General features: G+C 60.7%; 57 protein-coding genes (2 of these 57 cut by a window edge). 40 read left to right on the top strand and 17 right to left on the bottom strand.

Translation table 11 applies throughout. From position 1 onward, the window contains the following. The 3 genes in view from ACXX83_RS17645 to ACXX83_RS17635 are tightly spaced (each overlapping or abutting the next) and all read left to right on the top strand, a layout consistent with a single transcriptional unit that may run on beyond the window. On the top strand, positions 1-898 hold the final stretch of the coding sequence (locus ACXX83_RS17645) for a xanthine dehydrogenase family protein molybdopterin-binding subunit (RefSeq protein WP_458549193.1). 1433 nt of this gene lie to the left of the window's left edge; the window shows 898 of its 2331 coding nt (coding positions 1434-2331); its start codon lies off the left edge, out of view; the stop codon is at positions 896-898. Next, entirely contained in the window at positions 898-1881 is a 984-nt protein-coding gene (locus tag ACXX83_RS17640) for an XdhC family protein (RefSeq protein ID WP_458549192.1), read from the top strand. The genes ACXX83_RS17645 and ACXX83_RS17640 overlap by 1 nt, the downstream gene beginning before the upstream one ends. Beyond that, positions 1878-2474, top strand: coding sequence for a nucleotidyltransferase family protein (locus ACXX83_RS17635; protein WP_458549191.1), 597 nt, complete (start codon positions 1878-1880; stop codon positions 2472-2474). Before ACXX83_RS17640 ends, ACXX83_RS17635 begins: the two co-directional genes overlap by 4 nt. A gap of 173 nt (positions 2475-2647) precedes the next feature. Here the strand turns inward: ACXX83_RS17635 and rne are convergent, their stop codons facing one another. Beyond that, positions 2648-5839, bottom strand: coding sequence for a ribonuclease E (gene rne, locus ACXX83_RS17630; protein ID WP_458549190.1), 3192 nt, complete (start codon positions 5837-5839; stop codon positions 2648-2650). Between the two features lie 702 nt (positions 5840-6541). Between rne and rluC the strand changes: the two genes are divergently transcribed. From rluC to ACXX83_RS17615, 3 genes are read left to right on the top strand one after another with little or no spacing between them, the layout of a single operon-like run. Then, positions 6542-7504, top strand: coding sequence for a 23S rRNA pseudouridine(955/2504/2580) synthase RluC (gene rluC, locus ACXX83_RS17625; RefSeq protein ID WP_007977058.1), 963 nt, complete (start codon positions 6542-6544; stop codon positions 7502-7504). Further along, the gene (locus tag ACXX83_RS17620; protein WP_458549189.1) at positions 7491-8153 is read left to right on the top strand and encodes an HAD-IA family hydrolase; all 663 of its coding nucleotides are present in this window, start codon (positions 7491-7493) and stop codon (positions 8151-8153) included. Before rluC ends, ACXX83_RS17620 begins: the two co-directional genes overlap by 14 nt. A 24-nt stretch (positions 8154-8177) precedes the next feature. Then, positions 8178-9167 carry a S49 family peptidase gene (locus ACXX83_RS17615; RefSeq protein ID WP_458549188.1) on the top strand — a complete coding sequence of 330 codons (990 nt, stop codon included), beginning with the start codon at positions 8178-8180 and terminating at the stop codon, positions 9165-9167. 75 nt (positions 9168-9242) lie between these two features. On the opposite strand, the gene ACXX83_RS17610 is transcribed toward ACXX83_RS17615, so the two are convergent. Further along, complete coding sequence (locus tag ACXX83_RS17610) at positions 9243-9821, bottom strand: Maf family protein (protein ID WP_458549187.1); 579 nt, start codon at positions 9819-9821, stop codon at positions 9243-9245. A 105-nt stretch (positions 9822-9926) separates the two neighbouring features. Here ACXX83_RS17610 and ACXX83_RS17605 point away from each other — a divergent pair, with 105 nt between their 5' ends. The 16 genes from ACXX83_RS17605 (at position 9927) to ACXX83_RS17530 (ending at position 23299) form a co-directional block, all read left to right on the top strand. Continuing rightward, entirely contained in the window at positions 9927-10454 is a 528-nt protein-coding gene (locus tag ACXX83_RS17605) for a YceD family protein (RefSeq protein ID WP_007942001.1), read from the top strand. A gap of 13 nt (positions 10455-10467) precedes the next feature. Then, complete coding sequence (rpmF, locus tag ACXX83_RS17600) at positions 10468-10650, top strand: 50S ribosomal protein L32 (RefSeq protein WP_003179396.1); 183 nt, start codon at positions 10468-10470, stop codon at positions 10648-10650. 4 nt (positions 10651-10654) lie between these two features. Next, positions 10655-11665: a phosphate acyltransferase PlsX gene (gene plsX, locus ACXX83_RS17595; protein ID WP_217836075.1), complete on the top strand. Its 1011-nt coding sequence runs from the start codon at positions 10655-10657 to the stop codon at positions 11663-11665. Positions 11666-11790: 125 nt separating this feature from the next. Beyond that, complete coding sequence (gene fabD, locus ACXX83_RS17590) at positions 11791-12729, top strand: ACP S-malonyltransferase (protein ID WP_217836074.1); 939 nt, start codon at positions 11791-11793, stop codon at positions 12727-12729. A gap of 16 nt (positions 12730-12745) precedes the next feature. Further along, positions 12746-13486 (top strand): 3-oxoacyl-ACP reductase FabG, encoded by a 741-nt coding sequence (gene fabG / locus ACXX83_RS17585; protein ID WP_007977052.1) that lies wholly within the window; start codon positions 12746-12748, stop codon positions 13484-13486. Positions 13487-13682: 196 nt separating this feature from the next. Next, a complete protein-coding gene (gene acpP, locus ACXX83_RS17580; RefSeq protein ID WP_003175607.1) occupies positions 13683-13919 on the top strand; it encodes an acyl carrier protein in 237 nt (78 codons plus the stop codon). A gap of 109 nt (positions 13920-14028) precedes the next feature. Then, positions 14029-15273, top strand: a complete 1245-nt coding sequence (gene fabF / locus ACXX83_RS17575; protein WP_015096381.1) for a beta-ketoacyl-ACP synthase II — start codon at positions 14029-14031, stop codon at positions 15271-15273. After that, positions 15273-16088 carry an aminodeoxychorismate lyase gene (gene pabC / locus ACXX83_RS17570; protein WP_126046969.1) on the top strand — a complete coding sequence of 272 codons (816 nt, stop codon included), beginning with the start codon at positions 15273-15275 and terminating at the stop codon, positions 16086-16088. Before fabF ends, pabC begins: the two co-directional genes overlap by 1 nt. A gap of 3 nt (positions 16089-16091) precedes the next feature. Next, the gene (gene mltG, locus ACXX83_RS17565; RefSeq protein WP_217836071.1) at positions 16092-17324 is read left to right on the top strand and encodes an endolytic transglycosylase MltG; all 1233 of its coding nucleotides are present in this window, start codon (positions 16092-16094) and stop codon (positions 17322-17324) included. A gap of 19 nt (positions 17325-17343) precedes the next feature. Next, the gene (gene tmk / locus ACXX83_RS17560) at positions 17344-17976 is read left to right on the top strand and encodes a dTMP kinase (protein ID WP_015096378.1); all 633 of its coding nucleotides are present in this window, start codon (positions 17344-17346) and stop codon (positions 17974-17976) included. Further along, positions 17969-18955, top strand: a complete 987-nt coding sequence (locus ACXX83_RS17555; protein WP_095963759.1) for a DNA polymerase III subunit delta' — start codon at positions 17969-17971, stop codon at positions 18953-18955. The genes tmk and ACXX83_RS17555 overlap by 8 nt, the downstream gene beginning before the upstream one ends. A gap of 68 nt (positions 18956-19023) precedes the next feature. Beyond that, positions 19024-19812, top strand: a complete 789-nt coding sequence (locus ACXX83_RS17550) for a TatD family hydrolase (RefSeq protein ID WP_458549186.1) — start codon at positions 19024-19026, stop codon at positions 19810-19812. A gap of 386 nt (positions 19813-20198) precedes the next feature. Beyond that, complete coding sequence (locus ACXX83_RS17545) at positions 20199-20837, top strand: TetR/AcrR family transcriptional regulator (protein WP_007977040.1); 639 nt, start codon at positions 20199-20201, stop codon at positions 20835-20837. Between the two features lie 137 nt (positions 20838-20974). Then, on the top strand, positions 20975-21943 hold the full coding sequence (locus ACXX83_RS17540) for a GTP 3',8-cyclase MoaA (protein WP_015096375.1): 969 nt from the start codon (positions 20975-20977) through the stop codon (positions 21941-21943). Between the two features lie 170 nt (positions 21944-22113). Beyond that, on the top strand, positions 22114-22722 hold the full coding sequence (locus ACXX83_RS17535) for a DUF4823 domain-containing protein (RefSeq protein WP_015096374.1): 609 nt from the start codon (positions 22114-22116) through the stop codon (positions 22720-22722). Positions 22723-22738: 16 nt separating this feature from the next. After that, a complete protein-coding gene (locus ACXX83_RS17530) occupies positions 22739-23299 on the top strand; it encodes a DUF1285 domain-containing protein (protein WP_458549185.1) in 561 nt (186 codons plus the stop codon). Between the two features lie 64 nt (positions 23300-23363). Here the strand turns inward: ACXX83_RS17530 and ACXX83_RS17525 are convergent, their stop codons facing one another. The 4 genes from ACXX83_RS17525 to ACXX83_RS17510 form a co-directional block, all read right to left on the bottom strand. Beyond that, entirely contained in the window at positions 23364-23741 is a 378-nt protein-coding gene (locus ACXX83_RS17525) for a YgaP family membrane protein (RefSeq protein ID WP_015096372.1), read from the bottom strand. A gap of 80 nt (positions 23742-23821) precedes the next feature. Continuing rightward, complete coding sequence (locus tag ACXX83_RS17520) at positions 23822-24292, bottom strand: RNA methyltransferase (RefSeq protein ID WP_007993783.1); 471 nt, start codon at positions 24290-24292, stop codon at positions 23822-23824. Positions 24293-24483: 191 nt separating this feature from the next. Further along, positions 24484-24855, bottom strand: coding sequence for a YajD family HNH nuclease (locus ACXX83_RS17515; RefSeq protein ID WP_007944009.1), 372 nt, complete (start codon positions 24853-24855; stop codon positions 24484-24486). 50 nt (positions 24856-24905) lie between these two features. After that, positions 24906-25592, bottom strand: a complete 687-nt coding sequence (locus ACXX83_RS17510; RefSeq protein WP_407799380.1) for a spermidine synthase — start codon at positions 25590-25592, stop codon at positions 24906-24908. A gap of 95 nt (positions 25593-25687) precedes the next feature. Between ACXX83_RS17510 and ACXX83_RS17505 the strand changes: the two genes are divergently transcribed. Then, a complete protein-coding gene (locus ACXX83_RS17505; RefSeq protein ID WP_104450506.1) occupies positions 25688-25978 on the top strand; it encodes a hypothetical protein in 291 nt (96 codons plus the stop codon). On the opposite strand, the gene ACXX83_RS17500 is transcribed toward ACXX83_RS17505, so the two are convergent. Continuing rightward, complete coding sequence (locus ACXX83_RS17500) at positions 25975-26448, bottom strand: cyclic nucleotide-binding domain-containing protein (RefSeq protein ID WP_007972417.1); 474 nt, start codon at positions 26446-26448, stop codon at positions 25975-25977. The genes ACXX83_RS17505 and ACXX83_RS17500 overlap by 4 nt on opposite strands. Before the next feature lie 204 nt (positions 26449-26652). After that, positions 26653-28707 carry a S9 family peptidase gene (locus tag ACXX83_RS17495; RefSeq protein ID WP_458549184.1) on the bottom strand — a complete coding sequence of 685 codons (2055 nt, stop codon included), beginning with the start codon at positions 28705-28707 and terminating at the stop codon, positions 26653-26655. Between the two features lie 215 nt (positions 28708-28922). On the opposite strand from ACXX83_RS17495, the gene ACXX83_RS17490 reads away from it, so the two are divergent. From ACXX83_RS17490 to ACXX83_RS17480, 3 genes are read left to right on the top strand one after another with little or no spacing between them, the layout of a single operon-like run. Beyond that, positions 28923-29420 (top strand): MFS transporter, encoded by a 498-nt coding sequence (locus ACXX83_RS17490; RefSeq protein ID WP_217836066.1) that lies wholly within the window; start codon positions 28923-28925, stop codon positions 29418-29420. Between the two features lie 32 nt (positions 29421-29452). Further along, positions 29453-30229, top strand: a complete 777-nt coding sequence (locus ACXX83_RS17485; protein WP_015096368.1) for a class II glutamine amidotransferase — start codon at positions 29453-29455, stop codon at positions 30227-30229. A gap of 11 nt (positions 30230-30240) precedes the next feature. Further along, entirely contained in the window at positions 30241-30783 is a 543-nt protein-coding gene (locus ACXX83_RS17480) for a DUF2937 family protein (RefSeq protein WP_015096367.1), read from the top strand. A 56-nt stretch (positions 30784-30839) separates the two neighbouring features. On the opposite strand, the gene ACXX83_RS17475 is transcribed toward ACXX83_RS17480, so the two are convergent. Beyond that, positions 30840-31754: a LysR family transcriptional regulator gene (locus tag ACXX83_RS17475; protein WP_458549183.1), complete on the bottom strand. Its 915-nt coding sequence runs from the start codon at positions 31752-31754 to the stop codon at positions 30840-30842. Positions 31755-31900: 146 nt separating this feature from the next. Between ACXX83_RS17475 and ACXX83_RS17470 the strand changes: the two genes are divergently transcribed. The 4 genes from ACXX83_RS17470 (at position 31901) to ACXX83_RS17455 (ending at position 35636) form a co-directional block, all read left to right on the top strand. Continuing rightward, positions 31901-33187: an MFS transporter gene (locus ACXX83_RS17470; RefSeq protein WP_458549182.1), complete on the top strand. Its 1287-nt coding sequence runs from the start codon at positions 31901-31903 to the stop codon at positions 33185-33187. A 72-nt stretch (positions 33188-33259) separates the two neighbouring features. Continuing rightward, complete coding sequence (locus tag ACXX83_RS17465) at positions 33260-34012, top strand: 5-oxoprolinase subunit PxpA (RefSeq protein WP_458549181.1); 753 nt, start codon at positions 33260-33262, stop codon at positions 34010-34012. Continuing rightward, positions 34009-34713, top strand: coding sequence for a 5-oxoprolinase subunit B family protein (locus ACXX83_RS17460; RefSeq protein ID WP_458549180.1), 705 nt, complete (start codon positions 34009-34011; stop codon positions 34711-34713). The genes ACXX83_RS17465 and ACXX83_RS17460 overlap by 4 nt, the downstream gene beginning before the upstream one ends. Further along, a complete protein-coding gene (locus ACXX83_RS17455; protein WP_458549179.1) occupies positions 34710-35636 on the top strand; it encodes a 5-oxoprolinase subunit C family protein in 927 nt (308 codons plus the stop codon). The genes ACXX83_RS17460 and ACXX83_RS17455 overlap by 4 nt, the downstream gene beginning before the upstream one ends. 103 nt (positions 35637-35739) lie before the next feature. On the opposite strand, the gene ACXX83_RS17450 is transcribed toward ACXX83_RS17455, so the two are convergent. From ACXX83_RS17450 to ACXX83_RS17440, 3 genes are all read right to left on the bottom strand, one after another. Continuing rightward, entirely contained in the window at positions 35740-36918 is a 1179-nt protein-coding gene (locus ACXX83_RS17450) for a vWA domain-containing protein (RefSeq protein WP_008049176.1), read from the bottom strand. Between the two features lie 12 nt (positions 36919-36930). Then, positions 36931-37776 carry an AAA family ATPase gene (locus ACXX83_RS17445; protein ID WP_007972431.1) on the bottom strand — a complete coding sequence of 282 codons (846 nt, stop codon included), beginning with the start codon at positions 37774-37776 and terminating at the stop codon, positions 36931-36933. Positions 37777-37928: 152 nt separating this feature from the next. After that, a complete protein-coding gene (locus ACXX83_RS17440; protein WP_458549178.1) occupies positions 37929-39032 on the bottom strand; it encodes a DUF748 domain-containing protein in 1104 nt (367 codons plus the stop codon). A 100-nt stretch (positions 39033-39132) separates the two neighbouring features. On the opposite strand from ACXX83_RS17440, the gene cysK reads away from it, so the two are divergent. The 3 genes from cysK to ACXX83_RS17425 all read left to right on the top strand — a co-directional run bounded on the left by cysK (position 39133) and on the right by ACXX83_RS17425 (position 42504). Continuing rightward, complete coding sequence (gene cysK / locus ACXX83_RS17435; protein WP_217836061.1) at positions 39133-40107, top strand: cysteine synthase A; 975 nt, start codon at positions 39133-39135, stop codon at positions 40105-40107. A 220-nt stretch (positions 40108-40327) separates the two neighbouring features. Next, the gene (locus ACXX83_RS17430; RefSeq protein ID WP_458549177.1) at positions 40328-41266 is read left to right on the top strand and encodes an aspartyl/asparaginyl beta-hydroxylase domain-containing protein; all 939 of its coding nucleotides are present in this window, start codon (positions 40328-40330) and stop codon (positions 41264-41266) included. Between the two features lie 374 nt (positions 41267-41640). Then, positions 41641-42504 (top strand): DMT family transporter, encoded by an 864-nt coding sequence (locus tag ACXX83_RS17425; RefSeq protein ID WP_458549176.1) that lies wholly within the window; start codon positions 41641-41643, stop codon positions 42502-42504. An 82-nt stretch (positions 42505-42586) separates the two neighbouring features. On the opposite strand, the gene ACXX83_RS17420 is transcribed toward ACXX83_RS17425, so the two are convergent. The 4 genes from ACXX83_RS17420 to ACXX83_RS17405 all read right to left on the bottom strand — a co-directional run bounded on the left by ACXX83_RS17420 (position 42587) and on the right by ACXX83_RS17405 (position 46728). Next, positions 42587-43528 carry a LysR family transcriptional regulator gene (locus ACXX83_RS17420; RefSeq protein ID WP_015096357.1) on the bottom strand — a complete coding sequence of 314 codons (942 nt, stop codon included), beginning with the start codon at positions 43526-43528 and terminating at the stop codon, positions 42587-42589. A 70-nt stretch (positions 43529-43598) separates the two neighbouring features. Next, positions 43599-45128: a tripartite tricarboxylate transporter permease gene (locus ACXX83_RS17415; RefSeq protein WP_104450490.1), complete on the bottom strand. Its 1530-nt coding sequence runs from the start codon at positions 45126-45128 to the stop codon at positions 43599-43601. Continuing rightward, on the bottom strand, positions 45125-45658 hold the full coding sequence (locus ACXX83_RS17410) for a tripartite tricarboxylate transporter TctB family protein (RefSeq protein ID WP_458549175.1): 534 nt from the start codon (positions 45656-45658) through the stop codon (positions 45125-45127). The genes ACXX83_RS17415 and ACXX83_RS17410 overlap by 4 nt, the downstream gene beginning before the upstream one ends. A gap of 53 nt (positions 45659-45711) precedes the next feature. After that, the gene (locus tag ACXX83_RS17405) at positions 45712-46728 is read right to left on the bottom strand and encodes a Bug family tripartite tricarboxylate transporter substrate binding protein (protein WP_007972451.1); all 1017 of its coding nucleotides are present in this window, start codon (positions 46726-46728) and stop codon (positions 45712-45714) included. Positions 46729-47220: 492 nt separating this feature from the next. Here ACXX83_RS17405 and ACXX83_RS17400 point away from each other — a divergent pair, with 492 nt between their 5' ends. The 6 genes from ACXX83_RS17400 to ACXX83_RS17375 all read left to right on the top strand — a co-directional run bounded on the left by ACXX83_RS17400 (position 47221) and on the right by ACXX83_RS17375 (position 54619). Then, a complete protein-coding gene (locus tag ACXX83_RS17400; protein ID WP_458550212.1) occupies positions 47221-48498 on the top strand; it encodes an MFS transporter in 1278 nt (425 codons plus the stop codon). Next, positions 48491-49450, top strand: a complete 960-nt coding sequence (locus tag ACXX83_RS17395) for an amidohydrolase family protein (protein WP_458549174.1) — start codon at positions 48491-48493, stop codon at positions 49448-49450. Before ACXX83_RS17400 ends, ACXX83_RS17395 begins: the two co-directional genes overlap by 8 nt. Continuing rightward, a complete protein-coding gene (locus tag ACXX83_RS17390) occupies positions 49447-50451 on the top strand; it encodes a 4-hydroxythreonine-4-phosphate dehydrogenase PdxA (RefSeq protein WP_458549173.1) in 1005 nt (334 codons plus the stop codon). Before ACXX83_RS17395 ends, ACXX83_RS17390 begins: the two co-directional genes overlap by 4 nt. 328 nt (positions 50452-50779) lie before the next feature. Further along, positions 50780-51955: an L-rhamnonate dehydratase gene (locus ACXX83_RS17385; RefSeq protein WP_015096352.1), complete on the top strand. Its 1176-nt coding sequence runs from the start codon at positions 50780-50782 to the stop codon at positions 51953-51955. A gap of 53 nt (positions 51956-52008) precedes the next feature. Then, positions 52009-53004, top strand: a complete 996-nt coding sequence (gene araD1 / locus ACXX83_RS17380) for an AraD1 family protein (RefSeq protein ID WP_458549172.1) — start codon at positions 52009-52011, stop codon at positions 53002-53004. Between the two features lie 34 nt (positions 53005-53038). Continuing rightward, positions 53039-54619, top strand: coding sequence for an aldehyde dehydrogenase (NADP(+)) (locus tag ACXX83_RS17375; protein WP_458549171.1), 1581 nt, complete (start codon positions 53039-53041; stop codon positions 54617-54619). Between the two features lie 111 nt (positions 54620-54730). On the opposite strand, the gene ACXX83_RS17370 is transcribed toward ACXX83_RS17375, so the two are convergent. Beyond that, entirely contained in the window at positions 54731-55639 is a 909-nt protein-coding gene (locus tag ACXX83_RS17370; protein ID WP_126046903.1) for a DMT family transporter, read from the bottom strand. A gap of 181 nt (positions 55640-55820) precedes the next feature. Between ACXX83_RS17370 and aceK the strand changes: the two genes are divergently transcribed. Next, positions 55821-55888, top strand: partial view of a bifunctional isocitrate dehydrogenase kinase/phosphatase gene (gene aceK, locus ACXX83_RS17365; protein WP_116580286.1) — the 5' end (the start) only. The gene runs 1651 nt beyond the window's last position; only the first 68 of its 1719 coding nucleotides appear in the window; the start codon lies at positions 55821-55823; its stop codon lies off the right edge, out of view.

Raw genomic sequence — 55888 nt, 5'->3', positions numbered from 1 at the left:
GCCGTCCGGTTGGTTGCACCGTACGGTGGCGCCGAGCATCACGGCGTTGTTTGCGCCTGGCATGAACCATGAGGCGGCGTTCGAACTGGGCATGGGTTTCACCAACATGGCGTATGCGATCCCCAACATTCGCCTGGAAAACCCCGAGGCCACGGTGCATACCCGTGTTGGCTGGTATCGCTCGGTGTCGAACATTCCCCATGGCTTCGCGATCCAGAGTTTTATCGATGAGTTGGCGCACAAGGCCGGGGCAGATCCGCTGAAGTACCAGATCAGATTGCTCGGCCCGGACCGTCGGATCGATCCGCGCACCTTGAGTGAAGAGTGGAACTACGGTGAATCCCCGGAGCGTTATCCGATCGACACCGGGCGCCTGCGCACGGTACTGGAGACCGCCGCCAAAGCCGCCGGATGGGGACGTGAGCTGCCCAAGGGCCGCGGCCTGGGCCTGGCGGTGCATTACAGCTTCGTGACCTATGTGGCAGCGGTGATCGAGGTGGAGGTCAAAGACGACGGCACGCTGGTGGTGCACAAAGCCGACATCGCCGTCGATTGCGGACCGCAGATCAATCCCGAGCGGATTCGCGCGCAATTCGAGGGTGCCTGCGTCATGGGCCTGGGTAATGCGGTGCTTGGGGAAATCAGCTTCAAGGACGGCAAGGTCCAGCAGGATAACTTCCACATGTACGAAGTGGCGCGCATGTCCCTGGCACCGAAAGAGGTGGCGGTGCATCTGGTGACGCCGCCGGGCGACGTGCCATTGGGCGGTGTCGGTGAGCCGGGTGTGCCACCGATTGCGCCGGCCCTGTGCAATGCGATCTTTGCAGCCACCGGCAAGCGCATCCGTAACCTGCCGGTTCGTTATCAGTTGTCGGGCTGGCAGCAGGCCGGTGCCTGATGGACAGCGCCGACCTGAACGTCCTGCGCAGTGTGCTGCAATGGCAGCGCGCCGGTCAGCGGGTGGTGTTGTACAGCGTGGTCGAAACCTGGGGCACTGCGCCCCGGGCACCCGGCGCCATGCTGGCCTTGCGTGAAGACGGCGTGGTGATTGGCTCGGTTTCCGGCGGGTGTGTCGAGGATGACTTGATCGCCCGGCTGCACGACGGCCGTCTCGCACTGGACGGGCCGCCGGTGCAACTGATCACGTACGGCGTGACCCGCGAGGAAGCCGCACGTTTCGGTTTGCCCTGCGGCGGCACCTTGCGCTTGACCGAGGAGCGCATCGACGATGGGGATTGGGTCGAGCAACTGCTGGCCCGATGCGAGGCCCATGAAATCGTTGCCCGTGAACTGAACCTGGCCACCGGCGAAGTGCTTTTGCAGCCGGCCAGTAAAGCTGATGTATTGACGTTCGACGGTCAGGCCTTGCGGGCGATCTATGGGCCGCGCTGGCGCTTGCTGCTGATCGGCGCGGGGCAGCTGTCGCGCTATGTCGCGGAAATGGCCCGCCTGCTGGATTTCGAGGTGCTGATTTGCGATCCACGCAGCGAGTTCGTCTATGGCTGGGAAGAGCAGCACGGACGATTCGTCTCGGGCATGCCGGATGAGGCGGTGTTGAATATCCAGACCGATGAGCGCACGGCCATCGTGGCCTTGACCCACGATCCGCGCCTGGACGACATGGCGCTGCTCACGGCCCTGGATTCCAAAGCCTTTTACGTTGGAGCACTGGGGTCGCGGGTCAACAGCCAGAAGCGCCGGGAAAACCTGGCTCAACTGGGTTTGTCGCAACCGGCGATTGACCGTTTGCATGGTCCGATCGGCTTGCACATAGGCAGTCATAATCCCGCGGAAATTGCCTTGTCGCTCATGGCGGAAATCGTGGCGGTCAAAAATGGCGTCGAACTGAAACAGAAGAAAGTCTGGCGGGAGAAGGTATGAGCGAGTCCATTGGCGTCGTCGTACTGGCGGCGGGGCAGGGCAGCCGGTTTCGTCAGGTGGCGGGTGCTGAAAAGGATAAGTTGGTGGCCGATTGCACCGGGCGTGACGGCGTGGTGCGGTCGGTCATCGAACACACATTGGTCAACTTGCCGGTCGCGCTGCACAAGCGCGTGCTGGTGACCACTGCTGACCGCCCGCAAGTGATTCGCATGGCTCAGGCCTATGGCTGCGAGATTGTGCTGATCGAATCGACAGGTATGGGCGACAGCATTGCCGCCGGGGTCGCTGCCTGCAAGCAACTCGATGGCTGGCTGATGGTGCTGGGGGATATGCCGTTCATCCTGCCGTCCAGTATCGAGCAAGTGGTGGCGGGTATTGGCGATGACAATATCAGTGTTCCGGTACAGGGCGGTAAATATGGGCATCCGGTCGGGTTTGGGCGGGACTTCGCAGCGGGGTTGATGGAGCTATCGGGGGATCGTGGCGCGAAACCGCTGTTTGCCCAAGGGCGGGTGATCGAAGTGGCCGTGGATGATCCCGCTGTGTTGTGGGATGTGGATGTGCCTAAGGCACTAACCTTCAGGCCAGCATAGGTCCTTGTGGGAGCGAGCTTGCTCGCGATAGCGGTGGATCAGCTAGCACCAATGTTGAATATCATTCGGCTATCGCGAGCAAGCTCGCTCCCACAGGGGGTTGGGGGATATTCAGGGATATAAAAAAGCCCCGCCTGGGTTCACCAGGCGGGGCTTTTCAGTGGCCGATGGAATCAGGCGAGAGGTTTGGTCTCGTGCTCTTTTTCCAGGGCTTGCTCGTGTTGCTCTACCGCGTCCTGAACGGAGCGCGGCGCTTCGTGGATCACCGACTCAGCCGGCTCGGCAACCACTTCGGCGGCCGGGGTAGGCACTGCCTCAACCGCTTCAACCGGAGCCGCAGCGGCAGCCAGTTCAGCTTCCTTTTGCAGACGCTCGGCTTCGCGCTTGCGACGACGCACTTCACGCGGGTCGTTAGGCGCACGGCCACTTGGCGTCAGGGCGCTGACAGGAGCGGCCTCGACGACTGGCGCAGGCGCTTCGGCAATTACCGGAGCTTCAACGACAGGCGCTTCAACCACCGGCGCCGGAGCCGGTTCTGCTGCAGCAACCACCGGCTCGGAAACCATGGCTTCGGCCACTTGGGTCTCGGCAGCAGGCGCTGGTGTTTCAGCGACGGCTGGCTCGGCCACCCAGTTGAACGCCGTTTGCTCTTCACGCACTTCGCGAACGGTTTCAGTCACGGTCTCGACGACAGCTTCTGCAGGTGCGGCAGGTGCTTCAACCACTGGAGCCGGCTCGGCAACCGCTTCAACGGCTGGCTGAGCTTCTGGCGCCACTTCGATTTCCGGCGAGGCGGTGACTTCGACCGGCGTGGTCGCTTCAACGACTGGCGCTTCAACCGGAGCTGCTTCCAGGGTCGCGGCAGTGGCGCGTTCGGCTTGCGCATTGGCTTCAGCTTCGGCTGGAGCGCTGATCACGCTGCTGGCAACGGCTGCAGTGACAGCCAGGCCGGCGGCCAGATCGGCAGTGCTTGGCGCTTCAGCGCTTTCGCCGGACTCGGACTCTTCCGAGCCTTCGATCACGTTGCCGTTGGCGTCACGCTGACGCTCGCGACGGTTGCTGCGACGACGCTGGCCACGGGAACGACGGCGTGGACGATCGCCTTCGGCGTTTTCCTGACCCTCTTCCTGCAGTTGCTCTTCGTTGGTGGTCAGTTCTTCTTCGGCAGCGGCGGCGGCTTGTTCGGCACGAGGCTGACGCTCTTCACGCGGTGGGCGTGGAGCACGCTCTTCACGTGGCTGGCGAGCTGGACGCTCTTCTGCGGTAGCGGCGGCGGCCGGAGCAGCCGGAGCGGCATCCAGAGGCTCGCGCAGTTCACGCACGCGTTCCTCACGCTCGCCACGAGGCTTGCGATCTTCACGCGGAGCGCGGGGCGCACGTTCTTCACGAGGCGCGCGTGGTGCGCGTTCTTCGCGGGCGACTGCCGGCGTTTCTTCACGGCTCTCGCGAGGCTCGCGCACTTCGCGTGGCTGACGCTCTTCACGCGGAGCGCGCTCTTCACGCGGTGCACGTTCTTCGCGAGGCTTGCGCTCTTCATCGCGGCGACCGTTACGGTTGCGGCTCTGCTGGCGACCGTTGCGACGCTCTTCGTTGCGGGCCGGACGCTCGGCGGCTGGCTTTTCAACCACAACCGGCGCGACAGGCTCTTCCTTGGTGGCGAACAGACTCACCAGCGACTTCACCAGGCCTTTGAACAGGCTTGGCTCAGGCACGACGGCCGGAGCCGGGGCCGGGGCGACAACTTCGGTCGGAACCGGAGCGTTGGCGCGAGCCGGAGCGGTCTTGACCGCGGCTTCCTGGCGAACCAGGGTGCGGGTCGCAGCGGCTGGCTGGACTTCTTCGACTTCGGCAGCGGCAGCGGCGATTTCGTAGCTGGACTGGTTGGTCGCCGCTTCCGGGCTGTCATCACGCAGGCGCTGCACTTCGAAGTGCGGCGTCTCGAGGTGATCGTTCGGCAGGATGACGATGCGGGCGCGGGTGCGCAGTTCGATCTTGGTGATCGAGTTGCGTTTTTCGTTGAGCAGGAATGCAGCCACCGGGATCGGCACTTGTGCGCGAACTTCGGCGGTGCGGTCTTTCAGGGCTTCTTCTTCGATCAGGCGCAGGATCGCCAGGGACAGCGATTCAACGTCACGGATGATGCCGGTGCCGTTGCAACGCGGGCAGACGATGCCGCTGCTTTCGCCCAGGGACGGACGCAGGCGCTGACGGGACATTTCCAGCAGGCCGAAGCGCGAGATGCGACCGACTTGCACGCGAGCGCGGTCGGCTTCCAGGCATTCGCGGACTTTCTCTTCCACGGCGCGCTGGTTCTTGGCTGGGGTCATGTCGATGAAGTCGATCACGATCAGGCCGCCGATGTCGCGCAGGCGCAACTGACGGGCGATTTCTTCGGCCGCTTCAAGGTTGGTCTGCAGCGCGGTTTCTTCGATGTCGCTGCCTTTGGTGGCGCGCGCCGAGTTGATGTCGATGGACACCAGGGCTTCGGTCGGATCGATCACGATGGAGCCGCCGGAAGGCAGTTCGACGACGCGCTGGAAAGCGGTTTCGATCTGGCTTTCGATCTGGAAACGGTTGAACAGCGGAACGCTGTCTTCGTAGAGCTTGATCTTGCTGGCGTACTGCGGCATCACCTGGCGGATGAAGGTCAGGGCTTCGTCCTGGGCTTCAACGCTGTCGATCAGCACTTCGCCGATGTCCTGGCGCAGGTAGTCGCGGATCGCGCGGATGATCACGTTGCTTTCCTGGTAGATCAGGAACGGCGCGGCGCGGTCCAGCGAGGCTTCCTTGATGGCGGTCCAGAGCTGCAGCAGGTAGTCGAGGTCCCACTGCATTTCTTCGCTGCTGCGGCCCAGGCCGGCAGTGCGCACGATCAGACCCATGTCGGCCGGGGCAACCAGGCCGTTCAGGGCTTCACGCAGTTCATTGCGCTCTTCGCCTTCGATGCGACGGGAGATACCGCCGGCACGCGGGTTGTTCGGCATCAGCACCAGGTAACGACCGGCCAGGCTGATGAAAGTGGTCAGGGCGGCGCCCTTGTTGCCACGTTCTTCTTTTTCGACCTGAACGATGACTTCCTGGCCTTCGCTCAGGACGTCCTTGATGTTGACGCGACCTTCCGGGGCTTTCTTGAAGTATTCGCGGGAGATTTCTTTGAGGGGCAGGAAGCCGTGGCGCTCAGAGCCGAAATCGACAAAGGCAGCCTCGAGGCTTGGTTCGATGCGAGTAATCCGGCCTTTATAGATGTTGGCCTTCTTCTGCTCGCGTGCACCGGATTCGATGTCCAGGTCGTAGAGGCGCTGGCCATCTACCAGTGCAACACGCAACTCTTCGGGTTGAGTTGCGTTAATCAGCATTCTTTTCATGTAGTACCGTCGGTTTCCGGGCTGCCGGAAACGGCGTTCGGCACACACGACTTCTCACGGTCGGTGTCAGGTGCGTCGGGAGTGGTTGGCCATTTCCCGTGTCCAGCGAAGTCCGGCCAATGTGGGCCTTCATCGCGACGTACGCGTCCTGCTTGCTGTGGCTACTTAAGCACTCAGTCAGGAGGAGGAATCAACCAGCGGCTGTGGACGAGATGAAGCGTCTGGAGAAAGCCTGTTGCTACACAGTCCGGCGGTTGTGCATCTCCACCCTACACGTATCCCTGATAATTCGGGTGCTGCCGCGCGCAGAATCCGCAGCGGGTTGGCATTTACCGTGAGCTCCGAAAGGGGAGGTCACGCATCATGGCTAATTTAGGCGTTGTTTCCGATGCCTTCGCTCGGGGTCATTCGCAGCTGACTGCACTTTGTGAACTGGCCGTGAATATGGCTCGCAAAACGAGTGGAAAACTCTGCTTTGTGGCGTGATTCAGGCCTCATGTCACCTGCGCTCGTTACACCTGCAAACTCCACCGTTACGTAGCGAAAGCCCCGTAGGACGGCCTCGCGTCCTGGTGAATTGCGTTGGTCAGGGCCGGTTTTTGACCGTTGGTCCGCTGTCCAGGCCGCTTTTGGCGGCGTTCGCGACTATAGCAGCAATGATTAAGTGCTTCAATTCCATAAAAAATTGTTATCATCCGCGGCATGACGACGACTACCCCCCCGACTCCAGGCGTACAACTGCTTGAGGTCTCGCCGGAATATGCCGGCCAACGTATTGATAATTTCCTTCTCGCCCGACTCAAAGGCGTGCCCAAGACCTTGATTTACCGCATTTTGCGTAAGGGCGAAGTGCGCGTGAACAAAGGTCGGATCAAGCCCGAGTACAAGCTGCAGGCGGGCGATATCGTGCGCGTGCCGCCGGTTCGCGTGCCTGAACGCGACGAGCCGGTGCCACTGGCACAAGGCCTGCTGCAGCGGCTCGAAGCCTCGATTGTCTTCGAAGACAAGGCCCTGATCGTGATCAACAAGCCCGCCGGCATTGCGGTTCACGGCGGTAGCGGCCTGACGTTCGGGGTGATCGAAGCCTTTCGTCAGTTGCGTCCCGATTGCAAGGAGCTCGAACTGGTTCACCGTCTCGACCGTGACACGTCCGGCCTGTTGATGATCGCCAAGAAGCGCAGCATGTTGCGTCACCTGCATACCGCGCTGCGCGGTGATGGTGTCGACAAGCGCTACATGGCGCTGGTCCGCGGTAACTGGGCGAGCTCGATCAAGCAGGTCCGTGCATCGCTGGGCAAGAGCAATCTGCGCTCCGGCGAGCGCATGGTCGAGGTCGACGAGGAGGAGGGCAAGGAATCCGTGACTGTGTTCAAGGTCCTGCGCCGCTTCGGCGACTTTGCCACCCTGATCGAAGCCAAGCCGATTACCGGCCGGACTCACCAGATCCGCGTGCATACCTTGCACGCCGGGCACTGCATCGCAGGCGACACCAAGTACGGCGACGAAGGTTTCAGCAAGGAAATCCGCGATCTGGGCGGCAAGCGCCTGTTCCTGCATGCCTACATGCTGACCGTGCCGCTGCCTGATGGCGGCGAGCTGAAGTTGCAGGCGCCGGTCGACGAGATGTGGGCCAAGACTGTGGAGCGATTGAGTGCGCCCATCTGATTACAAGCTGCTGATCTTCGATTGGGACGGCACGCTGGCCGATTCCATTGGCCGGATTGTCGAGGCGATGCATGTTGCCTCCCGGCGCTCCGGTTTTGAGCCGCGCGACGATTTTGCCGTCAAGGGCATTATCGGCCTGGGGTTGCCGGAAGCGATCCGCACCCTGTATCCCGAAATCGGCGACGCAGAGTTGATCGGGTTCCGCGAGCACTATGCTGAACATTACATTGCGTCGGAGGCCGTGCCTTCGCCGTTGTTCGAGGGCGTGGTCGAGTCGCTCGAGGCATTTCGTGCCGAGGGTTATCATCTGGCTGTGGCGACCGGCAAGGCCCGCCGCGGGCTGGATCGGGTGTTGAAGGCCCATGGCTGGGAGGATTACTTCGACATTACTCGTGCCGCCGACGAGACCGCCAGCAAGCCCCATCCGCTGATGCTTGAGCAGATTCTCGCCCATTGCGAGGTTCGCCCGGATCAGGCATTGATGGTCGGTGATTCGTCCTTTGATTTGCAGATGGCACGTAACGCCTGCATGGGGTCGGTGGCCGTAAGCTATGGTGCTCAATCGATCGATGCGTTGAAGCTGTATGAGCCGCGACTGGCCATCGACCGTTTTTCAGAATTGCACGCCTGGCTGAGTCAGCAGGCTTAACCGGTTGTTTTTGGGGTGGACGGCATGGCCGACGAATGGAAAGCGCCCGCCAAGGCGAGTGCAGAGAGCAGTGACGACAAAAGCTGGAAGCTGCTGGAGAAGACGCTGCTGGCCAGTGTGCAGGAGCAGCGTCGGTCCCGTCGCTGGGGGATATTCTTCAAGTCGCTGACTTTTGTGTATCTTTTCGGCGTTGTTGCTCTGTTTTCGCCGCTGATGGATATGGAAAAGGCCGCTACCCTCAGTGCCAATTACACGGCGCTGATCGATGTGAGGGGGGTGATTGCCGACAAGGAGTCGGCCAGCGCAGACAATATCGTTGGTAGCTTGCGTGCGGCTTTCGAGGACAGGAAGGTCAAGGGCGTCATCCTGCGCATCAACAGCCCGGGCGGCAGTCCGGTGCAGTCGGGTTATGTCTATGACGAGATCCGTCGCCTGCGCGGCCTGCACCCGGACATCAAGCTCTATGCGGTCATTTCCGATCTGGGGGCTTCCGGTGCTTACTACATCGCCAGCGCGGCGGATCAGATCTACGCCGACAAGGCGAGCCTGGTCGGCTCCATCGGTGTGACGGCGGCCGGCTACGGCTTTGTCGGCACCATGGAGAAACTGGGTGTCGAGCGTCGCACTTACACTTCGGGCGAACACAAGTCGTTCCTCGATCCGTTCCAGCCGCAGAAGCCGGAAGAAACCGCTTTCTGGCAGGGTGTGCTCGATACGACCCACAAGCAGTTCATCAACAGCGTCAAGCAAGGGCGGGGCGATCGCCTGAAGGACAAGGAGCATCCGGAGCTGTTCTCCGGCCTGGTCTGGTCCGGCGAGCAGGCGCTGCCACTGGGGTTGATCGATGGACTGGGCAATGCCAGTTCGGTTGCGCGGGATGTGATCGGCGAGAAAGAGCTGGTGGACTTTACCGTTCAGGAGTCGCCATTCGATCGCTTCTCGAAAAAGCTCGGTGCCAGCGTGGCTGAGCATTTGGCGATGTGGATGGGGTTTAACGGTCCGTCGTTGCGCTAGGCCGTTTCAAAGATCAAAAGATCGCAGCCTTCGGCAGCTCCTACACAGCTGCCGAAGGCTGCGATCTTTTTGCTTTCAGGGTATTTGCACGCCTTCGGCCAGCAACATGTCGATCAAACGAATCAGTGGCAGGCCGATCAGGCTGGTGGCGTCAGGTCCCTCGGTACTGCGAAACAGGCTGACACCCAGGCCTTCGGCCTTGAAGCTGCCCGCGCAATCGTAGGGTTGCTCGGCGTGCAGGTAGCGCTCGATGCGGGGCGCGTCGAGTGTGCGCATGTGTACGGTGAACGGCACGCAATCGACCTGGCAGTGCCCTGTCTGGCTGTTGAGCAAGGCCAGGCCGGTCAGGAATGTCACGCTGGCGCCGCTGGCGGCCAGCAGTTGTTCGCGGGCTTTTTCGAAGGTGTGGGGCTTGCCGATTATCCGCTCTCCCAGTACGGCAACCTGGTCGGAGCCGATTATCAGATGAGCGGTATGGCTGGCGGCCAGGGCGCGCGCTTTCTCTTCGGCAAGGCGCTTGACCAGCGAGATAGCGGATTCACCCGGGCGATGGCTTTCGTCGATATCCGGTGAACTGCAGGTGAATGGCAGTTGCAGGCGGGCCAGCAATTCCCGGCGATAGACCGAGCCGGAAGCGAGTAATAAAGGCAGCATGCGCATCTCCATAAGGCAGGTGCGAATTCTAGCGAGGCTTCCAAGTGACGGACAGGGCTGAATTTCCTTTGACATGGGCGGGTGCATCCCTATAATGCTGCGCCTATGTTGAATGACCCGATTCCACCTCACGTTGACCCGCGCAAATTGGCTGATCGTGGCACCACCCTTCAAGGTGAAATGCTGCTGGCCGATTTGGAGAGACTCTGCGACCCGCTTTCCGACAATGTCGGTACGGTGCAGGCTAAATTCGTTTTTGAACGAGATGAACGTAAATCTGTGGTCATCCACAGCTTTATCGACACTGAAGTCAAAATGGTTTGCCAGCGTTGTCTTGAGCTGGTCACCCTGCCGATCCATAGCGAATGCAGTTACGCTGTGGTGAAGGAGGGTGCGAATACCCAGTCGTTGCCGAAAGGTTATGACGTGCTGGAACTGGGCGAAGATCCTTTGGATCTGCAGTCACTGATCGAGGAGGAGCTTCTGCTCGCCTTGCCCATTGTGCCTGCTCATCATCCGGAAGAATGCCAGCAGCCGGCGGGAGCAGATGAGCCCGAACCGAGCGAGGACGAGGTAACGCGGTCCAACCCGTTCAGTGTATTGGCGCAGTTAAAGCGTGACCCAAACGTTTAGGAGTTAATCAATTATGGCTGTTCAGCAGAACAAAAAATCCCGCTCTGCCCGTGACATGCGCCGTTCGCACGACGCTCTCGAGGCTAGCACCCTGTCTGTAGAAAAAACCACCGGTGAAGTTCACCTGCGTCACCACGTATCGCCAGAAGGCGTATACCGTGGCCGTAAAGTGATCGACAAGGGCGCTGACGAGTAATCACTTGTCCGCTCAAGTCATCGCGATTGACGCAATGGGCGGGGACTTCGGTCCCCGCAGCATTGTCCAGGCCAGTCTTGCTTGCCTGTCCGCTACACCCTCGCTGCACCTGACCCTCGTCGGTCAACCCTCCCTTCTTGAAGAATTGATCGCTGGCCATTCGGCTGTGGATCGCGCGCGCCTGTCGATTGCTCCGGCGAGCGAAGTCATCGGCATGGACGAAAAACCCGCCCAGGCCTTGCGAGGCAAGCCCGACTCATCGATGCGCGTGGCCCTTGAACTGCTGCGCGACGGCAAAGTCCAGGCCTGTGTCAGTGCCGGCAATACCGGGGCGTTGATGGCGTTGTCGCGATTCGTGCTCAAGACCCTGCCGGGCATTGACCGTCCGGCCATGGTGGCGGCGATCCCGACGCAAAAGGGTTACTGCCAATTGCTCGACCTGGGCGCCAACGTCGATTGCAGTGCCGAGCATCTGTTGCAGTTTGCGGTCATGGGCTCGGTGGCGGCGGAAACTCTGGGTATTAGCCGTCCACGGGTGGCGTTGCTGAACATCGGCACCGAAGACATCAAGGGCAATCAGCAGGTCAAGCTGGCGGCGACTTTGTTGCAAGGCGCCCGGGGCATCAATTACATCGGCTTTATCGAGGGCGACGGTTTGTACCGTGGCGAAGCGGATGTGGTGGTGTGTGACGGTTTTGTCGGCAACATCCTGCTCAAATCCAGCGAAGGCCTGGCGACCATGATTGCCGGGCGCATCGAGGCGTTGTTCAAGAAGAACCTGGCCTCACGTGCGGTCGGCGCGCTGGCGCTGCCGTTGATGAAGCGTCTGCAGGCCGAACTGGCGCCTGCCCGGCATAACGGCGCGAGCTTTCTCGGCTTGCAGGGGATTGTGGTGAAGAGCCACGGTTCTGCCGGGGTCCAGGGTTTCCAAAGCGCCATTTCGCGCGCCATGATCGAGATTCAGGAAAATCTTCCCGAGCGCCTGCACGGTCGTCTGGAGGATTTGTTGCTTTAGGCGTTTTCGTCGGACAATGCTTAAATGTGACCGCTTGGTTCGATGGGCCATCCAACTGTCAGTTTCTTGCGTCCCCAAAGCGGGGCGCCAATTCTCCGACGACAAGATCATTAGGGGCTTGTTACATGTCTGCTTCCCTCGCATTCGTCTTCCCGGGACAGGGTTCGCAGTCCCTCGGCATGCTGGCCGAGTTGGGCGCACAACACCCGGTTGTCCTTGAAACATTCAAAGAAGCTTCCGATGCACTGGGTTACGACCTGTGGGCACTGACCCAGCAAGGGCCGGAAGAGCAACTCAATCAAACCGATAAAACCCAACCGGCCATTCTGACTGCCTCGATCGCCCTGTGGCGTCTGTGGCTGGCCGAAGGTGGTGCTCGTCCGGCCTACGTCGCCGGGCACAGCCTGGGTGAATACAGCGCGCTGGTGGCAGCGGGCAGCCTGAGCCTGGGCGACGCGGTGAAGCTCGTCGAGCGTCGTGGCCAACTGATGCAGGAAGCCGTTCCGGCCGGGCAGGGCGGCATGGCTGCCATCCTCGGCCTGGACGATGCCGATGTACTGGCCGCCTGTGCCGAAGCGGCACAAGGCGAAGTGGTCAGCGCGGTGAATTTCAACTCCCCTGGCCAGGTGGTTATCGCCGGAGCCAAGGCCGCCGTTGAGCGTGCCATCGAAGGCTGCAAGGCGCGTGGTGCCAAGCGCGCCATGCCGCTGCCGGTCAGCGTGCCGTCCCACTGCGAGCTGATGCGTCCGGCTGCCGAGCGTTTCGCCGAATCGATCGCCGCAATCAACTGGCAGGCGCCACAGATTCCTGTGGTCCAGAACGTCAGCGCCGAAGTGCCGGCCGATCTGGAAACCCTCAAGCGTGATCTGCTCGAACAGCTGTACAAGCCCGTACGCTGGGTTGAATCGGTCCAGGCGCTGGCCATCAAGGGCGCGACCCAATTGGTCGAATGCGGCCCGGGCAAAGTGCTGGCCGGCCTGAACAAGCGTTGCGCCGAAGGCGTATCGACATCCAACCTCAATACCCCAGACGCTTTCGCTGCCGCCCGTGCAGCGTTGGCCTGAATCAGGAGAAGCTTGCATGAGTCTGCAAGGTAAAGTTGCACTGGTCACCGGTGCAAGCCGTGGCATCGGCCAGGCTATCGCCCTGGAACTGGGTCGTCAGGGCGCCATCGTTGTCGGTACCGCGACTTCCGCGTCGGGTGCCGAGCGTATTGCCGCGACCCTGAAGGAAAACGGTATTCAGGGCACCGGCCTGGAACTCAATGTCACCAGTGACGAGTCCGTGGCGGCGGTCCTGGCGAGCATCCAGGAGCAGTTCGGTGCGCCGGCGATCCTGGTCAACAATGCCGGTATCACCCGCGATAACCTGATGATGCGCATGAAAGACGACGAGTGGCACGACGTTGTCGATACCAATCTGAACAGTCTGTTCCGCCTGTCCAAGGGCGTTTTGCGTGGCATGACCAAAGCCCGTTGGGGCCGAATTATCAGTATTGGTTCGGTTGTGGGTGCCATGGGCAACGCAGGCCAAGTAAACTACGCTGCCGCCAAGGCCGGTCTGGAAGGTTTTAGCCGTGCATTGGCGCGTGAAGTCGGTTCGCGTGCGATTACGGTAAACTCGGTGGCCCCAGGGTTCATCGATACCGATATGACCCGTGAACTGCCCGAGGCGCAGCGTGAAGCCTTGCAGACGCAGATTCCGCTGGGTCGTCTGGGGCAAGCTCAAGAGATCGCGTCCGTGGTCGCTTTTCTTGCGTCGGACGGTGCGGCTTACGTTACCGGAGCTACAATCCCGGTGAACGGCGGGATGTACATGTAATTCAAATGTGACGGATTGCTTCAAAAAAATGTCATACGAGCTGTCTAAAATCCGTTATAAAGCTGCAATCTATTTATAGGCAGAGGGTCACCGGGTTCGAGGAGTGAAGCTTTCAGTTGAAAAGCTGAAAAGCATTTCTATACACTTACCCACTGGCCAGCTGCCTGAATTTGTCCATTAGGAGTGAAAACAAGGTATGAGCACCATCGAAGAGCGCGTCAAGAAAATCGTTGCTGAGCAACTGGGCGTTAAAGAAGAAGAAGTGGTCAACACTGCTTCCTTCGTTGAAGACCTGGGTGCCGACTCCCTTGACACCGTTGAGCTGGTGATGGCTCTGGAAGAGGAATTCGAGACCGAAATCCCTGACGAAGAAGCCGAGAAGATCACTACTGTACAAGCTGCAATCGACTACGTTACTAGCCACCAGGCGTAATAGTTTGTAATCGTTGCTCGCTGTCATGGAAAAACCGCACTGCCATCATGGCGTGCGGTTTTTTCTTTAGGCCTGATGCAAAGTCGTCATTTGAAAAAAGGAGAGTGCTGTGTCGCGTAGACGCGTCGTAGTCACCGGTATGGGTATGTTGTCGCCACTGGGCACGGATGTGCCGAGCAGCTGGCAGGGCATTCTGGCTGGCCGCAGTGGCATTGGTCTGATCGAACACACCGACCTTTCTGCCTATTCCACCCGTTTTGGCGGCTCGGTAAAGGACTTCAATGTCGAGGAATACCTGTCGGTCAAAGAAGCCCGCAAGCTCGACCTGTTCATTCAATACGGTCTGGCCGCAGGTTTTCAGGCGGTGCGCAACGCCGGTCTGGAAGTCACCGACGCCAACCGTGAGCGTATCGGCGTGGCCATGGGCTCGGGTATTGGTGGACTGACCAATATCGAAGAAACCAGCCGCACCCTGCACGAGACCGGTCCACGACGGATTTCCCCGTTCTTTGTGCCAGGCTCGATCATCAATATGATTTCCGGCTTCCTGTCGATCCATCTGGGGGCACAGGGACCTAACTACGCCATCGCCACGGCCTGTACCACCGGTACCCACTGCATTGGCATGGCAGCCCGCAACATCATGTACGACGAAGCCGACGTGATGATTGCCGGCGGCGCCGAGATGGCGGCCTGCGGCCTGGGCATGGGCGGCTTCGGTGCCTCGCGCGCGCTGTCGACCCGCAATGACGAGCCGACCCGCGCCAGCCGTCCATGGGACAAGGGCCGCGACGGCTTCGTGCTGTCCAATGGTGCCGGTGCTCTGGTTCTGGAAGAGCTGGAACATGCCAAGGCCCGTGGTGCGACCATATACGCCGAACTGATCGGCTTCGGTACCAGTGGCGATGCCTACCACATGACCTCGCCGCCAGCCGATGGCGCGGGTGCTGCGCGCTGCATCACCAATGCGCTACGCGATGCGAAGATCAATGGCGATCAAGTGCAGTACATCAACGCCCACGGCACCTCGACTCCCGCCGGCGATCTCGCTGAAGTCAATGCGATCAAGTCGGTGTTCGGCGAGCATGCCTACAAGCTGGCCGTCAGTTCCACCAAGTCCATGACCGGCCACCTGCTGGGTGCGGCGGGCGCGGTCGAGGCGATCTTCAGCGTGCTGGCGATCAACAGCCAGGTGGCGCCGCCGACCATCAACCTTGATGAGCCGGACGAAGGCTGCGACCTCGATTTCGTGCCGCACACCGCGCGCAACATGGATATCGATGTGGTCGTGTCCAACTCCTTCGGTTTTGGCGGCACCAACGGCTCGCTGGTGTTCCGCCGGTTCGCAGGCTGATGGACTGCTGGGTCGACGGTCAGCCGGCTGACGCTTTGTCGCTGAAGGATCGCGGCCTGGCTTATGGCGATGGTCTGTTCGAGACCATCGCCGTGCGCAACGGCAAGCTCGTATTGCTGGAGCGGCATCTGTCGCGTCTGGCGGATGGCTGCTCGCGTCTGGCGCTTGCTGCCGATCAGGAATTGATCCGCAGCGAACTGCTGGCCTACGCAGCGCTACTGGGTGACGGGGTGCTCAAGCTCATTCTCACCCGCGGCGACGGTCTGCGCGGTTACGCGCCCGATCCTTCGGCCCAGGCTCGACGCATTCTGCAAGGCAATCCGCCTGCGGCTTATGCTGCCGCGCATGGCGAGCAGGGTGTTCGTCTGTTTCCTTGCGCCACCCGATTGTCCAGGCAGCCATTACTGGCCGGCCTCAAGCACCTGAATCGACTTGAACAAGTCCTCGCCCGTGCCGAATGGCAGGACACCGAGCATGCCGAAGGCTTGATGCTCGATCAGGCCGGGCGCGTGATCGAAGGCGTGTTCAGCAATTTGTTCCTGGTGCGTGACGGTGTGCTCATCACGGCTGACCTCAAGCGCTGCGGCGTGGCCGGCGTGATGCGTGCCGAACTATTGTTTCAGGCCGGGTCGCTGGGAATTCCCACGCAAATCACCGATATCCCCCTCGAACAGCTGCAATGGGCTGACGAAGTCTTTGTCTGCAACAGCGTGTATGGTATCTGGCCGGTGCGTGCCTATGCTGCTCTTCACTGGCCGGTTGGGCCGCTCACCCGTAAACTCCAAACCATTGCCCGTGTGCTACTGGATGCTTGATACGTGAGACGTAAACTCGTGCTGCTGCTGGAAACCGGAGTGGTTCTGGCAGGGCTGCTGATGGGTGCTTCAGCCTGGAAAATTCATTCGGCGCTGGTACAGCCACTGAACATTGCCCAGGAACAATTGCTGGATGTGCCCAAGGGCACCACGCCGACCCGCACCTTCTACCGACTCGAAGCCAATGGTGTCATCAAGGACGCCTTCTGGCTGCGCGTGTATTGGCGCTTCAATCTCGGCAAACAACCCCTGCACAGCGGTGAGTATCGCATGCAGCCGGGCATGACCGTCGAAGGCCTGATCGACCTGTGGAAGCGCGGGGAAATGGTTCAGTACAGCCTGACCCTGGTCGAAGGCTGGAATTTCCGCCAGGTTCGCGCAGCGCTGGCCAAGGAAGAGAAGCTCGATCATAGCCTCGACGGTTTGAGCGATAGCCAGGTCATGGACAAGCTGGGCCACACCGGGATTTTTCCGGAAGGGCGCTTCTTCCCTGACACCTATCGTTACGTGCGCGGCATGTCCGATATCGAACTGCTGAAAACCGCCTACGACCGCCTCGACGAAGTGCTCGCCAAGGAGTGGCAGCAGCGCTCTTCCGATGTGCCGTACACCGAGCCCTACCAGGCGCTGATCATGGCTTCGCTGGTGGAAAAGGAAACCGGCGTGCCGCAGGAGCGCGGGCAGATTGCCGGCGTGTTTGTGCGACGCATGGCGATGGGCATGCTGCTGCAGACCGACCCGACGGTGATCTACGGCCTCGGCGACCGCTACAGCGGTAAGCTGACCCGGGCTCACCTCAAGGAATCGACGCCCTATAACACCTACATGAATGCGGGCCTGCCGCCGACGCCGATTTCCATGGTCGGTCGCGAAGCCATCCATGCGGCGCTCAATCCGGTGGAGGGCAACAGCCTCTACTTTGTGGCGCGTGGTGATGGCACTCACGTGTTTTCCGACGACCTGGATGCCCACAACAATGCCGTGAAGGAGTTCCAGCTCAAGCGTCGCGCCGATTACCGCTCCAGCCCGGCGCCCACTGCCACGCCAGAGACAGCGCCGACCGAGGCTGAGCAAAACGGTACGCAGGAGGCCAGGGCTTCGCAGGAGCTGGCACCGATCCCGGCCGCCTCACCAAACACGGCTCCCGAGGCGCTGCCGCAAGTGCCGGCGCAAGATCCTGCGCCAGCTCCTGAAGCACCGGAACCCGATGCCAACGCACCGAAAAGCCCGCAATGACTCTGACTAAGGACTGCCTGTGACTGGCTTGTTTATTACTCTGGAAGGCCCGGAAGGCGCCGGCAAGAGCACCAATCGAGAATACCTGGCCGAGCGCTTGCGTGCCGCCGGCATCGAGGTGGTGCTGACCCGCGAGCCGGGGGGCACGCCGTTGGCCGAGCGCATCCGTGAGGTGTTGTTGGCTCCCGTCGACGAAGTCATGAACCCGGATACCGAGTTGCTGTTGGTTTTCGCGGCGCGTGCCCAGCACCTGGCTGAAGTGATTCGCCCGGCGCTGGCCCGCGGTGCCGTGGTCTTGTGTGATCGTTTTACCGATTCGACTTACGCCTACCAAGGCGGCGGCCGTGGCTTGTCGCTTGAGCGCATCGCGGCTCTGGAAACCTTCGTTCAAGGCGATCTGCGCCCGGACCTGACACTGATTTTCGATCTGCCTGTCGAGGTGGGTCTGGCCCGCGCCAGCGCACGTGGCCGCCTGGATCGCTTCGAACTCGAAGGCCGGACTTTTTTCGATGCCGTACGCCATGCGTTCCTCAAGCGGGCCAAGGCGGATCCGGCGCGTTATGTGCTGGTCGATGCGGCCCAACCCTTGGCACAGGTTCAGCAATCGCTGGATGCATTGTTGCCGCGCCTGCTGGAGTTGAGCCGTGGCTGAGGCCTATCCGTGGCAGGAAAACCTCTGGCAGCACCTGGCGGGTCGCGCGCAGCATGCGCACGCCTACCTGCTGCATGGCCCGGCCGGGATCGGCAAGCGGGCACTGGCCGAGCGCCTGATGGCCAGCTTGCTGTGCCAGCGCCCGACGGCGCTGGAGGCCTGCGGCGAATGCAAGTCCTGTCTGCTGCTAAAGGCTGGCAGCCACCCGGATAACTACATCCTTGAACCGGAAGAAGCCGACAAGGCGATCAAGGTCGATCAGGTTCGCGATCTGGTCGGTTTCGTGGTGCAGACCGCGCAGTTGGGCGGGCGCAAAGTGGTGCTGATCGAGCCGGTCGAGTCGATGAACATCAACGCCGCCAACGCCTTGCTCAAGAGCCTTGAAGAGCCGTCCGGCGATACGGTTTTGTTGCTGGTCAGCCATCAGCCGAGCCGCTTGCTGCCCACCATCAAGAGTCGCTGCGTGCAGCAGGCCTGTCCGCTGCCGGGCGAAGCCATGAGCTTGAAGTGGCTGGCCCAGGCATTGCCGGAATGTTCCGAAGAGGAGCGCGTCGAGTTGCTGACGCTGGCCGCCGGTTCGCCACTGGCGGCGGTCAATCTCCAGGCCCAAGGCGTACGTGAACAGCGCATGCAAGTCGTGGAAGGGGTGAAGAAGCTCCTCAAGCAACAGCAGTCGCCGACGCAACTGGCCGAAGAATGGAAAAACATTCCGATGTTGCGCCTGTTCGATTGGTTCTGCGACTGGTCGAGCCTGATCCTGCGCTATCAGTTGACCCAGGACGAAGCTGGCCTCGGCCTGACCGACATGCGCAAGGTCGTGCAATACCTGGCGCAGAAAAGCGCCCAGGGCAAAGTCCTCGATATCCAGGACTGGATTCTCGCCCAGCGACAGAAAGTCTTGAGCAAGGCCAACCTCAATCCGGCCTTGCTGCTGGAGGCCTTGCTGGTGCAATGGGCGTCGTTGCCTGCCCAAAGATGACGGCCTGGGCCTAGAATCTATCAGTACACCCGACCGTCCCACCCATTCGATGTAAGTTGCAGCCCTTTATGCTCGTAGATTCCCATTGTCACCTCGATCGCCTCGACCTGGCCGCCCACGACGGCTCCCTGGATGCTGCCCTGGATGCCGCCCGGCAGCGCGGGGTAGGGCACTTTCTGTGTATCGGTGTCAGCGCGGACAACGCGGCCGACGTCAAAGCCCTGGCCGAACGTTATGACGACGTCGACTGCTCGGTGGGCGTGCACCCTCTGGATGTACAGCCCGGTGCCGCGCCAGCACTGGACTGGCTGTTGCAGGAGCTCAATCACCCGCGTGTGGTCGCCATCGGCGAAACCGGCCTCGATTACCACTACGAGCCGGAAGCGGCGCAGTTGCAGCAGGAGTCTTTTCGCCTGCACCTGCAAGCGGCGCAGCAGACCGGCAAACCGGTGATCATCCACACCCGTGGGGCCCGCACCGATACCCTGGACTTGTTGCGCGAAGCGGCACTGTCCCAGGCGGGCGTACTGCACTGCTTTACCGAAGACTGGGAAATGGCGAAGGCTGCGCTGGACATGGGTTATTACATTTCCTTGTCCGGAATTGTCACTTTTCGCAATGCCGATGCGTTGCGCGATGTGGCCAGCAAAGTGCCGGCCGACCGCTTGCTGGTGGAGACCGATTCGCCCTACCTGGCGCCGATTCCCCATCGCGGCAAGCCAAACCTGCCGCAGTACGTGCGTGAAGTAGCGGAATTTCTGGCAATGTTGCGCGGTGAACCCTACGAGCGGTTTGCCGAGCAGACCACTGAGAACTTCAAGCGGTTGTTCCCGCTGGCGCATGTGAAATCAGTTTAGGTTCGAAGCCGCTTTCGCGAGCAGGCTCGCTCCCACAAGGTTAAATCGCAGGCAAAAAAAACCCGGGTTCTGGGGGGTGAATCCGGGTTAAGACCATTAGGAGTAAAACAATGGCACGCGGTCCGTTGGTACCAATATCGGCGTGACACTTGGGGGAGATGCCCCGCCGACAGTTCAAGTATTGATCAGGATTGCGCCTAGTCCAGTTTGCCGGCCCGGGTTTTTAAACAAATTTGGAATACGTGCGCTTCGGAAGAGTTCTCATCAACCGGCAATCGTGCGCGGAATGACCGGAAAGCGCAGATATGGTCGGATGATCCGTGCATTTTTGCGTAAGTTAGGCATAATACGCGGCTTCGAATTTTGACCCCGACAGACCTTTTCTTATGCATAAAGAACCTCGTAAGGTCCGTGAGTTTCGTCGCCGCGAGCAGGAAATTCTCGATACCGCGCTAAAGCTGTTCCTCGAACAAGGTGAAGACAGTGTCACCGTCGAGATGATTGCTGATGCCGTCGGTATTGGCAAAGGCACGATCTACAAGCATTTCAAATCCAAGGCGGAAATCTATCTGCGCCTGATGCTCGACTACGAGCGCGATTTGAACGCACTGCTGCATTCGGCCGATGTCGACAAGGACAAGGAAGCCCTGTCCCGGGCCTACTTCGAATTCCGCATGCGCGATCCACAACGCTATCGCCTGTTCGACCGCCTCGAAGAGAAAGTGGTCAAGGGCAACCAGGTGCCGGAGATGATCGAGGAGCTGCACAAGATCCGTGCCTCGAACTTCGAACGCCTGACCCTGCTGATCAAGGGCCGGATCAGCGAAGGCAAGCTGGAAGACGTGCCACCTTACTTCCACTACTGCGCGTCCTGGGCGCTGGTGCACGGCGCCGTCGCGCTGTATCACTCGCCGTTCTGGAGCAATGTGCTGGAAGATCAGGAAGGTTTCTTCCAGTTCCTGATGGACATCGGCGTGCGCATGGGCAACAAACGCAAGCGCGATACCGACACTTCCGGTAGCTGAGCCATTCAGTTGCCTTATTGCGCCATGATTTCGCTACTTGGCGCAGTACCGCAGGAATATACTCAGGTAGAGGACTTGCTAAAACTTGATTTCTGAGTCAAGTTTTAGCGGCCCGATATTCTTCCGCCGGAGTGACCATGATCGTTGACCGTCAAGGCAGGCGTTTTCGCAACTTGCGAATCAGTCTGACCTCTGCCTGCAATTACGCCTGTACCTACTGCGTGCCCAACGGCAAGCGGCTGGTGGCTGCGCAGGATGAATTGTCGGCCGAAGCGATGGCGCGCGGCGTGGCTTATCTGATTGAAGCGGCGGGGATCGAACGTCTGCGCATTACTGGCGGCGAGCCGCTGGTCAGCCCCAAACTCGAAGCCTTCATGACAGCGGTCGGGCAGATGGGCCTGGAAGACATCAGCCTGACCACCAATGGCCAGTTGCTGGCGAAGAAACTGCCGCTGCTGGTGAACGCCGGCATTCGGCGCCTCAACGTTTCCCTCGACACGCTCGACGCCAGTGCGTTCCGCGGCATTGCCCGGGGCGGCGACCTGGCCACCGTGCTAAACGGCATGAGCGAGGCCAGTGCGGCCGGCATGAAGATCAAGGTCAACATGGTGCCGCTGCGCGGGCAGAACCTTGATCAAGTGATGCCGCTGCTCGACTACTGCCTGGAGCGCGGTTATGAACTGCGCTTCATCGAGCTGATGCGCATGGGCCACCTGGCCAACGATTCCAATGCGTTTTTGCAGCAGTTCGTCAGCCTCCAGCAATTGCTGAGCCTGATTGGCGAGCGCTATGAATATCTGCAGGCCGATGCCCCGGTCGATGCAACGGCGGTTCGTTATGAAATTCCCGGCCAGGGTTACTTCGGCGTGATCGCCAACGAAAGTGTGCCGTTCTGCCGGACCTGCTCGCGACTGCGCTTGTCTTCCACCGGGTGGTTGCATGGCTGTCTGTCGTCGAGCAATCGCCATTACATCGGCGACCTGCTGGACAAACCGCGCCACCAGGCGTTGCCGGGCTTGCAGAGACTCTTGGTGAAAGCCTTGGGGGACAAGCAGGAAGTGGCGTTCTCCGGCGGCGCGACCGTCATGAAGATTATCGGCGGCTGATCCGGCCTCATCGCGGGCAAGCCACGCTCCCACAAGGTTGTGCGTAAACCCTGTGGGAGCGTGGCTTGTCCGCGATTGCGTTTGATCAGGCACGATCAACTTGAGCTGGCGCAAAAGCTGCATCCTACGGCCATTCGCCGGTTTTCCGACACCGGCCTCTGGAGGATAGGATGCGTAGCCTGGTTTTGCTGCTGGCCGTTTTGGCACTTGGTGGCTGCATGAACGTCAGCGATATGGCCGAAGGGACTCGCTACCATATGAGCGATGCGGGGCTGCTCGATCACAGTGACAGCCGTCGCGTAAACAACCTGCGCATTCAACCGGATTCGTTCGTCTACATCGCCCAGGGCGCTTTCATGCCGCCGGGCAGCGCCGTTTATCCACGGCCCAACGTGATTGCCGAAGTCGCGTTCGATGGCTTCGTCGAATACTTCCCGATGGTCCGCCGTGCCCGCACGCCGGAAGGCCTCGACCAGGCCATGGGCGAAGCCCGTGCCGCCGGTGCGCACTATCTGCTCTACACCCGATTCGCCAAGTCGGACGACCGTATCGGCAACTCGGACGAATGGCTGGATCAGGAAGCCCTGGATCGCCTCGGCATCGACAGCGGTATGATTCAGATCATGTTGATCGAGACCAGCACCCAGTATTTGATTGATACTGCGACCATCAAGAGTCGTGGCGGTTTACTGACGTTCCACGATAAAAAACCCGAAGACCTGATGGGCCCGCCGCTGGAGCAATATGCGCGCGGCCTGCTGGGGCTCAGCGACCAGTAACTTCAAGGAGAACGCCATGAGTGGCCCGCAAAAAGCCAACGACTTGCTGGGGCAGATCCCCAAGACCAAAGGCTTGCCGCCGGTGCACCTGTGGAATCCCGATTTCTGCGGCGACATCGATATGCGCATCGCCCGGGACGGCACCTGGTATTACCTGGGCACACCGATCGGGCGCAAGCCGATGGTCAAGCTGTTCTCCACCATCATTCGCCGCGACGGCGATGATTATTTCCTGATTACCCCGGTGGAAAAAGTCGGCATCAAAGTCGACGATGCGCCGTTCGTGGCGATTGCGGTGGACATGGAAGGCGAGGGCGAGGCGCAGGTGCTGCGCTTTACCACCAACGTCGATGAAACCACCGAGGCCGGTGCCGGGCATCCGCTGCGCGTAGTGATCGATCCCGACACGCAGGAGCCAGCCCCTTACGTACACGTGCGCAGCAATCTTGAAGCCTTGATCCATCGCAATGTGTTCTATCAACTGGTAGAACTGGCGGTGAGCCGAGAGATCGACGGCCAGCGTTGGTTAGGCGTGTGGAGCGGTGGAGAGTTTTTCCCCATCGGCCTCGAACCCTGACGCAAAACCCTGTGGGAGCGAGCCTGCTCGCGACAGGTCTATCAGCCTCACCGAACGATCCGGATCAAACCCCGGCTTTCGGCGACTTCAAGGAATCATTACCCGTCACGGTTGCAGTTTTGGTCGCCGCCTCGGCATTGGCCTTCAACTGGCTCAGTTCCTCACCGGCGCGCTGGATTTTCGCCCGCACGTTGTTCATGTCCTGACGGCTTTTCTCCAGCAGGCTTTTCGCCGAACTGTGGCCGGTAATGCCGCGCGCCAGGGCAACGCCGCCGATGGCCACCTGGATCAGGCCGAAGATCCCGCCACGACGCAGGCCCTTGCCCACCATCACCACACCGCCGGCCAGGGAGCCGATGCGTTCCCAGCCCTGCACGTTCTGTTCGGAAGGGCTCTGGAAGGGGGTGGATTCGATACGCTCGACGCGTTTGAGTTCGCTCATGGTCTGTCTCCAGGCTTCAGTGATCGTTAGTCAAGCTGACCGCCGGGGCGGGCAGCTCGTTCAATCGAATGTGCGGCGATTCAGCGGAATTTTGGTCCGGAGCGGGTATTGAGCCCCTTGGACATGCGGTCGTAGAGCACGACGTTGACCGTGGCGGCCAGGTTCATGCAACCGGTGGTCGGAATGTAGACCACGTCTTCGCACCAGTCGCGAATCTCCTTATCCAGCGAGCCGTCTTCCGGACCGAAGATGTAGAGCGCGCGATCCGGGTGGGTGTATTCCGGCAGAGGGCGGGCACCCTCAACCAGCTCAACGGCGACGGGTACACAATTGAGCGGCAGGATTTTCTTCAGGTCATCGATGCCGATCAGCGGGATGTCGTAGTGCACGCGCTTGGTATCGGTGACGAAGTCGGCGGCGCGCTCATAGCGCTTGCCGGTGTAGAACACCGACGCCACGCCATAACAGCCAGCGGCGCGCATCACCGAACCGACGTTCTCCGGTGACTTGGGGTTATACAAACCAATGCAGCTGTACCGTTTGTCTGCCACGAGCGGGGTGCCTTTCGGGAAAAAAGCGCGATTATACGGGGATTGGGCGGCAGTGGTCAGTTCGGAGATTGGCGGTGTAGCTGAGGCCGCCTTCGCGAGCAAGCCCGCTCCCACATTTGATCTGCGTCGTACACAAAACCAATGTGGGAGCGGGCTTGCTCGCGAAGGGGCCAGTTCAAGCGCTGAAGATATCAGTCTTCTTTTTTCATGAGGCCAGCCAACGCCGCAAAGGGGTTGTGCGTGGCCTTGGCGATTTTCGGCGTGCTCAGCGAGCCTTCGCCGAAATACTGCTGGTCGGTATAGCGCGAGTGTTCGTTGTCGTGGCAGTACAGGCACAACAGCTCCCAGTTCGAGCCGTCCTGCGGGTTGTTGTCGTGGTTGTGGTCGCGGTGGTGCACGGTCAGTTCGCTCAGGCGCTTGCCAGAGAACTCACGGGCGCAGCGGCCACAGACGTGCGGGTACATCTTCAGGGCCTTGTCGCGGTAGCCCATTTCCTTGTCGCGCTGGTTGTCGGCGAGGATGCGATCCAGCTTGGAGGTGTTGGTCGGGGTGGACGAACTCATGGGTTCACCTTTGTAGAAAGACTGATGACGGTTATAGGGTGAAGTTTAGCCTAGCCCTTGAGCTTCTCGGCAATCCAGATGGTGTGGCGGGTGCCCTTGTTGCCGTGGGCGAAGACCTGCACTTCCTCGGCCTTGAACCCGGCTTTCTTCAGTTTGTCGGAAAATTGCCGATCGGCGCTGGCTGACCAGACCGCCAGCACGCCTTTGGGGCGCATGGCCCTGGCGCAGGCGTTCAGGCCGGCGGCGGAGTACAGCCAGCTGTTGGCCTTCTGGGTCAGGCCTTCGGGGCCGTTGTCGACATCGAGCATGATGGCATCGAAGCCCTGGGGTTCTGCTTGCAGGACCTTGGCCACGTCTTCCATGCGAATCACCGTGCGCGGGTCGAGTAGCGGGTTGCCAGCCTTTTCGCCCAGCGGTCCACGGTTCCACTCAACCACACCGGGGACCAACTCGGCGACCACCACTTCGGCGGTCTTGCCCAAGTGCTTGAGCGCCGAGGCAAGGGTGAATCCCATACCCAGGCCGCCGATCAGCACCCGTGAATTCGCTCGGCCAGCGACTTTGCGGCAGGGGATCTCGGCCAAGGCATCTTCGGAGCCGTGCATGCGCGTGTTCATCAATTGTCCGCCGTCGCCACCCTGGATCTTGATGACGAAATCCTCGCCATATTCGAACAGGCACAGGGCACCGCCGTTTTCAGGAATGGGGGTGGTGTCCAGCAGAACGAAACGTTTCATGGGGCTCACTTGAATAAAATTGGCAGAACTCGGGAGGGCAAACAGACGCAGTTGGGAGTAGCCTGTTCATGACGACAAGGCCAACGGAGCCATTGATGAAGCGCACCATTCTAACGGTCATTGCCCTGGCCGCGCTCTCGATAACTGCAGCGCAGGCCCAACAGTTGCAAACGATTCCCGTCAGCCCCGCGCCGATACCCGGTTCGCCCGGCACCGCCACGCCCACGCCTTACCCGCAAATCAGCCCGGCGCCGTTGCCGAAAGTCGGCCCCGGCAGTAGCGGGCCGCCGTTGGTGCCGATTGAAATGCCCAGCCCGCCAACCAAGGATCAGCCCGTGCCGGGAATCGAACCGAACCCGCCGAAAGTCAAATCACCGGGTGGCTAAACCTGCTGCGAAAGCAGTTGACCGTCGGCCATGCGCAGGCGTTTGGACAGGGAGACGGCGAGGGCACGGATGATCTTGGCGGCGATTTTCGGTGCATCGTTGAGCATCTTTTCCAGCGAGTCCTTGCCCAGGTTGAGCAACTGGCAGTTGCTGGCGGCCACGCAACTGGCCGAGCGCCGTTCGCCGTCGAGTACGGCCATTTCCCCGAACGATCGGCCGCTGCGCAACGTGGCGATGGTGACTCGTTGCCCGTCAGCGGTGGTTTTCTGCACCGCCACCTGACCGGTATGGATGATGCACATGAAGCTGCCGGCATCGCCCTCCTGGAAGATCTCCTCGCCCTGGGCAATGGTGCTGATACTGAAGTAGCCCGAGGCCGCGACGAAGTCCGCCGGCAACAGTTGATTGAACAGGCCGCAATCCATCAGCCAGTCGCGAATTTCGTTGTTCAGAAAGGTTGATTCAGACATGTCGTCACGGTCTTTTTGTGTGTTGCTGACTCGAATTTGAATTCACCGCAAATCCCCTGTGGGAGCGGGCTTGCTCGCGAAGGGGGCGCAACATTCAGTAGAGATGTTGACTGACACACCGCCTTCGCGAGCAAGCCCGCTCCCACAGGTGTTGTATCGGCTACCAGTGTCCGCAATTAAGACCGGTTCATCGGCCCAGGTTCCTCAGGCTATACCCAATACCTTGAATAAAAATGCATATTCGAGAGCTACGTCACGCAATCCCTGATATCGCCCGCTCATCCCGCCATGCCCGGCACCCAGTTCGGTCTTGAGCAGTAGCGGATTGCTGTCGGTCTTGGTCGCGCGCAGTTTCGCCACCCACTTGGCTGCTTCCCAATACTGCACGCGGCTGTCGTTGTAACCGGCGATCACCAGGGTCGCCGGATAAGCTTGCGCGGTGACGTTTTCGTACGGGGCGTAGGCCTTGATCCGATCATAAACGTCCGGCTCTTCAGGGTTGCCCCATTCGTCGTATTCCGTCACCGTCAATGGCAGATCAGGGTCGAGCATGGTGTTGAGGACGTCGACGAACGGCACTTCGGCGATAGCGGCGCCAAACAGCTGCGGCCGTTGATTGAGTACCGCGCCGATCAGCAAGCCGCCGGCGCTGCCGCCGCTGATTGCCAACTGCGGTGCAGTGGTGAAGCCTTGGGCGATCAGGTGTTCGGCGCAGGCGATAAAGTCGCTGAAGGTATTGTGCTTGTGCTCCTGCTTGCCGGCGCGATACCAGGCTTCCCCCAGTTCGCCGCCGCCACGCACGTGGGCAATGGCAAACGCCATGCCGCGATCCAGCAGGCTCAGTCGCGCATGGGAAAACCATGGGTCGAGGCTTTCGCCATAGGCGCCATAACCGTAGAGGTACAGCGGCACCGGTTTGCCGAGGTCTGTCCGTTTGATCACCAGGCTGATAGGCACTTGCGTGCCGTCCGGCGCAGTGGCCCACAGGCGCTGGCTGATGTAGGCGTCGGCGTCGAACGGGCCGAGCACCGGGGTTTGCTTGAGGACTTTCTGTTCGCCGGTCGCCAGTTCAAGCTGGCGGATTTGCGCCGGACGGTTCAACGCTTCGTAGCGCAGTCGAATCCGCTCGCTTTCGAACTCCAGGCTGTTTTGCACGTGCAGGCTGTAGGCCGCGTCCGGCAGTTGCACGCGATAAGGCGCCAGGCCTTGCGGGTGTACTTCAATGACCGGCAAACCGCCGAGCCGCAGGCTGAGGGTCATGGCCCCGGTGTTCAGGCTGATGCCGTCGATCATCACCGTGTCGCTATGGGGGATCAGGTTCTGCCAGTCGGCTTCGGTGGGCACGGCGCCGGTATCGACGGCCGTGTACAAGGCGAAATTGATGCCGTCGCGGTTGGTGCGGATGAACCAGGTCCATTGCCCGTCCAGTGCGCCGTGATCCACGTCGTACTCATGATCCTCAACCCGTGGCGCCAGGCAGGTAAATGCCTGCTGAGGCCGGGAGGCATCGAGGACCCAGACTTCGCTGGTGGTCTTGCTGCCCACGGACAGCAGCAGTTGCTGCTCGGAGCTTGAACGGTAGCAATGCATGAAGAAGCGACCGTCCGGCTCATGGAACACTTCTTCGGCCGCCGTACCGTCCAGTCGATAGCGATACAGCTTGTGTGGGCGATGGGTGTCGTCCAGCTCGCCAAAGAACAGCGTCAGGCTGTCATTGGCCCAGGTCATGCTGCCGTCACAGTCCTGGAATTCCAGTTCGCTGACGCGACCGTCGGACAATTCCTTCACGAACAGCGTGTAAATCTCGTCGCCACTGGAGTCGATACTGTAGGCAAGGCGCTGATGGTCCGGGCTGACGCTGAACGCTCCCAGGGAAAAGAAACCGCCATTGGCCAGTTCGTTGGGGTCCAGCAGCAGTTGCTCGCGGCTTTCGTCGAGGGTCAGGCTGTCATCGGCCGGACGCGGGCAGCGGTAGTGCCGGGCATACTCATCGCCTGCGGTGGTGCGGGTGTAGTACAGATACGGCCCCCAGGGCGAGGGCAGGGACAGGTCGGTCTCGAGAATTCGTCCCTTGATCTCCTCGAACAGGGTCTCGCGCAGCCCGGCCTGGTCGGCGGTTTGCGCCTCCTGATAGCTGTTTTCGGCTTTCAGATAGTCGAGCACTGCATCGGTGTCGCGCTCTTGCAGCCAGGCATACGGATCGGAGCCATCAGCCTTGTGGGCAATCGGAGCGTCGCAAGTGTTGGCGGATAGGGGCATGAAGGGTTCTCGAACAGTGTACGAAATAGGGGCTTGGCAACCTGTGGGAGCGGGCTTGCTCGCGAAGGCAGTTTGTCATTCAACATTGATATCGACTGACCCACCGCATTCGCGAGCAAGCCCGCTCCCACATGGATAGCGCTCAACAGTCAGGCATTGATGCAGCCTGACGGGCGAAAAGCCGTTATCATAAGCGCCTCTTTGCCTGCCTTGCCATGGACACCATGACCGAGAACGACTATCTGATCGCTTGGGGCCTCTACGCCTTCGCCGCTTTGGGCTGCCTGTTGGTGTGGATGCGCTTGACCCGCTGGATGTGGCGTTGGCTGCGTGAGCCGCTGCGGCTGCTGATGGTCGTGCTGCTGTTCAGCCCGACCATCATCGACCCGGTGAAGGACAAAGTCGCACCGGCCGTCGCCATTACCGCGCTAGACCTGCTGTTCAAGGTCGGCAACAACGCCTGGCGGGCAATTTCCGATCTGTTCATGTACGGCATGATCGCATTCGGCCTCTATCTGGTGCTGGTGGCGATCCGTTTCCCCATCGAACGCGCCTCCAACGCCCGCAAGGAGCGTGAGGCTGCCACCAAAGCCGCCGTCCGCGCCGAAGAGCCTGAGGATGATCAACCGTTTGGCGGTGCCGGTGATGATCGTTACGGTCGTCCGCCCGTGCCGAGCAATCCTCAGCGGATGCGAGTCGAACCCCGTCTGTAACCTTGCCCCTGCGATTGAGCGAGAGTCCGAGCATGTGTGAGTTATTGGGCATGAGCGCCAATGTCCCGACCGATATCGTGTTCAGCTTTACCGGGCTGATGCAGCGCGGCGGCCGCACCGGCCCGCACCGTGATGGTTGGGGCATTGCCTTCTATGAAGGCCGTGGGCTGCGGCTGTTCCAGGACCCGGCGGCCAGTTGCGAGTCGGAAGTCGCCAACCTGGTGCAGCGCTATCCGATCAAGAGCGAAGTGGTGATCGGGCACATCCGCCAGGCCAACGTCGGCAAGGTCTGCCTGTCCAACACCCATCCGTTCGTGCGCGAGTTGTGGGGGCGCAACTGGTGTTTCGCCCATAACGGCCAGTTGGCGGATTTTCAGCCAACGGCCAGTTTCTACCGCCCCGTGGGCGATACCGACAGCGAAGCGGCATTCTGCGATTTGCTCAACCGTGTGCGTGCGGCCTTCCCCGAACCGGTCGAGGTCGAAGCGTTGCTGCCGGATCTGGTGGCCGCTTGCGCCGAATACCGCAGCAAAGGCGTGTTCAACTGCCTGCTCAGCGACGGTGACTGGCTGTTCTGCTATTGCTCGACCAAGCTGGCGCAGATCACCCGTCGCGCCCCCTTTGGCCCGGCGCGCCTGAAAGATGTCGACGTGATCGTCGACTTTCAGGCCGAAACCACCCCTGACGATGTGGTCACCGTCATCGCCACCGAACCTTTGACCGAAAACGAAACCTGGACCCGTTACGAACCGGGTCAATGGAGCCTGTGGCGACGCGGCGAATGCGTCAGCCAGGGCACGACTGAATAAGGACTCCTTGCATGTTGCTCAGTTATCTACGGCTGGTGTTGTTTGCGGCGGGCCTGTTGATCGGTGTCCAGGTGCCGGGGTTCATCAACGATTACGCCAAGCGGGTCGAAGCCCATCTGATCGAGGCACAGGCCGGGTTGAGCGGCTTCCAGAACACCGCCAATCAGTTCTTCAAGGGTGACATGCAGGCGCTGGTCGCGCATTACCGTGCCAGCGAGGACCCGATCTTTCGCAGCGACGCCGACAGCCTGAGCAACCTGCTGACCCGTCAGGTGGCTCTGGACAAGCAATTCCAGGCGATGCAAGGCCCGTGGTACATCCGCTTCCTGCAAGTGGTGCTGGCCGCCGATCCGGACATTCGCAAGGAAACCTGGAACGGCTACAGCTACCAGATTCTGTTGACGCCCGAAGCGATGATCTGGGGCATGAGTGGCGCCTTGCTGCTGTCGTTCGGGATCGAGTGCCTGTTCCGGCTGATCGACTGGGTGGTGCTGGGCGGCAAGCGTCTGCGCCAGAGTCGGCCGATCGAAGAGCGGGATTTGCGCGGGCTGTAAGAACAAAAGATCGCACTCCAATGTAGGAGCTGCCGAAGGCTGCGATCTTTTAATTTTCAACGATTCAAAACGATGTAATTTTCACCGACCCGGCGCGCATACCCCTCCAGCACCTGCTGACACAACGCCACAATCTCCTCGGCCCACTCCACACCTACCCGCCACGACACCACCACCTGCAAGTCGGGTGGTCGCTGATCGATGTCCAGCAGGGTCAATTCGCCGCGCGCCAGTTCCTCGGCCACCAGCACCGGCGGCAACGCGCCAATGCCAAATCCGTCGCGCAGCAGCCGGGTAATCGCCGACACCGAGTTCACGCAGTTCAACCGTGGCGCCATCACGCCATTGGCCTGCATCAATGCCAGCACTTCCTGGTGCGGATGGGAGTTTTTCGAATAGGTGATGACTCGCTCGCCCGCCAGGTCAGCGATGCCCGAGTACTCGCGGTTGTAAATGGAATTGCTGGCGACGATCCAGCCCATGGGGTGGCTGGCCAGTTCCAGGCTGCGCACACTTTCCTGACGCAGCAGGTCGGTTTGCAGGATCACATCGAGAAAGCCTTTTTGCAGCTGATCGCAGAGGTTGAGCGAGGTATCGGCCACCAGCTCGATTTCCACCAGCGGGTAGTGATCGGTCATCTGCGCCACCAGCGGGCTGAGCCAGGTATGGATCACTGTGTCCATCACGCCGATGCGCACCCGTCCGGCCTTGCTCGAACGGGTCTCGATCGACTGCTTGAGTGCCTGCATGGTGTCCAGCATCTGCTCGGCGTAATCGAGCACTTTGAGGCCCTCGGGCGTCAGGCTCACGCCGCGCGAATCACGCAGAAACAGCTTCACCCCGAGCTCGCCTTCAAGCACCGCAATCCGGCTGGAAATCGAAGCCTGAGTGGTGAAGAGCTTGTCGGCGGTCAGGCGGAAACTCTTGAGTCGGGCGACCCAGACAAAGGTCTCGAGAAACTTCAGGTTCATGGGATAAAGATTTCTTATGTCTAAGGCGGGTTTTTATTAGTTGGACGCAGCAGGGGCGCGCGTCCAAAAATCGGCGCATCCGGTTCCCACGATAGGCGTCGTCGGGGCTCAGAACAATACCAATAAAATCAGCGCGGAGATTTGCCATGAGTGCGCCCGACACCCCCGTCATTGCGAAAGCCACGGCTCGCCCGGGGCCTTTCGACTGGTATCGCAACATCAATCAGCAGGAACGCCGCACCTTCTGGAGCTGCAAGATCGGCTATGGCCTGGACGGCATGGACACCCAGATGCTCAGTTTCGTGGTGCCGACCCTGATTGCCATGTGGGGCATCACCACCGGTCAGGCCGGGCTGATTCACACCAGCACCCTGATCGCTTCGGCCATCGGTGGCTGGGTCGCAGGGATTCTCTCCGACCGCATCGGTCGTGTGCGCACCCTGCAACTGACCGTGTTGTGGTTTGCCTTCTTCACCTTCCTCTGCGGCTTTGCCCAGAACTACGAACAACTGCTGATTGCACGGACCCTGATGGGCTTCGGTTTCGGCGGCGAGTGGACGGCCGGCGCCGTGCTGATCGGTGAAGTGATTCGCGCCAAGGACCGCGGCAAGGCTGTGGGCATGGTGCAATCCGGCTGGGCGCTGGGTTGGGGGTTGACGGCGATTCTGTATGCGCTGCTGTTCTCGGTATTGCCACCGGAAGACGCCTGGCGTGCGCTGTTCATCCTTGGCATCGTGCCGGCGATTTTCGTGATTTTTGTCCGCCGTCTGGTCAAGGATCCGGAAATCTATCGTCAAGCCAAAGCCAAGGAGACGCCGACCAATCCTTCGAAGTTCTACGAGATCTTCGCCCCCGGCATGCTGTTCACCACGATTCGCGCTTCGTTGCTGACCACCGGCGCATTGGGCGGCTACTACGCCATCACGTCCTGGCTACCGACTTTCCTGAAAAACGAACGCGGTTTGAGCGTACTCAATACCAGCGGTTATCTGGCGATGGTGATCGTCGGTTCCTACGTGGGTTATGTCATCAGCGCCTATTTGACCGACATCCTCGGACGCAAGAAGAACTTCATCCTGTTCGCCGTCGGCTCGTTCACCATTGTCTTGCTGTACACGCAAATGCCGGTCAGCAACGGCGTGATGCTGTGGCTGGGCTTTCCGCTGGGCTTCTTCGCCTCGGGGATTTTCAGTGGCATGGGCGCATTCCTGACCGAATTGTTCCCCACGCGCATTCGCGGTTCGGGCCAGGGTTTTTGCTACAACATCGGCCGCGCGCTGGCGGCGTTGTTCCCGCTGCTGATCGGCCTGCTCAGCCAGACCGTACCACTGAGCGTGGGCATCGGTGCCTTCGCGGCGGTTTCCTACGGCGTGGTGATCCTCGCGGCCCTGAGCCTGCCGGAAACCCGTGGCAAGCAACTCGACGCCCAGTAACTGATAATCTGCGGGACTGTCTTATAGATAGGTCCCGCAGCTGAAAAGAATAAAACTACAGGAGTGTTCAGTGTGAGCCGCCTGCTATTGAACTGCGACATCGGCGAGAGTTTCGGCAGCTGGACCATGGGTCTGGACGCCGAAATCATGCCCTTCATCGATTGCGCCAACGTCGCCTGCGGTTTTCACGCCGGCGACCCGAGCATCATGCGCAAGACCGTCAGCCTGGCCCTCAGCCACGGTGTGCAAATCGGCGCGCATCCGGCCTATCAGGATCTGGTGGGCTTCGGCCGCCGCTCCATGGCCTATGCCACCCAGGAGCTGCAAGACATCCTGCATTACCAGATCGGCGCCCTCGACGGCATCTGCCGGGCCCAGGGTGGCCGGGTCAGTTACGTCAAGCCCCATGGCGCGATGTACAACGACATGATGGCCAACCCGGCGCAGCTGCGCGCCGTTTTGCAAGCGGTGGCGTCCTACGACCGCACGCTGCCATTGATGCTGATGGCCACCCGCGACAACAGCGCCGCCCAACAACTGGGCGATGAATACGGCGTGACACTGTGGTTCGAGGCCTTCGCCGATCGCGCTTACGACAGCGCCGGCAAACTTGTCTCGCGACAGCTGCCGGGCGCGGTGCATCACGACCCGGAAAAAATCATCGAGCAGGCGCTGACCATTGCCCGTGGCGATCAGCTTACTGCCAGTGACGGTAGCGCCCTGCATTTGCAGGCCAACACCCTCTGCGTGCATGGCGACAACGCCAGTTCGGTCGCTGCCGTGCAACGCATCCGTGAAGCCTTGGACCGGCAGAGTGCGTCATGAAGCTGCGGGTGGAAGTGGTGGCGCTGGATTGCCTGATGGTGCGCCTGTTCGATGAAATCGCCGAAAGCAACATGCCGTGGATGCTCGCTGCCAGTGAAAGTCTGCGCATGGCATTTGCCGGGCACCTGATCGATCTGGTGCCGTCCTACACCACATTGATGGTGCATTACGACCTGACGGCATTGAACCCGAGCCAGGCACGGGAACTGATCGCCCAGGCACTGATCGATCTGTCGCCCAATGCGCGTACTCGCGGTACCTGTCATGTGTTGCCGGTGTGGTACGACTTGAGCGTCGGACCGGAATTGACGCTGTTGTCGCAGCGCAGCGGGTTGGCGGTGGAGGAGGTGATCCGCCGCCACAGTGAGCGTGAATATCAGGTATTCGCCCTGGGTTTTGCACCGGGCTTCGCCTTCATGGGGCTGGTGGAAGAAGCGCTCGCTGCGCCGCGTCTGAACACGCCACGCAAGAAAGTCGCGGCCGGCAGTGTCGGCATCGCCGAGCGGCAAACGGCGGCTTACCCGGTGGTGTCGCCGGGCGGCTGGAACCTGATCGGCCGCACGCCGGCCAGATTGTTCGACCGCAACCGTGACGGCTACAGCCTGATGCAACCCGGTGACACCGTACGGTTCGAAGCGGTCGGCCATGCCGAGTTCATTAACCTTGGGGGGGACGATACGCCTCTGGAGGCCCAGGCATGAGCCGTCTGATGATTGAAGCGAGTACGCCGCTGTGCCTGTTGCAGGATGCCGGGCGATTCGGCGTGCGGCATCTGGGCGTGACCCAGGGCGGAGCGGCCGATTGGTGTTCGATGTCCTGGGCCAACTGGCTATTGGGCAACGCACTGGATGCACCGGTGATCGAAATCACCCTCGGCGGATTCAACGTGGTGGCTGAAGAAGACTGCGTGCTGGCCTTGGCCGGGGCGGATCTTGGCGCACGGGTGGACGGCGAGGCTTTGACCCCGTGGCGCAGTTTCAGGCTGTACAAAGGCCAGCGTTTGCAATTCACTCAGCCGTTGCTCGGAGCCCGGGCTTATCTGGCGGCGCCGGGTGGGTTTGATGCGCCGAAAGTGCTGGGCAGCAGCGCGACAGTGGTCCGGGAGGAACTCGGCGGGCTGGACGGCATGGGCCGAGCGCTGGGGAAAGGAGCGAGCTTGAGCTATTCGGGCAACCCGGTGATGTTGCTGCGCGAATTGACCGCAGACCAACGACCGGACCTGAACCTTGATGCGCCGTTGGACCTGGTCCTCGGTGCACAGATCGGCGAGTTCAGCGGACAGAGCCTGTTCGACGCGTTCAACAGCGTATGGCACCTCGACAGCCGTGCCGACCGGATGGGTATTCGCCTGCTCGGTACGGCGCTGCAGTACCAGGGCAAACCGATGATTTCCGAGGGCATTCCGTTGGGTGCCGTGCAGGTGCCGCCCGACGGGCAACCGATTGTGTTGCTCAATGATCGGCAAACCATTGGCGGATATCCGCGTCTGGGGGCGTTGACGCCATTGGCGCTGGCGCGGCTGGCGCAGTGCCTGCCGGGGGCGCAGGTGCGGTTGAGGCCGGTGGTGCAGGATGTCGCTCATCGTGAGCATGTCGAGTATTTGCAGCGCTTCACACGCAGCTGAAAGCTTCGCGAGCAAGCCCGCTCCCACATTTGACCTGTGTCGTGCACAAAACCAATGTGGGAGCGGGCTTGCTCGCGAAGAGGCCTTCACAGGCGACGGATTTCTACTTGGATAGAAACCGCATCCCTTCTTCCAGCCCACGAAGGGTCAACGGATACATCTGGTCCTCGATCAAGTCCCGCACGATGTTGGTCGACGAGGTATAGCCCCAGGTGTCCTTCGGATACGGGTTGATCCAGATGAGCTTCTTGTACTTTTCCTTGAACCGCTGCATCCACACGTAACCGGCTTCTTCGTTCCAGTGCTCGACACTGCCGCCCGCCTGGGTGATTTCATAGGGCGCCATGGCGGCGTCGCCGATGAAGATCACTTTGTAGTCGGCGCCGTACTTGTGCAGCAGGTCCATGGTCGAAGTGCGTTCGGAGGTGCGGCGCATGTTGTTCTTCCACACCGATTCATAAATGAAGTTGTGGAAGTAGAAGTACTCCAGGTGCTTGAACTCGGTCTTGCAGGCCGAGAACAATTCCTCGCAAATCTTCACATGGGCGTCCATCGAGCCGCCGATGTCAAACAACAGCAACAGCTTGACGGTGTTGCGCCGCTCCGGCCGCATCTGGATGTTCAGCAGGCCGGCATCCTTGGCGGTGTGGTCGATGGTGCCATCGATGTCCAGTTCTTCTGCCGCGCCCTGGCGGGCGAACTTGCGCAGGCGGCGCAGGGCGACCTTGATGTTGCGCGTGCCCAGTTCCACCGAATCGTCGAGGTTCTTGTATTCGCGCTGGTCCCAGACCTTGGCGGCCTTGCCCTGGCGCTTGCCGGCATCGCCGACCCGGATGCCTTCCGGGTTGAAACCGCCGGAACCGAACGGGCTGGTGCCGCCGGTACCGATCCATTTATTACCGCCGGCGTGACGTTCCTTCTGTTCCTCGAGGCGTTTCTTGAACTCTTCGATCAGCTTGTCCAGGCCGCCGAGGGACTGGATCGCCGCCCGTTCTTCGTCGGTCAGCGAGCGTTCGAATTCCTTGCGCAGCCAGTCTTCGGGGATCAGTGCCTGAAGATGGTCGTCGAGCTTTTCCAGGCCATTGAAGTAGGCACCGAACGCCCGGTCGAACTTGTCGAAATGCTTTTCGTCCTTCACCAGGATCGCTCGGGACAGGTAATAGAACTCGTCCATGTCGGCGAAGGTCACGCGCTGTTTCAGCGCGTTGATCAGGTCCAGCAGCTCGCGTACCGAAACCGGCACCTTGGCTGCGCGCATTTCATTGAACAGGTTGAGCAGCATGGCATCAGCCTCTTAGCGGGTGCCGCGACGGCTCATGAACGCCAGACGCTCAAGCAATTGCACGTCCTGTTCGTTCTTCACCAGGGCGCCGGCCAGCGGCGGGATGGCCTTGGTCGGATCGCGTTCGCGCAGCACCGCTTCGCCGATGTTGTCGGCCATCAGCAGTTTGAGCCAGTCCACCAGTTCGGAGGTCGAAGGCTTCTTCTTCAGGCCCGGCACCTTGCGCACGTCGAAGAACACGTCCAGCGCTTCGCTGACCAGGTCTTTCTTGATGTCCGGGTAGTGCACGTCAACGATCTTTTGCAGGGTGGTGCGGTCGGGGAACGCGATGTAGTGGAAGAAGCAGCGGCGCAGGAAGGCGTCCGGCAGTTCCTTTTCGTTGTTGGAGGTAATGATGATGATCGGACGCTTTTTCGCCTTGATGGTCTCGTCGATCTCGTAAACGTAGAACTCCATCTTGTCGAGTTCTTGCAGCAGGTCGTTAGGGAATTCGATGTCGGCCTTGTCGATTTCGTCGATCAGCAGGATGACCCGCTCGTCGGATTCGAAGGCTTCCCAGAGCTTGCCCTTTTTCAGGTAGTTACGAACGTCGTGGACTTTTTCGTTGCCCAGTTGCGAGTCGCGCAGGCGGCTGACCGCGTCGTATTCGTACAGGCCCTGGTGAGCCTTGGTGGTGGACTTGATGTGCCAGGTGATCAGCTTGGCGCCAAAGGATTCGGCCAGTTGCTCGGCGAGCATGGTCTTGCCGGTGCCCGGTTCGCCCTTGACCAGCAATGGCCGCTCCAGGGTGATGGCGGCGTTGACCGCCAGCTTCAGGTCATCGGTGGCGACGTAGGCCTGGGTGCCTTCGAACTTCATCTGCTAATCCTCGAACGGTAACGCCGACCTGAACGAGGCAGGGCGGGGGGGGGGCGCAATAAAAAGGGTCAGCCCCGACTATAACGCGCTGCCCGGTCGACTGTGAACGCAGACGGCTTATTCAGTCTCTGAATGGAGCGTCACTTAGTGACTTAGCCTGCATCCGGCTTGGGCCGTTCATATCGCGCATTGAACGCCTGGATGAAACCATTGCGTAAAATCTGCAAAAAAGCCTGGAACGCGCTGACATTCTTCTGGTGAACGTTGCCGCTGAGTTCGACCTTTGTCGCAAACTGGTTTTTGCCCTGGTTTTTCAGGACAGTCTCGGTTCCACCGACGAGGGCTTCCCATATCGAGCGGAACAGCCCTTTGTCCTTGTTTTCCACGTCCTGCTGCCAGTTGAACACATCAACATCGCGCATCAGCGGCTTGATATAGCCGGTCAGTCGGCCCTTGTTGGCCTGGGCTTCGATCACCACGTCGCCATGGCCGGCATTGAAGTCGAACTTGCCGTAGGCCGCGGCGAAGTCGTTCAGGCGCTTGAGTTCGATATCCGTGGTGCGCAAGCGAAACTCGAAGTCTTCGAAATCGCTCAACGGATCGAAAGTGGCCGAGGTCTCCAATGGTGCATGCCCCAGCAGCAAGGCTTTGCCTTCAAAGCGTGCGTCGCGTTTGCCTTTGGTGTCGACCACGTTGGTCAGGTTGAAAATACTGGCATCCACCTTTGTGGCGTTCATGTTCACCGGTGGTTTGGAGTTGAAGTTGCGAAAACTGATCTTGCCGTCGTTGATCCGCACTTCGTTCAGGGTAATGGGCAGCAGCTTGCCTAATTGGGCACGCCAGTCGGTGCCCTGGCCGGTCTGGGAATTTCGCTTGTTGGCCCCGTCGACGAAGTTGACCTCGGGCTTGATGAACTGCACTTCGGCCACCACCGCGTGGTCGTGCCACAGTGAGTGCCAGCTCACCGAGAGGTCGATCAATGGCGCGTTGACGAAAGGCACCGGAACCTTGCCATCGACCTTGACGATTTTCAGTCCGTTGATCTTGTAGGCCCCGCGCCACAAGGCCAGGTCCACGTCGGTGATCTGGCCCCGGTAGTCGCCCATGTCCGCCAGCCTCTCATTAAGGTAATCGCGCACCAGATAGGGCAGGGCGATGTGCAGCGTTATCAGTAGTACAACGAGACCGATGAGGGTCCACAGGGGCCAGCTGTATCGACGTTTCATGGCGGTAAATCTCTGGCGATCTAAAGCCATTGACTGCACTGACAGGCGGACGTTCGACCCGACTGGACGCCTGCGGGCAAGAGGGCTTACCTTGATGCCCTATTTCAATGCTGTCGTTAAGGACCCAGCCATGAGCCGCATTTTCGTTGACAACGCCCATTCCATCGGCAACACGCCGTTGGTGCAGATCAATCGCATTGCGCCGCGTGGTGTGACCATCCTGGCCAAGATCGAAGGGCGCAACCCCGGTTACTCGGTCAAGTGCCGGATCGGCGCGAACATGATCTGGGATGCCGAGAGCAGCGGCAAACTCAAGCCGGGCATGACCATCGTCGAACCCACCTCCGGCAATACCGGTATCGGCCTGGCGTTCGTGGCCGCCGCCCGAGGCTACAAACTGATGCTGACCATGCCGGCGTCCATGAGTATCGAACGTCGCAAGGTGCTCAAGGCACTGGGTGCCGAGTTGGTGTTGACCGAACCGGCCAAGGGCATGAAGGGCGCTATCGAAAAAGCCGGTGAAATTGTTGCCGGCGACCCGTCGAACTTCTTCATGCCGGCGCAATTCGACAACCCGGCCAACCCGGCCATCCACGAAAAAACCACCGGCCCGGAAATCTGGAACGATACCGACGGCGCCGTCGACGTGCTGGTGGCGGGCGTCGGAACCGGTGGAACCATCACCGGGGTTTCACGGTATATCAAGAATACCCAGGGCAAACCGATTCTCTCGGTGGCGGTGGAGCCGGCGGTGTCGCCGGTGATTACCCAGGCCCTGGCCGGTGAAGAAATCAAGCCCAGCCCGCACAAGATCCAGGGCATTGGTGCCGGATTTGTGCCCAAGAACCTCGATTTGTCGATCGTCGACCGGGTAGAACTGGTCAGTGACGAAGAGTCCAAGGCCATGGCCTTGCGCTTGATGCAGGAAGAAGGAATCTTGTGCGGGATTTCCTGCGGCGCAGCCATGGCAGTGGCCGTGAGATTGGCGGAGACCCCTGAAATGCAGGGCAAGACCATCGTCGTGATCCTGCCGGATTCCGGTGAACGTTATCTGTCGAGCATGTTGTTCAGTGATCTGTTTACCGAACAGGAGAATCAGCAGTAAGCGCTGAATTTTGGCGGATCGTCGCTGGCGGTGGTTGATGATGGATTCGCATCAGCCGCCGTTCAGGTGCCACATGTTAAGAAATGCTTTGTTGCACATTCGTTAACATTGAATGTTGAAAAGTGCAGGTTTTTCACCGGTTCGGCAGTGTTTATCATGCCGCAAACCACGCCGGGCAATGGGCGTGGTGCAAAGTCGCTTATCTTCAAAGGAGTTGTTGATGACCTTTTCGTTTGCCGCGAAAGCCTCGTTGTTGCTGCTGTTTCTCGGCAGCACCCTCTATGTGCACTTACGCGGCAAGGCACGTCTGCCGGTTTTGCGCCAATTCGTTAACCATTCGGCACTGTTCGCACCCTATAACGCCTTGATGTACCTGTTTTCCGGTGTGCCTTCCAAGCCGTATCTGGATCGCAGCAAGTTTCCCGAACTGGATGTGCTCAAGGACAACTGGGAAGTGATTCGCGACGAAGCGATGCACTTGTTCGATGAGGGCTATATTCGTGCGGCGGCAAAGAATAACGACGCCGGTTTTGGCTCGTTCTTCAAGAAGGGCTGGAAGCGTTTCTATCTCAAGTGGTATGACAAACCGCTGCCTTCTGCCGAAGTCTTGTGCCCGCGAACCGTGGCATTGGTCAGCAGCATTCCCAACGTCAAGGGCGCGATGTTCGCGCTGCTGCCGGGCGGCAGCCACCTCAACCCGCATCGCGATCCGTTTGGCGGCTCCCTGCGTTATCACCTGGGGCTGTCCACCCCCAATTCCGATGATTGCCGCATCTTTGTCGACGGTCAGGTTTACGCCTGGCGTGATGGTGAAGACGTAATGTTCGACGAGACCTACGTGCACTGGGTCAAGAATGAAACGCCAAAGACCCGGGTCATCCTGTTCTGCGATATCGAACGTCCGTTGAGCAATCGCTTCATGACCGGCATCAACCGCTGTATCAGCGCCTGGCTGGGTCGCGCCACCGCCCCTCAGAACCTGGACGACGAGCGTGTGGGCGGGATCAACAAGGCCTACGAGTGGAGCAAGAACTCCAGCGATAGATTCAGTGGTGTGGTCAAGCAATGGAAGCGGCGCAATCCCAAGGCCTACCGTGTACTGCGCCCGGTGCTGGCGGTGGTGGTGCTGACGTTGCTGGGGTATTGGTTGTTTGGTTAAAGCCGGATACGGCCTTTTGACCAACTCGTTGCAATCCATATCGAACGCTGGTTATAGTCGGCGCACGGTGAGTTTCGGACTCACTTTCTTATCCCTCGAGCAAAGATCAGCCCAATGCCTGCATCCCTCCTCAAAGCGGTAGTCGATTCAGCGGTCAACGCTGGCGTCGTGCCGTGCGGGAATCAGCAGCCCGGGCAGATCAGTCATTACCCCCCACCTGTCAGTAGCACGCCGGTGTGCGCAGTCGTATCACCGCCAGGCGTTGGCATTTCGGGCTGATCAGCTGTCTTCTGCTGTTCCCGCGCCCGCCTGAAAAAACTACTGGATTTCAGCTTTTGCTGAGTTGGCTTTTTGCCTGACTACAGGTGGTATTCATGTTTGTCCTTTCGAAAAAATCCGCGCTTGCGGCGGCGTCCACGAGCCTGTTCGTGCTGCTGTGGAGCAGCGGGGCGATCTTCTCCAAATGGGGGCTGGCCCACGCGTCACCCTTCGCCTTCCTGATGTTTCGTTTCGTCATCGCGCTATGCGGGCTGGTGTTGCTGGTGCCGTTGTTCAAGCTGAAGATGCCCAAGGGCGGCAAGCCGATGCTGTATGCGATGGCTACCGGCGTGGTGTTGTTGGGGGCCTATCAGATTTTCTATCTGTTGGCCCTCGACCTGAAAGTCACCCCCGGAGTGATGGCGACGATCATGGGCGTGCAGCCAATCCTTACAGTGGTGATCATGGAGCGTCAACGATCAGCCAGCCGGATGTTCGGTCTGGCGCTCGGGCTGGGCGGTCTGATCATGGTGGTTTACCAGGGCATCGGTCTGGCCGGCATGTCATTGGCCGGGATGCTCTTCGGTCTGCTGGCGCTGGCGAGCATGACGTTCGGTTCGATCATGCAGAAACGCATCACTGAAAATCCCCTTGGCACGCTGCCGGTGCAGTACCTCGCCGGACTGCTGTTGTGCGGGATTTTCGTACCGTTCCAGCCGTTTCACTTCGAACACGGCAGCGGTTTCATCCTGCCGGTGCTATGGATGGGGCTGGTGGTGTCGGTGCTGGCGACGCTGTTGCTGTACCGCTTGATCGCCCGGGGCAACCTGGTGAACGTCACCAGTCTGTTTTACCTGGTGCCGGCGGTGACGGCGGTGATGGACTATCTGGTCTTTGGCAACCGCCTGGCGCTGTTGAGCCTGTTCGGCATGCTGTTGATTATCGTCGGGCTGGTGTTTGTGTTCCGTAAATCAGCGTAGTCCGGGCAAGAAAAACAAAAGATCGCAGCCGTACACCTGTAAGAGCTGCCGCAGGCTGCGATCTTTTGCCCTGCCTTGCCTGTCATTTGCTCAGCGCATGTTCGGCCCGTACCGAATTCATGAATGCCTGCATCGCCGACGATTGAATGCGATGACGCCGGGTGATCAACCCGTACGGTGGCAGCCGCGCCTCGAACTTGATCGGCAACACCGCCAGCAGATCCCGACCGGGATAGTCTTCGACCACCGACACCGGCGTGACGCCGAGCATGTCGGTCTGCTGAATCAACGACAGCAAGGTCATGATCGATGTGGTTTCGACGATGCTGCTCGGGATGTCGACCCGCGCGTTGTGGAACACCTGATTGATGATCGCGCGCATCGGACTGGGCTGCTGTTGCAGTACCCAGGTCATGTTCTGCAGTTCGGCCCAGCTCAACTGCGTGGCTTTGGCCAGTGGATTCTGTGCGCCGGAAATCACGCACAGCGCTTCCTCGCCAAGACTGTCGAACAGCAACTCCTCTGCCCGGGCACCGACGGGAATCCGCCCCAATACGATATCCAGCTGATCTTGCAACAACGCCTGCACCAGCACGTCACTGGTGTCGACCTGAATGCTCATCGACAAGCGTGGATGGCTTTGTTTCAAGGTGGCGATGGTGCGCGTCAGCAGCCCCGAAGCCAGTGCCGGAATGGCCCCGACCGCGACCCGGCCAAGGTTGCCGGATTCGAGGGCGACCAGCTCTTCACGCATGCCGCTGAGTTCGGCGAACACCATGCGTGCGTAATAAATGACCGTTTCCCCGAACGGGGTAGAGCGCATGCCCCGGGGCAGGCGTTCGAACAGCTCGACGCCCAACAGGTCCTCGGCTTCATGCAGCATCTTGGTTGCGGCCGGTTGGGTCATGCCGATGTGGTCGGCGGCGCGGCGCAACGAGCCGAACTCCTGCAACGCCAGCATCAGCCGCAGTTGGCGCAGACGCAGTCGGCTGTGGATTACGTTGGCAGCAGGAATTCGGGTCATGGGCCGTGCTCGCAAAAAAGTCCTGCGGCAAGCCTGACAACAAATGCCAGGCGTTGCCAGCTTTGGCGTGTCACAGCACCGATTTTGGCTTGGCGACCTGGGGTTTGCGCAGGCCGATCAGGGTTTGCAGCGCTTTGGAAATCAACGGCCAGAACAGCATCAGCAGCGCCGCCGTGGTCAGGCTGCCCACCAAGGGGTTGGACCAGAAAATCCCCAGGTGCCCGTCGGAGAACAGCATCGACTGGCGGAACGCATCTTCTGCCTTGTCGCCCAGCACCGCCGCCAACACCAGCGGCGCAATCGGGTAGCCGAGTTTCTTGAACAGATAACCCAGCGCACCAAAGCCCAGCATCAGCACCACGTCGAAGAACGAGTTGTGCACCGAGTAGGCACCGATGGCGCAGACCATGATGATGATCGGCGCGATGATCGAGAACGGGATGCGCAGGATCGAAGCGAACAGCGGCACGGTGGCCAGCACCACGATCAGACTCACCACGTTGCCCAGGTACATGCTGGCGATCAGGCCCCAGACAAAATCATGTTGCTCGACGAACAGCGTCGGCCCCGGGTGCAAACCCCAGATCATCAGGCCACCGAGCATCACCGCCGCAGTCGCCGAACCGGGAATGCCCAGGGTCAGCATCGGCAGCAGGGCACTGGTGCCGGCCGCGTGGTCAGCGGTTTCCGGGGCGATCACACCTTCGAGTTCGCCTTTGCCGAAGTTGTCGCGATTTTTCGAGAAACGCCGCGCCAGGCTGTAGCTCATGAACGACGCGGCAGTCGGTCCGCCAGGGGTGATGCCCATCCAGCAGCCAACCAGGGTGCTGCGCACAATCGTCCACCAGTAACGCGGCAATTTGGCCCAGGTGCGCAGGATCACCATCGGCGTGATCCGCGCATGTTCGCCGCGGAACACCAGCCCCTCTTCCACGGTGCAGAGGATTTCGCCGATGCCGAACAGGCCGATCACCGCCACTTCAAAGCTGATGCCGGTCATCAGGATCGGCTGGTCGAAGGTCAGGCGCAGGTTGCCGGACACGGTGTCCATGCCGACGGCGGCCATGGCGAAACCGATCATCATCGCCACCACGGTTTTCAGCGGCGGGTTCTTGCTCATGCCGATGAAGGTGCAGAACGCCAACAGGTACACCGCGAAGAACTCCGGCGAACTGAAGGACATGGCGAACGCGGCAATTTTGGTCGACAGGAATGTCAGCAACAACACGCCGGCCAACGCACCCAGCAACGCCGAACTGAACGCGGCGGTCAGGGCTTCGGCGGCGCGGCCTTCGCGGGCCATCGGGTAACCGTCGAAGGTGGTTGCCACCGATGAGGGCTCACCGGGGATGTTGAACAGGATCGAGGTGATCGAACCGCCGAACAGCGCGCCCCAGTACATGCACGACAGCAGAATGATCGCCGACACCGGCGACATGGTGAACGTCAGCGGCAGCAGCAACGCCACACCGTTGGGGGCACCGAGACCGGGCAGTACGCCGACCAGAATGCCCAGCAGCACGCCGATTACCATCAGGCCGATATGGCCCGGCGTGAGGATCAGGTTCATGCCTTGCAGCAGGGAATCGAACTCGCTCATTTGAAATTTCTCCCGGCCAGGGCAATCCAGTCGCCCATTGGGCCGGCATCCAGCGGCACTTTGAACCACAGCGCGAAAATCAGGTAACTGGCCAGCACCGCGCCCAGGGACACGCTACCGATCATCCATTTGCCGTAAGGCTTGGCGCGGACCTTGTCACGCCACATGAACCAGGCAATGAAGCAGGCCGAAGCGACGTAGATGCCGGTGAACGGCATCGCACCGACGAATAGCGCGATGGGCACGAACACCGACAGCACTTGCCTGAACGCACTGCGGCTGACGAATGAAATGCTCAGGGCTTGCCAGCGCACCAGGGTCAACACGCCGTTGGCCACACTGGCGGCGCTCAACATCAGGCCGATGTAGAAGGGAAAGTAACCCGGCTCGGGGCCGGCATCACCCCAGCCGATACCTTGTTCAACGCTGCCGTACATCACCACCGCGCCGATCAGCGTGGTGAAGAGTGTCAGGCCGAGTTCGACCCAGCGTGTACCGACCAGCGCTGGTGAATCCGAAGAATGGGACATGAAAGCACCTCCAGAGGTGACGGCCGTACGCAGGGCGGGCGGCCGTGAGCAACTCAGTTTTTCAGCCAGCCGGCCTCTTTGAACACCGGCGTGACGCGGGCGGTGTCTTTTTCGATGTAGGCGGTCAGCGGCTCACCCTCGAGGAAGGTTGGCACCAGAGCGTTCTGCTTCACGTAAGCCTTGAACTCATCGGTCTGGGTGACTTTGCGCATCAACTCGACATAGAACGCGCGCTGCTCGGCGGTGACGTCGCCGGGCATGAACACGGTGCGCGGGAAGCGGTACTGATCGATGCCCAGGCCTTGTTCGTGACAGGTCGGGACGTCGGCCCAGGATTTGTCGCCGGCGACTTTATCGGTATAGCCCATGCGCTCCTTACTGAACACGCAGAGCGGCTCGACCTGATCGCCACGCCATTGGCTGATGCTCTCGCTTGGATTGTTGACGTTGGCGGCGATGTGCTTGCCGGCCAGTTGCGTCGCGGCTTCGCTGCCGCTCTTGAACGGGATGTACACCAGTTTGCTGTTGTTGGTCTGGTTCAGCAGCAGGGTCAGGGTCTGGTCGACGTCCTTGGACTGGCTGCCGCCCATGCGCAGGTTCGACGGGTCGGCCTTGACGGCTTCGTAGAAGCTTTTCGCGTCTTTCCATGGCGCACCCTTGTAGCTCCAGAGAATGAAGTCATCCTCGGCTACTGCGGCAATCGGGGTCAGCTCCTGCCATTCGTAGCCGAGCTTGGACACCAGCGGCAACAGGTAGATGTTGTTGGTGCCGATCACCAGTTTGTCGGCATCGCCCTTGCTCATTTTCAGGTCGAGAAAGGCTTCGGCGCCGTTGCCACCGCCCTTGTTGAGGACGATGGTATTCACGTCGAGCAGCTTGTGCGTGGTGATGATCGACTGGATCAGGCGACCGAGCTGGTCGGTACCGCCACCGGGACCACCGGCGACGACGATTTCGACGTTCTTGTCCGGTTGCCAGGCGGCGTTGGCGAGAGCGGGAAGGGTACCGGCGGCGATCAGTGCGCAGCCAAGAAACAGACGGGAGGTGCGACGGACGAATGCATTTCGCATGATGGAAGAGCCTCGTATTCATGTTCTTGTAATTGTTATGAGCGGCTTGTTTGCGCGGTAAAGCCGCAAGCCTGGCCCGAGTGTGTGAAGGTGCGGGCACGGCGTCTAGTCAAAACAATACATACACCGATAGCCTGGGGTTATAGCTCGGCAAATAGCTAACTACTGTAGGAGCGAGCTTGCTCGCGATGGACTCAAGGGCACCGCGTTAATTCAGGAACCACGTGTTTTCGTTGAAGACCATCGCGAGCAGGCTCGCTCCTACAGAAAAGCATGCGTGGCAACGTTGAAAGGTCGTTGAAAGCAGGGCATGACATAACCCGAGGCTATCGCCTGATTTCAAGTTTTGATTAGACGGTTATCAGCAAGCCTTCGATAGTGCTTATCAACGTCTGCATCTCCACAAAAATAATAAACGAGGCATGCACCATGGTTCGTCCCAGTGCTTCCCTGCATCTGCCCGGCGCAGTTGCCCAGCCTAACGAAGCGGCCATGCCGGTGGCCGGTACCGCCAAGGCCAGCAGCGTGCGCTGGCGGATCTTCGCGATCATCTTCGCGCTGACCATGGTCAACCTGATCGACCGGGTGTCGCTGTCCATTGCGATGCCGACCATCGCCCATGAATTTTCCCTGTCACCGAGCCTGCAAGGGCTGATCCTCAGCAGCTTTTTCTGGGCCTACGCACTGTTGCAGATTCCCGGCGGCTGGCTGATCGACCGCTTCGGCGCGCATCGGGTCATCAGTTGGTCCACCGGGTTGTGGGGCACGTTTCAGGTGCTGGCGGCGTTCGCCACCGGCGGCTTATCTTTGTTGTTTGCCCGGGTTGCACTGGGCGCCGCCGAAGCACCGCTGTTCCCGTCGGGCGGCAAGCTGATTTCCCTGTGGCTGGCCCCGAGCGAGCGCAGTCGCGGCGCGGTATTGATGGACAGCGGCAGCCCGTTGGGCGTGGCCCTTGGCGGGTTGATCATTGCCTGGTTGATTGCCTCGCTGGACTCCTGGCGCCTGGCCTTCGTGATCGCCGGCATCGCCACCCTGGTGCTGGCCTGGCTGGCACGGCGTTATCTGCGCGATGACCCGGCCGGTCACCCGCAAGTCAATGCGGCGGAGCTTGAGAAAATCAACGCCGGCCGTGCAACGCCCGCCGCCGAAGCGGCCCGGGCGCCGGTCAAGGGGCTGGGTATTGCGCCACGCTCGCTCAGCGGTTTGCTGATCGGCCGGGCAAGTTGGGCGATGGTGTATTTCGGCCTGCTGACCTGGGGCCCGAGTTACCTTGCCCAGGCCCGGGGTTTCGATATCAAGGGGATTGGTGCGGCGACCTTCGTGATTTTTGTCTGCGGTGCACTGGGTTCGTTGACCGGTGGTTTCCTCTGTGATGGCTTGATTCGCAAAGGCGTGAGTCGCGCGGTGGCGGTCAAGAGCCTGCTGGCGTTTTCCGGGCTGGTGGCCCTCGGCGCATTCCTGTTGCTGCCGACGTTGAGCAATCCTTTTGCGGCGGTGGCGCTGCTGGCCATGACCGCGTTCTTCCTGATGTGGGGCAGCCTCTACTGGAGCTTCCCGGCGCTGCTGGCGGCGCCGGCGCGGGTCGGTTTGATCGGCGGCGTGATGAACATGGCCGGCAGCTGCGGCGGCATCGCGGTGCCGATCCTGGTGGGCGTGATCCTGCAGGCGACCGGTGGCTTCGCCCCGGTACTCGGGTTCTTCGCGGCGTGCTCGGCAGTCTTCGTGCTGGCGACGTTGTTCATCAGCCTGGATGAGGTGCGCCATGACTAATGCGTTGTGGAACGGCCCGATCATCGACGCCCATCATCACTTCTGGGACCCGACCGTCAACGACCACCCATGGCTTGCCCCCGAGGCCAACATACCCTTTCGCTACGGAGACTACAGCGCGATCAAGCGCCGCTATTTTCCCGAGGATTACTTCGCCGATGCAGGTTCCCATAACGTCGTGCAAACGGTGTACGTCGAGACCGAGTGGAACCCGCAGGACCCGATTGGCGAAACCCGTTTCATCGAGCAACTGGCCGCCCGCTACGGCGTGCCGAATGCGGTCGTGGCGCAAGCCTGGCTCGATCATCCGGACGCTATCGATGTGCTCACCGAACAGGCGCGTTTCAAGCATGTGCGCAGCGTGCGCCACAAACCCGGTGGCCCGATCGCGCCGGCGCAGGTGGGGCACATGCGCAGCCTGATGAGTGACGAACACTGGCGCCGCAGTTACGCCGCGCTCGAAGGGCTGGGGCTGCATTTCGATTTGCAGACGTCCTGGTGGAACCTGCACGAGGCCGAACGCCTGGCCCGGGATTTTCCTGGTATCACGCTGATTCTCAACCACGCCGGTTTGCCCAATGACCGTAGCGCCGAAGGCCTGGCGGGCTGGCGTCTGGCGCTGGCGCGGCTGGCGCAGTGGCCGAACGTGCAGGTGAAGATTTCCGGCCTGGGGCAGGGTGGCCAGCGCTGGCGCGCCAAGGACAACACCTGGATCGTGCGCGAGGTGATCGCCATGTTCGGCAGCCACCGGGCGATGTTCGCCAGCAATTTCCCCGTGGACAGCCTGTGCGGCTCGTTCGATGACATCTACAGCGGTTTCAAATCCATCGTCGCCGATCTGCCGACAGCCGATCAGGAACGACTTTTCTACAGCAACGCGCACCGGGTCTATCGCTGTGAGCCTTGCGCCAACGACCGGGCGCAGCCTGAACCCTTGAGGAGTGAAGCATGAGCAAATCCACCATCGCGATGGTCCTGGGGGACCCGGCGGGCATCGGCCCTGAGCTGATTGCGCGCCTGCTGGGCGAGCCTGAAGTGCGTGCCCAGGCCAATGTGATCCTGATCGCCGACGAAGCGGAAATGCGTCGCGGCATGCGCATTGCCGGGATGGAATTTCCCTATCGTCGCGTCGAGTCCCTGGAGCAGCTGGCATTCGTCGATGACACGCCGCTGTTCTATGACTTTCGCGGTGACACTATCGGTGAGTTTGCGCGTAGCGAGGCCAGCGTCATCGGTGGCCGCTACAGCCTCGACACCCTGGAAAAGGCCCTGCGCCTGACCGAAGCGGGCATCACCGACGCGGTGTTGTTCGGGCCATTGAACAAGACTTCACTGCACATGGCCGGCATGGCCCACAGCGATGAGCTGCACTGGTTCGCCGAGCTGCTGGATTTCCATGGACCGTTCTGCGAATTCAACGTGCTCGACAATCTCTGGACTTCGCGGGTGACCTCCCATGTGGCCCTGGCCGATGTGCCGGGCCTGCTCAGCCAGCAACGGGTGGTCGAAGCGATTCAACTGATCGACACCGCGCTCAAGCGCAACGGGCTGGAAAAGCCGCGCATCGGCGTCTGCGGGCTGAATCCGCATAACGGAGATAACGGTTCGTTCGGTCGCGAGGAACTGGACATCATCGGCCCGGCGGTGCGTTCGGCGCAGGCACTGGGGATCGCGGCGGACGGGCCTTATCCGGCCGACACGATCTTCCTCAAGGTCCAGGGCGATGTCAGTGCCTTTGACGCGGTCGTCACGATGTACCACGACCAGGGCCAGATCGCGATCAAGCTGATGGGCTTCTCCCGTGGCGTCACGGTGCAGGGAGGCTTGCCGATCCCGATCACCACCCCGGCCCATGGCACCGCGTTCGACATCGCGGGGCAGGGCAAGGCCAACGTCGGTGCGATTCGCCAGGCGTTCGAGATTGCGTGCCGGATGGGGCGCAACCGCCACTGATCCCGGATTTCTAAAACAACAACAATCCCCTGTGGGAGCGGGCTTGCTCGCGAATGCGGTGGGTCAGACGACCGATACGTCGACTGACCCACCGCATTCGCGAGCAAGCCCGCTCCCACTTTTGTTTTGTGTCACCCGATAACCCGAAACGCACAATAACCGAATTCAGCTATCACTCCAGGTTATCGCCGGATACGCATAAGTGATTATCCGCAGCCCTTGGCCGCTGGCTAAAGTCGCTCCATCGAATGCGCAAGACAGCCGCCCGAGCGGCAGTGCGCAGCGACTCACAATGACAAGAAGCCGGCAGCGCAAGGAAACTGTATTCATGAAAATCAAAGCGATCCGTACCCGCGTTTTCGAGTGGAAAGGCAAAGTCGTGCCACCCCAGGCGCACTTCTGCACCAACGCCAGCGACATCCTGTTCGAGCGCGGCGACGCCATGGGCTCGTTCCGTTTCCACGGCTGGCTGGTGGTGGAAGTCGAGACCGACACCGGCCTCGTCGGCATCGGTAACTGCGCCCTGGCGCCGCGCGTGGCCAAGGAAATCATCGACACCTACCTGGCGCCGATCGCCATTGGCGAAGACCCGTTCGACAACGAATACATCTGGCAGAAAATGTACCGCCAGAGCCACGCCTGGGGCCGCAAGGGCATCGGCATGGCGGCGATCTCGGCCATCGACATTGCGATCTGGGACATCATGGGCAAAGCAGTGAACAAGCCGGTGTTCAAGCTGCTCGGCGGGCGCACCAAGGAAAAGATCTGGACCTACGCGTCCAAGCTCTACGCCAACGACAACCTCGACCTGTTCCTTGAAGAAGCCCAAGGCTACCTGAGCCAGGGGTTCACCGCGCTGAAGATGCGTTTCGGCTACGGCCCGAAGGACGGTCCGGCTGGCATGCGCCGCAACATCGAACAAGTGCGCGCCCTGCGTGAGCTGGCCGGCCCCGACGTCGACATCATGCTCGAGTGCTACATGGGCTGGACCCTCGAGTATGCCCGGCGCATGTTGCCGAAACTGGCCGAGTTCGAACCGCGCTGGCTCGAAGAACCGGTGATCGCCGACGACATCGAAGGCTATATCGAGCTGAAGAAGATGGGGATCATGCCGATCTCCGGTGGCGAACACGAATTCACTTCCTACGGCTTCAAGGACCTGCTGGAACGCCGTGCCGTCGACGTGATCCAGTACGACACCAACCGCGTCGGCGGCATCACCGCCGCGCGCAAGATCAACGCCATGGCCGAGGCCTGGTCGGTGCCGGTCATCCCGCATGCCGGGCAGATGCACAACTACCACCTGACCATGTCCACTACGGCTTCGCCTATGGCCGAGTTCTTCCCGGTGTTCGACGTCGAAGTCGGCAACGAGCTCTTCTACTACGTGTTCAAGGGCGAGCCGCAACCGGTCAACGGCTACATCCAGCTGGATGACAACAAGCCGGGCCTGGGCCTGGAAATCTCCGATGAGTACCTTAGCGATTTCAACATCATCGAGTGACCGTCCGGCGCCGCTTTCTCGCGGCGCCCACCACGACTTTTCGGAGGGCCGACATGCGCCTGATTCAGTTTGAAAACACCGATGGGCAACGCCAGGTTGGCGTGGTTGAGGGTGCTCGGGTCCAGGTACTGCGCGATACCCGCAGTACCCGTGAACTGGCCCTGGCCGCCATCCGTGCCCAGTGCAGCCTGCAAGAAGAAATCGCCCGGCGCGGCAGCGACCCCGGTCCGGATTACGCGCAGCTATTGCAGCAACACAAGGTCCTGCCGCCGCTGGACCACGAAGACCCCGCCCATTGCCTGATCAGCGGCACCGGCCTGACCCATCTGGGCAGCGCCGCGACGCGGGACAAAATGCACCAGCACGACGGTGAAGTCGAAGCCGGCATGACCGACACCATGCGCATGTTCAAGTGGGGGTTGGAGGGCGGCAAACCGGCGGCGGAGCAGGTCGGCGCGCAACCGGAGTGGTTCTACAAGGGCGACGGCAGCATCGTCGTGCGTCCCGGTGCGGACTTCCCGGTGCCGCCGTTTGCCGAGGATGCCGGTGAGGAGCCGGAACTGACCGGCCTGTATGTGATCGGCGACGACGGCCAGCCGTACCGTGTCGGTTATGCACTGGGTAATGAGTTCTCCGACCACGTCATGGAGCGGCGCAACTACCTGTATCTCGCTCATTCGAAGCTGCGTTGCTGCTCCTTTGGCCCGGAGCTGCGCGTCGGTGAGTTGCCCAGACATCTGGTCGGCACCAGCCGCATCACGCGCAACGGCCAGACGATCTGGGAAAAAGAGTTTCTCAGCGGCGAGGACAACATGTGCCACAGCCTGGCCAACCTCGAATTTCATCACTTCAAGTACGCGCAGTTTTTGCGTCCCGGCGATGTTCACGTGCACTACTTCGGTACCGCCACGCTGTCGTTTGCCGACGGTGTGAAGACCCAGCCGGGGGATAGCTTCCAGATCAGTCTCGATGAGTTCGGTGCGCCTTTGGTCAACGGCATCGGCGAGAGCGCCCAGCCGCTGGCTATCGGTCAGGTACGCACACTCTGACCCCTGCAGGTCTTTAACCGATCAAGGAATCCACATGAGCCTGTTTCCTGGACACAACTACATCGGCGGCCGCCGCAGCGCCAACGGCACGTTGCAGCTGCAAAGCCTCGACGCCACCACCGGCGAACCCTTGCCCGGAACGTTCTTCCAGGCCAGCGAAGCCGAAGTGGATGCCGCTGCCAAAGCGGCGGCTGCGGCATACCCGACCTACCGTAATCTGAGTGCGGAAAAACGCGCGCGGTTTCTCGACGCCATCGCCGATGAAATCGACGGGTTGGGCGATGAGTTTGTCGCCACCGTGTGTCGCGAGACAGCGTTGCCGGCCGGGCGTATTCAAGGTGAGCGTGGCCGCACCAGCGGCCAGTTGCGCCTGTTCGCCAAGGTGCTGCGTCGCGGTGACTTCTATGGTGCGCGCATCGACCGAGCCTTGCCGGATCGCCAGCCATTGCCACGTCCGGATCTGCGTCAGTACCGCATCGCCCTGGGGCCGGTGGCGGTGTTCGGTGCGAGCAACTTCCCGCTGGCCTTTTCCACCGCCGGTGGCGATACCGCCTCGGCACTGGCCGCCGGTTGCCCGGTGGTGTTCAAGGCCCACAGCGGGCACATGGCAACCGCACAATGGGTGGCTGACGCGATCATCCGTGCCGCGGAAAAAACCGAGATGCCGGCGGGTGTGTTCAACATGATCTACGGCGGTGGTGTCGGTGAAACGCTGGTCAAGCATCCGGCGATTCAGGCAGTGGGCTTCACCGGTTCACTCAAGGGCGGCAACGCCCTGAGCCACATGGCTGCAAACCGGCCGCAGCCGATCCCGGTGTTCGCCGAGATGTCGAGCATCAATCCGGTGTTCCTGCTGCCGCAAGCCCTCGAGGTGCGCGGTGAGCAGATCGCGGCGCAATTGGCAGGTTCCGTCACCCTGGGCTGTGGCCAGTTCTGCACCAACCCCGGATTGGTCATTGGTGTGCGCTCGCCGCAGTTCAGTGCTTTTCTTGATGTTTTTTGCGCCCACATGAACCAGCAGCCGGCGCAAACCATGCTCAATGCCGGCACGCTGGCCAGCTACAACCGGGGCCTTGGCGAATTGCACGAACATCCGGGCCTGAGCCATCTGGCGGGCCGGCCGCAACAGGGCAATCAGGCGCAGCCGCAGGTGTTCAAGGCCGATGCCAGCCTGTTGCTCAAGGGCGATCAATTGCTGCAGGAGGAAGTGTTCGGGCCCACCACCATCGTCATCGAGGTCGAGGATCGGGCACAGTTGGCGGCAGCATTTCAGGGTTTGCGCGGGCAATTGACCGCGACCTTGATTGGCGAGGCCGACGAACTGCTGGAGTACCGCTGGCTGGCGGAACTGTTGCAAGAGAAAGTGGGGCGGATCTTGCTCAACGGTTATCCGACCGGGGTCGAAGTCTGTGAGTCCATGGTACATGGCGGGCCGTATCCGGCGACATCCGACTCGCGGGGCACTTCGGTCGGCACCCAGGCGATCGATCGTTTCCTGCGGCCGGTGTGCTTCCAGAATTATCCGGATGCGCTGCTGCCCGAGGCGTTGCAGAACGGCAATCCGCTGGGGATTCGGCGGCTGGTGGATGGGGAGGTGAGTCTTTCCGCTTTGTGATTGTTGGTGTCTGGTCTATCGCCTTCGCGAGCAAGCCCGCTCCCACAAGGACCGCGCAAACCCTGTGGGAGCGGGCTTGCTCGCGAAGGCGTCATCGGCAACGCAACAATTCTACCGCTCAGCCACCAAGCCCGGCTTCACCGCAGCAGGCTTCAACACCAGCCACAACGCCAGCGCAATCAACACCCCACCATAGATATGCGCCATCGACAGCGGCTCATCGAGAAACAGCGCCCCCCACAACACGCCAAACAGCGGGATCAGGAAGGTCGTGGTCATCGATTTCACCGGGCCAATCGAGCTCAGCAGCCGGAAGTAAATAATGTAGGCAAACGCCGTGCAGCCCAGCCCCAATCCCAGCAACGACAGCCACACGCTCCAGCCGCCCCAGCTCGCCGGTGGCTGGCTGATCACGCTGTAGCCGAACAGCGGCAACAGGAACAAGGTCGCGCCGAGCATGCTGCCCAGTGCCGACAAACGACTATCGAGACCGCCGGCCTGATCGAGCCAGCGGCGGGCCAGGAATCCGGCAAATCCGTAGCACGTGGTGGCGAGCAGGCAGGCGACGGCCCCCATCAGCAGTGCCATATCGAACGCCACCGGACCGGCACGGGTCAGCACGCCCACGCCGAACAACCCCAGGAATACGCCGCCGAGCTTGGCGCCAGTGAGCCTTTCATGGAAAAACAGGCCGCCGATCAGCACGCCCATCAAGGGTGTCGTGGCATTGAAAATCGACGAATAACCGGCAGGCAGCACCTGCGCGGCAACGGAGTACAGGGTCGCCGGGATGCCGGAATTGATCACCCCGAGCAGCATCACGGTCTTGAGTTTGCCCTTGAAATCCCAGCTGATGCGCATCAGGCCAAGAATCACCAGCAACCCGACGGCGGCAATCGATACGCGGAAAAACGCGGTGGGCAGGGAGCCGATCACTGGGGCGATGATGCGCATGAACAGAAAACTCGCACCCCAAATGGCCGCCAGGGACAGTAAACGGAAAATATCGACGGGGTTCACAGCGCGGTCCTTCCATGATGAAGGGGCGAAAGTGTTGCTGAGTGCGTGATCGATGGCAACCGAAAACCGGGCATTGAACTCTTCAGGGCGTCGATGACGCGGCGCCTGGAAAATTACGCTTCTCCTGCACCCGCTTCACTGGCTAAGCTCAAGCCTCCCGAATTCCCGCAGAGGTCTCACCATGCCGCAGCAATGGCCAGCCGCCGACATCGCCCGCTTGATCCTCGATGGCTTTGACGATTACCGCGA

The organism is Pseudomonas sp. GNP012 (assembly GCF_054343835.1).
The sequence above is the reverse complement of the archived record's forward strand: the minus strand, read 5'-3'. Positions and strand labels throughout refer to the sequence as shown.

Excerpts from the sequence above, each read along its gene's own strand:
- ACXX83_RS17410 (WP_458549175.1), bottom strand. The coding sequence starts at position 45,658 with ATGTCCCATTCTTCGGATTCACCAGCGCTGGTCGGTACACGCTGGGTC.
- ACXX83_RS17605 (WP_007942001.1), top strand. The coding sequence starts at position 9,927 with ATGTTGAATGACCCGATTCCACCTCACGTTGACCCGCGCAAATTGGCT.
- ACXX83_RS17420 (WP_015096357.1), bottom strand. The coding sequence starts at position 43,528 with ATGACCCGAATTCCTGCTGCCAACGTAATCCACAGCCGACTGCGTCTG.
- ACXX83_RS17540 (WP_015096375.1), top strand. The coding sequence starts at position 20,975 with ATGATCGTTGACCGTCAAGGCAGGCGTTTTCGCAACTTGCGAATCAGT.
- ACXX83_RS17495 (WP_458549184.1), bottom strand. The coding sequence starts at position 28,707 with ATGCCCCTATCCGCCAACACTTGCGACGCTCCGATTGCCCACAAGGCT.
- ACXX83_RS17525 (WP_015096372.1), bottom strand. The coding sequence starts at position 23,741 with ATGAGCGAACTCAAACGCGTCGAGCGTATCGAATCCACCCCCTTCCAG.
- ACXX83_RS17455 (WP_458549179.1), top strand. The coding sequence starts at position 34,710 with ATGAGCCGTCTGATGATTGAAGCGAGTACGCCGCTGTGCCTGTTGCAG.
- ACXX83_RS17550 (WP_458549186.1), top strand. The coding sequence starts at position 19,024 with ATGCTCGTAGATTCCCATTGTCACCTCGATCGCCTCGACCTGGCCGCC.
- ACXX83_RS17510 (WP_407799380.1), bottom strand. The coding sequence starts at position 25,592 with ATGAAACGTTTCGTTCTGCTGGACACCACCCCCATTCCTGAAAACGGC.
- ACXX83_RS17415 (WP_104450490.1), bottom strand. The coding sequence starts at position 45,128 with ATGAGCGAGTTCGATTCCCTGCTGCAAGGCATGAACCTGATCCTCACG.
- ACXX83_RS17545 (WP_007977040.1), top strand. The coding sequence starts at position 20,199 with ATGCATAAAGAACCTCGTAAGGTCCGTGAGTTTCGTCGCCGCGAGCAG.
- ACXX83_RS17375 (WP_458549171.1), top strand. The coding sequence starts at position 53,039 with ATGAGCCTGTTTCCTGGACACAACTACATCGGCGGCCGCCGCAGCGCC.
- ACXX83_RS17475 (WP_458549183.1), bottom strand. The coding sequence starts at position 31,754 with ATGAACCTGAAGTTTCTCGAGACCTTTGTCTGGGTCGCCCGACTCAAG.
- ACXX83_RS17470 (WP_458549182.1), top strand. The coding sequence starts at position 31,901 with ATGAGTGCGCCCGACACCCCCGTCATTGCGAAAGCCACGGCTCGCCCG.
- fabG (WP_007977052.1), top strand. The coding sequence starts at position 12,746 with ATGAGTCTGCAAGGTAAAGTTGCACTGGTCACCGGTGCAAGCCGTGGC.
- ACXX83_RS17460 (WP_458549180.1), top strand. The coding sequence starts at position 34,009 with ATGAAGCTGCGGGTGGAAGTGGTGGCGCTGGATTGCCTGATGGTGCGC.
- ACXX83_RS17535 (WP_015096374.1), top strand. The coding sequence starts at position 22,114 with ATGCGTAGCCTGGTTTTGCTGCTGGCCGTTTTGGCACTTGGTGGCTGC.
- acpP (WP_003175607.1), top strand. The coding sequence starts at position 13,683 with ATGAGCACCATCGAAGAGCGCGTCAAGAAAATCGTTGCTGAGCAACTG.
- ACXX83_RS17485 (WP_015096368.1), top strand. The coding sequence starts at position 29,453 with ATGTGTGAGTTATTGGGCATGAGCGCCAATGTCCCGACCGATATCGTG.
- araD1 (WP_458549172.1), top strand. The coding sequence starts at position 52,009 with ATGCGCCTGATTCAGTTTGAAAACACCGATGGGCAACGCCAGGTTGGC.
- ACXX83_RS17445 (WP_007972431.1), bottom strand. The coding sequence starts at position 37,776 with ATGAAGTTCGAAGGCACCCAGGCCTACGTCGCCACCGATGACCTGAAG.
- ACXX83_RS17385 (WP_015096352.1), top strand. The coding sequence starts at position 50,780 with ATGAAAATCAAAGCGATCCGTACCCGCGTTTTCGAGTGGAAAGGCAAA.
- ACXX83_RS17615 (WP_458549188.1), top strand. The coding sequence starts at position 8,178 with ATGGCCGACGAATGGAAAGCGCCCGCCAAGGCGAGTGCAGAGAGCAGT.
- rpmF (WP_003179396.1), top strand. The coding sequence starts at position 10,468 with ATGGCTGTTCAGCAGAACAAAAAATCCCGCTCTGCCCGTGACATGCGC.
- rluC (WP_007977058.1), top strand. The coding sequence starts at position 6,542 with ATGACGACGACTACCCCCCCGACTCCAGGCGTACAACTGCTTGAGGTC.
- ACXX83_RS17440 (WP_458549178.1), bottom strand. The coding sequence starts at position 39,032 with ATGGCTTTAGATCGCCAGAGATTTACCGCCATGAAACGTCGATACAGC.
- ACXX83_RS17390 (WP_458549173.1), top strand. The coding sequence starts at position 49,447 with ATGAGCAAATCCACCATCGCGATGGTCCTGGGGGACCCGGCGGGCATC.
- pabC (WP_126046969.1), top strand. The coding sequence starts at position 15,273 with ATGGACTGCTGGGTCGACGGTCAGCCGGCTGACGCTTTGTCGCTGAAG.
- ACXX83_RS17425 (WP_458549176.1), top strand. The coding sequence starts at position 41,641 with ATGTTTGTCCTTTCGAAAAAATCCGCGCTTGCGGCGGCGTCCACGAGC.
- ACXX83_RS17395 (WP_458549174.1), top strand. The coding sequence starts at position 48,491 with ATGACTAATGCGTTGTGGAACGGCCCGATCATCGACGCCCATCATCAC.
- ACXX83_RS17490 (WP_217836066.1), top strand. The coding sequence starts at position 28,923 with ATGGACACCATGACCGAGAACGACTATCTGATCGCTTGGGGCCTCTAC.
- rne (WP_458549190.1), bottom strand. The coding sequence starts at position 5,839 with ATGAAAAGAATGCTGATTAACGCAACTCAACCCGAAGAGTTGCGTGTT.
- fabD (WP_217836074.1), top strand. The coding sequence starts at position 11,791 with ATGTCTGCTTCCCTCGCATTCGTCTTCCCGGGACAGGGTTCGCAGTCC.
- ACXX83_RS17530 (WP_458549185.1), top strand. The coding sequence starts at position 22,739 with ATGAGTGGCCCGCAAAAAGCCAACGACTTGCTGGGGCAGATCCCCAAG.
- ACXX83_RS17500 (WP_007972417.1), bottom strand. The coding sequence starts at position 26,448 with ATGTCTGAATCAACCTTTCTGAACAACGAAATTCGCGACTGGCTGATG.
- ACXX83_RS17400 (WP_458550212.1), top strand. The coding sequence starts at position 47,221 with ATGCCGGTGGCCGGTACCGCCAAGGCCAGCAGCGTGCGCTGGCGGATC.
- ACXX83_RS17635 (WP_458549191.1), top strand. The coding sequence starts at position 1,878 with ATGAGCGAGTCCATTGGCGTCGTCGTACTGGCGGCGGGGCAGGGCAGC.
- ACXX83_RS17505 (WP_104450506.1), top strand. The coding sequence starts at position 25,688 with ATGAAGCGCACCATTCTAACGGTCATTGCCCTGGCCGCGCTCTCGATA.
- ACXX83_RS17480 (WP_015096367.1), top strand. The coding sequence starts at position 30,241 with ATGTTGCTCAGTTATCTACGGCTGGTGTTGTTTGCGGCGGGCCTGTTG.
- ACXX83_RS17640 (WP_458549192.1), top strand. The coding sequence starts at position 898 with ATGGACAGCGCCGACCTGAACGTCCTGCGCAGTGTGCTGCAATGGCAG.
- ACXX83_RS17430 (WP_458549177.1), top strand. The coding sequence starts at position 40,328 with ATGACCTTTTCGTTTGCCGCGAAAGCCTCGTTGTTGCTGCTGTTTCTC.
- cysK (WP_217836061.1), top strand. The coding sequence starts at position 39,133 with ATGAGCCGCATTTTCGTTGACAACGCCCATTCCATCGGCAACACGCCG.
- ACXX83_RS17610 (WP_458549187.1), bottom strand. The coding sequence starts at position 9,821 with ATGCTGCCTTTATTACTCGCTTCCGGCTCGGTCTATCGCCGGGAATTG.
- ACXX83_RS17515 (WP_007944009.1), bottom strand. The coding sequence starts at position 24,855 with ATGAGTTCGTCCACCCCGACCAACACCTCCAAGCTGGATCGCATCCTC.
- ACXX83_RS17405 (WP_007972451.1), bottom strand. The coding sequence starts at position 46,728 with ATGCGAAATGCATTCGTCCGTCGCACCTCCCGTCTGTTTCTTGGCTGC.
- ACXX83_RS17450 (WP_008049176.1), bottom strand. The coding sequence starts at position 36,918 with ATGCTGCTCAACCTGTTCAATGAAATGCGCGCAGCCAAGGTGCCGGTT.